This window comes from Bartonella sp. AP88HLJMH, from assembly GCF_042195605.1.
GTDB lineage: Bacteria > Pseudomonadota > Alphaproteobacteria > Rhizobiales > Rhizobiaceae > Bartonella.
In genome coordinates, this window is sequence record NZ_JBHIOR010000002.1 from 115,343 (window position 1) to 173,013 (window position 57,671).

Below are 57,671 nucleotides of genomic sequence, written 5' to 3' on the forward strand. Positions count from 1 at the left end.
AAATTATCTGTTCTTGTGGAACCTGTTGATATACAATTTGATGCTGTGGTGCGGTTTGATAAACAACTTGTGGCTGTTCTGATTTTTTAAAAATTTTGCCGAGAAGTGCACCTGCTGCAAGAGCAAGAATGCCCATTGCTAAAGCTTCTCCTGAGTTATTTATATTAATACTACTGTGTTTTGTCTTTTTGCGCTCGACATAATGATATGTCTTATGTTCAACATGATGGTGTTGTTGTGCTCCCCATTTATGGCTAACATAATGACGCGTGTGGGGGTTATCAAAAGAGTGATGTTCACTATGAGAAAAATGGGAGCTAAAATTGTGAGACGGTAAACCAGCCTCCCTTCTCATGTCATAGTTATGATACCATGCCATATCCGCAAGCGTTGGATCTAATGGCATCAAAACGGTTACAGTAGACATTGCTGATAATACCGCTAATCTGATCACTTTTTTCATAATGATGCTCCTTGTGTAAATTCGTATTTTTCACATCCTACACGTGTCAAACTGAATAGAGCCTGAACAATTTTGGATTTTATTGTGACAAAAAAATAAAAATTCATTTAGTTAAAACTATTATCAATACAGTAAAATAAAATCATGACAGAATTTTGATTTCAATTAATGTACTCTTCTTAAGGTTAATTAAGCAGCTTGTATTTAGAGCACCAGATTTTTTACTATTGGTTATAAATTATTCATTGATGAGTACTTTTTTATTGCTTGATACAATATGAATTGAACAATAGGTGTATGAACAAAAGTTATCGTTTTTTATTATAGGCTTATGGTGCTAAGATAGAACCTTATTTGTGTGATTGAATACAGTCCTGTTTGACTACTCTCTTGTGAGGCTAAATATTGAGTTCGATATCATATTATAACTGTATAAATATAATATATTGCGGGAACTTTTTTTGATATATGGGAAACATTCTTGTTGGGATATGGCTGTTAGTTTGACAGTATTGGCATGACAAAATGCATTTGACACAAGATTGCTGATGAGACGCGTGAAGGCACGTGGGCGTGCTTGTATTGGTGTAGGGCTTTCAATGGTGTAGGAAAATTGACGTTTGTGAAGATGCGCATCGGTAGAGAATTTTTGCATAAGAGCATTTAAATCAAAAGTTTTAACACACTCACTTTCTTCACTACGGGCAAAAGCAAGGTAATCTTCTAACATATTTTGCGTGTCGCTCACATCTTGTTCAAGCGGCTTGATATCAAAGTCAGTATTTGCTAACGCTTGCTGAAGTTTAAAACGGGTGAGAATGATTCTTAAATCATGGCTTACACCCGAAAGCATCGTGGTGCGTTGTTCGATATAGTTAGAAGATGGTGAGTGTGTGTATTTTGCTGGACATGAGTTTAGGGTTTTACATACACTGGGGCATTCCCCTGGTCATGTTATTTATTTCAATGAAAAAGAGCGCTTAGCCCTCTTGGGTGATGTTCTCTTTCGTGGTTCTATTGGACGTACGGACTTCCCCTTCTGTTCTTATGAAAAATTGATGCAATCCCTTCGAGAAAAAGTTTTACCCTTAGGCGATGATGTTTGTTTTATCTGTGGGCATGGTCCCAAAAGTAGCATAGGCTATGAGCGCCAAAATAATCCTTTTCTTCAAGATTTTAATATATGAGCAAATAAAAAACGCTTTGAAGCGTTTTTTTTTTGCCATTTAAGACTTTTTAGTAGGACGGAACAGAAGTTAATTTATTGGGGCATAACAAATGTGTTCCAAACCATTACGGTCTCGAAAGGTCCCTGTTTTAGGGTTAAAGGAACGGTATTTTTTCTTGCAATAGTTAAGCCAATCAGATTCTAATGATTGCTGGAGTGGCTCATATGCCACCGTTTGCTGCACTTGATAAACTCTTTGATTTTGCGGAACTTTTTGATAAATTACCTGATTTTGTGGTACTATTTGATAAACCACTTGTGGCTGTTCTGGTTTTTTTAAAATTGTACCAAGAATCGTACCTGTTGCAAGACCAAGAATACCCACCGCTAAAGCATCTCCTGAGTTATCTATATGAATATTACTGTGTTTTGTCTTTTTGCGCTCGACGTAATGATATGTTTTGTTTTCAACATGATGATAATGGTGGTGGTGGTGATGATGGTGTTGTTGTTGTTCCGTCTTACTATGTTTGGCTACAGACCTTTCATGTTTGGCTTTAAATCTTCTCTTGTCGTCATCAGAACTCTTGTGGAAATCATCAACAAACTTTTGGAAATCATCAGATAAAAAGCTACGTTTTTTATCAGAACAATGGGAGCGAGAAAAACCGCAAGGCAGAATATCAGCTTTCTTCCTCATTTCCTTTATCGCATCATCTGTTTCTTTACGCATCTTCCTCATCATATCATCTATTTCTCTCGAGATAGAGTCACTACGATTCCATGCCATATCCGCAAGCGTTGCATTTAGCGGCATCAAAACGGTCACAGTTGACATTGCTGATAATACCGCTAACCTGATCACTTTTTTCATAATGATGCTCCTTGTGTAAATTCGTATTTTTCACATCCTACACGTTTCAAACTGAATAGAGCCTGAACAATTTTGGACTTTATTGTGACAAAAAAATAAAAATTTATTTAGTTAAATCTATCGCGGAGACAGTAAAATGAAATCATAACAGAATTTTGATTTCAATTAATGTACTCTGCTTGAGGTTAATTAATAAGTTTGTATTGAGAGTCCACGATTTTTTACTATGGAATATAAACTCTTTATTTAGGGATAATTTTTTATTGTTTGGTACAATATGAATTGAACAATAGGGATATGAATAAAAGTTATCATTTTTTATCATAGGCTTATGGTGCTATGATAAAGTCTTATTTTACTTTATTTGTGTTATAGGACAGTGTCCTATTTGAATATTTTCTTGTAAGGATAAATAATATTGAGTTAGATATCAGAGTATAACTGTATAAAGATAATATATTTTAGAAATTTTTTATAAAATGTTCTCTCTCATGTTGTTTTAGACAAATTGAAGCACCGTTGATGTTGGAGGTTGTCTATTTTTCGGATAACGCTGTTTGCTTTTGAGCTTTCGTCTTTTTTAGAAGAGCTGAAGATTATTTTATGCGGTTTGAAATTTTTTGCTCCTTCATTGATTGCGTTTTTTTCGTTTTATTGTTGCTTGATTAGGGGTGTTTTTACGAGATTTTCCTTTTTGATTTTCCAAAATACCAGTGTCCATGGTTGGTCCCATGTGTGCAAGGTCTGGTTTGGAGAAAAGACTTGGTTGTAATACGCGCTCATGGGTGGATTGTTCGCTATGATGTGTTAAGGGATTTTCCGCGAGTTCTAGTTCTATCTTTTGTAATTGTTTGATTTCATCGCGAAGGCGTGCTGCTTCTTCAAAATTAAGATCAGCAGCTGCTTCATGCATTAATTTTTCGAGGTGTTTAATATGAGATGCTAAATTGTTGCCAACCATATTTTTTTTCTCGATGACATCAGGGATATTTGTATGAATATGGTTGGTTTCATAGCCTGAATTAAGAATATCTCCGATATTTTTTTTGATACTTTTCGGTGTGATATGGTGTTCTTCATTATAGGCTATTTGTTTTTGTCGACGTCTTTGTGTCTCCTGTAAGGCTCGTTCTATGGAACCAGTGATCGTATCTGCATAGAGGACAACACGGCCATCTACGTTACGTGCAGCACGTCCGATTGTTTGTATGAGGGAAGTTTCAGAGCGCAAAAAGCCCTCTTTATCGGCATCTAGAATGGCAACAAAACCACATTCTGGAATATCTAAGCCTTCTCGGAGCAAGTTAATACCGATGAGGACATCAAAGGTGCCAAGCCGAAGATCGCGTAGAATTTCAATGCGCTCTAATGTATCAATGTCAGAATGCATATAGCGTACACGAATGTCTTGTTCGTGGAGATATTCAGTTAAGTCTTCGGCCATACGCTTTGTGAGAACTGTCACCAATGTACGGTAGCCTTTTTGAATTGTTTTACGAATTTCATTCACAACATCATCGACTTGATTTTTGGCTGGACGAACCTCTGTTGGTGGGTCAACAAGCCCTGTGGGGCGAATAACTTGTTCTGCAAAAGTGCCGTGAGATTGTTCTATTTCCCACCGTCCAGGTGTTGCGGAGACAGCAATCGTTTGTGGGCGCATAGCATCCCATTCTTCAAAGCGCAAAGGACGGTTATCCATACAAGAAGGGAGGCGAAAACCATATTCTGCTAAGGTTGCTTTTCTACGAAAGTCACCTCGGTACATGCCACCAATTTGGGGAATGGTTACGTGGCTTTCATCGATAAAAACAAGAGCATTATTTGGAATGTATTCGAACAAGGTTGGTGGTGGTTCTCCGGGTTTTCGTCCCGTTAAATAGCGTGAATAATTTTCAATTCCCGGACATGAACCGGTGGTTTCCAACATTTCCAAATCAAAAACTGTACGTTGTTCTAAACGTTGTGCTTCTAAAAGACGTCCAGCTTCGTTCAACTCATCGAGGCGTTGAACGAGTTCCATTTTGATAGATTTCATCGCTTGGTTAAGTGTTGGGCGTGGTATTACGTAGTGTGAGTTGGCATAAATTTTAATTGATTGAAGATCGCCTGTTTTTTGTCCGGTGAGAGGATCAAATTCCGTAATTGTTTCCACTTCATCGCCAAAGAGCGAAATACGCCAAGCACGATCTTCGAGGTGGGCAGGGAAAATTTCGATTGTATCCCCTCGAACACGAAAGGAACCACGAATGAAATTGATATCTTGTCGATAATACTGTTGAGAGACTAAATCAGCCAAGAGTTTTCGTTGATTGAGTTTGTCCCCTTTTGCTATTTGGAAGGTCATAGCAGTATAAGTTTCTACTGAACCAATTCCGTAGATACAGGATACAGATGCGACAATAATGACGTCATCACGCTCTAAGACAGCACGTGTTGCAGCATGGCGCATACGGTCGATTTGTTCATTAATTGAGGATTCCTTTTCAATATAAGTGTCTGAGCGTGCAACATAGGCTTCTGGTTGATAATAGTCATAATAGGAAACAAAATATTCGACGGCATTATGGGGAAAAAAACTTTTAAATTCCCCATAAAGCTGCGCTGCTAGAGTTTTATTGGGAGCTAATATTAAAGCTGGACGCTGTGTTTTTTCAATGATATTGGCCATTGTATAGGTTTTCCCTGAGCCGGTAACACCCAAAAGCACTTGTGTACGTTCATTTTTTTGAATTCCCTCGACCAGAGTTTTAATGGCTTGAGGTTGATCTCCCGCTGGTTTAAAAGATGTTTCGAGTTGAAATGGAATACCACCTTCAGATTTTTCAGGACGAATGGGGCGGTGAGGTGTCCATAATGCACCATTCTTAAAAAGAGGATTACCTGAAGCAATAAGAGCAGAAAGAGCTTCTACTGTTGCAGTAACACCATTTTTCATTGTTGTATCCTTTGATAGAAAAGTGCTGGTGATTTTAAAGAAAATACTAATTTTTACAAATTTATTACGACAACAGCAAAACGTTATTGAACAGATTTATTTTGGTTTATTAGAGCTTTCATTAGGATATTGATCAAGTTTTTATGAGATAAATTCTTCGAAGTATTTCTTTGGAAGGAGCATATTTGTGGTTGTTCGTGAACACTATTGCATTTTTGCCATGATGATATTCAAGAGGGCATAAGTTATTATGGCTGTTATGGAGAATAATCGGTACGTTTGGGCATTAAAGACATTGTATATGTGTGATAAAGATCGTTTCCATCTTTAAATGAAAGATAACGAGATGACACCCAACCTATTTGAGTGTTATATCGGATATGGCACCAATTTCCTTCACAGTTTTTAACAAAAACTAATTCTCCAGCAGAGATTAAGCCGCAAAGTGCATATTGAGTGCTGGGACCTGTTCTAAAATTAAGATTTCTCGTAACAAAAGCATCTGCTGCCTCTGATATTGTTGTGGCTAAAAAGAAAGAGCCAAACATAAAAAAAATGACGATTTTTTTCATTTTTCTGTAAAGAATTTCTTTAGAGATTTTCTATCCTTCTCTCTTCATATTCTATATAATTTCTTTTACTAGATTATGATAAAACAGAAAAAAATACAATTCTTTCTTCTTTAGGACACTTTAAAGAGAAGAGTGAAGTTTAACGTTTTAAACACCAAAATGAGATGTTTTAATCACTATTTGTGCATGTTTTGTTTCCTTTATTTATTTTTATATGGAAAACAGCGATACTGTACTATATAATAAAAAAGATCGTAGTTTTCGGATTCCAAAAGTAATTTTGGAAGCCGTTTTTTGTATTTTTATTAAACCTTCCGTGTAATAGAAAGGGACGGATTATGGAAAAAGTTCCGATGACTACAGCTGGTTTTGAGAGTCTTAAAGAAGAGTTGCGTTGGCGTCAACAACAGGAGCGTCCGCGAATTATTGAAGCAATTTCTGAGGCGCGTGCGCATGGTGATTTATCTGAAAATGCTGAGTATCATGCAGCTAAAGAAGCGCAAAGTCATAATGAGGGGCGTATAAATGAGCTTGAAGATTATATCGCACGAGCAGAAGTTATAGATGTCTCGCGTCTTTCAGGTGACAAAATAAAATTTGGCGCAACCATTAAACTCTTGGATGAGGACACTGAAGAAAAAAAAGTGTATCAGATCGTAGGAGATCAAGAAGCTGATGTAAAGGTTGGTAAAATCTCTATTTCTTCGCCTATCGCACGTGCACTTATTGGCAAGCAAGAAGGTGATGTGATTGAGGTGAATGCACCAGGTGGTGCGCATAATTACGAGATCATTAAGGTTCAGTACATCTAAATAACATATGGATTATTATGCGTGTATCTTTGGACGAAACTGAAATTATTGCGCCTCACTTTAAAAGGCGTTTGTCGGGAGTAACATCTACGATTATTCAGCTTATTCCACTGCAACGCGAACAGGGTGTGCGTATATCCACTTTGGGGTTTGGTTTACCACGAACTTTACCGACACTTGCCTTTAAGGACCTTTTCGGACTTTGGAAAAGTCCGAAAGGGAAGCCATTTCGTATTTGGCATGCACGACGCAATATTGAGATGCTTTGCGGGGTGTTTTTACGCGATGTTTTGCGAATGAAGCTTAAACTCATCTTTACTTCGGCATCTCGACGCGAACACAAGCCTTTTACCAAATGGTTGCTTCGTCGTATGGATAAAGTTATCGCTACTAGTGTATGTACGGGAACCTATCTAGAAGTGCCTCATAAGGTTATTATGCATGGAGTGGATATTAGGCGTTTTTCACCCCCCAAAATTCCTGATGATTACTTTCCAGCAACTGGGGTGCCAGGAAAATATGCGGTAGGATGTTTTGGGCGCGTGCGCTATTTAAAGGGTACTGATTTGTTTGTGGACGCGATGATAGCATTATTGCCTGACTATCCCGAATGGACAGCACTTATCGCTGGTCGGACTACAGAACAGCATTATGGTTTTGAAAAGAAATTACGACAGAAGATTGCTGAAGCTGGTTTAAACGACCGCATTATTTTTCTTGGTGAAAGGCTTGATATACCTGTGTGGTATCGCCGTTTATCACTTTATGTAACTCCGTCTCGTTTGGAAGGTTTTGGTCTGACACCATTGGAGGCAATGGCATCACAGACGGCTGTAGTGGCGAGTGATGTAGGAATTTTTAAAGAATTGGTGGTCGAGGGAACAGGAACGGTTGTTCAAGCAGGAGATGGAGCGGCTTTAACAGCAGCAATTGAACCTTATTTTGCTGATGTAGAAAAAACATTGGCAGCCGGAAAGAAAGCTTTAACCCATGTTCGTACTCACTTTCCTTTGGAAAAAGAGGCAAGCAAGATTGGAAGTGTTTACAAAGAACTGTTTGCAGAAAAAACACTTTGATTATTATATCAAAAATCTTTTTGAGGAATGATAAAAAGTATTTTTCTTAAAGGTTTTTCATAGTCATTAAGAAAACAGCTCAATGATATAAATGTTATTTTACAAAATTTATATTGTCTTTAGTAGCACGCTATAAAAAGTTCTCAAAATTTTGGATAAAATATTAAAAATGTATACGCTTGAGAGCGATATGTAGTTTATGATAAAGCATACTAGGAGAGAAGAAAGCTACTTTTATTCATTGATATTTTAGAATAAGAAAATAATGCTTTAACTCAAGTCTGGGGATTTATGCACTATCTTATACGGGGTCGTGCTGATATTGTTCGTTTTGTAAGACTTAAATAGATAGCAAAAAAAACGTTTTCTTGTCTTAAAAAGATAATGATGGTATCTCCATGGATAAAATAGTCGTACATATTTTCAATAAATTCATAATAAGATGGATTTAAGATCAATATATATATATATATATGATTTTTATAGATAATTTACCTTTTCAATTTGAATAAGAGCTTTGAGTACCGTAAGATTTTCTCATGTAAAATCTGTTGATATTAACAATGAGAGCTATCTTCTTGTACATCACAATTGGAAGAAGGCATGTGGTGGATAAAAACTATTGAAGACAGGGTGTAAAGAGATTTCTTATAAATTGTCTGAAATGTAGGCTGTTACGACATTAATAGAAAGAAAATAATATGGTGGTACTAATTTATATCTTATTTTTTGGTACCGACTTGCACCTTATTGTTATTTAAGTAAAAATGATGGTGCCCATTTTATATCTTTCATGAGGGCTGTCGTGAAATGGGGGTGATGAGTACTGTGAGATGTTTTTTTATAAGCTTGTGAGTTCGTAATATAATAGCATTTTTTTCTATAAGGAGGTAACTCTATTAAAGAGAAAAAACACTTTTATCAGCAAATATTCATATTTTTTGCATGAGAGATTATTCGTAAAAAAGAATGTTCTATGCGTCCACTTTATTTGATAAAGAAGATCAATAAAGTGAAGTTTTATATGTTATGGCTTTGAAAATATTGGTATTTGATTGTTTTTTTTGAATTATTTTTATATCATTGATATGATGATTTGTATGAAATTTTAGGAAATCTTCAGTAGATTGGGTGAGGAGTGAATATTATGACGCATACTGTTCTCGCCTTTTTATCTTGTAAATTTTTTATCATGGTAGCATAAAATATCTCTGCATTAGAATTGTTCACGCCAGAAAGCGGGAATAAAAAGGACGAATATTGTTATGATTTCAAGGCGTCCAGCTAACATTAGAAAACTTAAAATCCATAAAGCATGGTCGTTGATTGTAGAGAAATTACCAGTGGGGCCAATAATATCTCCAAAGCCTGGACCAACATTTGAAAGTGCGGTTAAGACCCCCGTAAAGGCAGAGGTAAAGTCAAGACCGGTTGTAAGCAAAAGTGCAGTGCCGATAACAAGGCAAAACATATAAAGACAGACAAAAAACAAAACGGCTTGAGCAACATCATTTGATATATTTGAGTGATCGTAGCGCGCTTTTACAACGACATTAGGAGAAAGAAGTTTTTCTATATTTGTTTGTGTAATACGCCAAAGAATAATGAGGCGATTGATTTTCATGCCACCAGAAGTAGAACCAGCACATCCGCCTGTAAAAGAAACAATGAAGAAAATTCCAAGCGCAAACGGTCCCCAAAGTTGATAATCTTCAGCGCTATAACCTGTGGTGCTAATAATGGATGAAAGGTGAAAAATGACATCAAGAAAAATTAAGTGGAACGCGCGATGATCATAAAACCGTAGCCATGCCGCTAAAGCAAAGCTGAAAAGGAGAACGATATGGAGAAAAACAATCACTTGTGGGTCAAGGAAGCGTTTGGAGTGTCCAGGAAGGACTAATTTAACATAAAGTACGAAAGGTAAAGCAGAAAGCAACATGAAGATTGTTGAAATAATTAAGATGGCTGGTGTATCAGAAAAATAGCCAAAAGAAGCATCATGCGTTGAAAAACCAGCTGTTGCTACTGTACTCATTGCATGGTTAATGGCATCAAATAAATTCATGCCTGCAGCAAAATAAGAAAGCATACAAGCCAATGTTAACCCAACATAAGCGATGATAATTCCGTTAGCAATTTGGTTGATGCGAGGCAATATTTTTTCAGATTTATCAGATGATTCCATATGAAAAAGTCGCACGCCACCCACACGCAGTGAAGGCAAAATTAAGAGGGCTAAACCGATAAAACCAATGCCCCCAATCCAGCATATAAGAGAACGCCATAATAAAATACTTCGCGATAAATTATCAAGATCAGAAAGGACTGTGGAGCCTGTTGTTGTAATTCCAGAAACAGATTCAAAAATGGCTCCTGCTAGAGAAATGGGAAGAGGAGAAAGATAAAGAGGTAAGGCACCTACGATGCTTCCTGTAAGCCAAAGACAAACAGTGAGCATAAAGCCAAGCCGTGCTGAAAAGCGACAAGTAGCTCCCTTAGTTGCTAAAAGAATCAGCGTTGCTAACATGGTGGTTATGGCACAAGAATAGAGAAAGCTTATCCAATTACGATTGTTGTCGTGCAAATCCACAAAAATTGGCAAAAGCATTGCTCCTCCCATGATTAAGGCAAAACGTGCACAGACATTGATAATAAATTGAAAAATGATCGTTCCCTATCTTTGTATCTCTTTTTATTATGGTTTTGTGCTCATAAGAAGTTACATTTTTCTCTTTATAGGATAAGGATTAATTCTTAACATTAGCGTGCCTTGATGAATTAGTAATCAGACCTTTTCATAAAACTTGAAAAGAAGTATACATAACATAATTAGGGCTCTTGAAAAATATTTTTTTAAAAGGCTGCATTCCGTTATCATTTATAGAATAATTAATTTATAATAAAGTGAAGGGGATTTAATGGTACAATCGCATATTCGTCTGCTAATTATTGGCTCAGGTCCGGCTGGTTATACAGCGGCGGTCTATGCAGCAAGAGCAATGCTTAAGCCGGTTTTGGTGACGGGCTTGCAGCAGGGTGGACAATTAACAATTACAACTGATGTTGAGAATTATCCAGGTTTTGCAGATCCCATTCAAGGACCATGGTTGATGGAACAAATGGCAAAACAAGCTGAGAATATGGGGACAAAAATTGTCTATGATACAATTATAAAGGCTGATTTGTTGAAGTATCCTTTTGTCTTATATGGGGATTCAGGAACACAATATTCTTGTGATGCACTGATTATTGCAACAGGAGCTCAAGCGCGCTGGCTTGGTTTAGAAAGTGAACAGACCTTTATGGGCGGAGGTGTTTCCGCTTGTGCTACATGTGATGGCTTTTTTTATCGTGATAAGGACGTTATTGTCGTGGGAGGAGGAAATACGGCTGTTGAAGAAGCACTTTATTTATCGCATTTGGCTAAAAGTGTAAGCGTGGTTCACAGGCGGGGGCAGTTTCGGGCAGAAAAAATTTTACAAGATAGGTTGCTGGCTTGTAATAATGTGCGTGTTCTTTGGGATCATGTGGTTGAAGAAATTGTGGGGCTGCCAGCTCAAGATTCAAAGGGCGCTGTTGTAACAGGGGCACGTCTGAAAAATGTTAAGACAGGTCACGAGATGAAAGTGAATGCAGAGGGCATATTTATTGCCATTGGGCATGATCCTGCTGTTTCTCTGTTTGAAGGACAGCTGAAACAAAAACGAGGCGGCTATTTATGGACAGCACCCGACTCAACAGCAACAAGCATTGCTGGTGTTTTTGCTGCTGGGGATGTGACAGATGAAACATTCCGCCAAGCTGTAACAGCTGCGGGAAGAGGATGTATGGCAGCGTTGGAAGCAGAACGGTTTTTGGATATACCCAGGCGTTAGTCACTCATTGAGAACATAGAGAATATAGAGGTAGAATTAATTGTGGCGCCACCGTTGGATTGGGATAAGTTAAGGGTTTTTCACGCTGCAGCAGAAGCGGGATCTTTTACGCATGCTGCTCAAAAACTTCATTTATCTCAATCAGCCGTTTCACGACAGGTTTCGGCTTTAGAACAAGAGGTTGGGGTATCCTTATTTCAACGTCATGCGCGTGGTTTGATTCTTACAGAACAGGGAGAAACTCTTTATCGTACAGCTCATGATGTTTTGATGAAGCTTGAAAGTGTGCGTTTGCAATTAAGTGAAAGCTATGCAAAACCAACGGGGCACTTGCGTGTGACCTCGACCTTTGGAATGGGGGCAGGGTGGATTGCAGAGCGTATGCCAGAATTTCTTAGTCTTTATCCTGATATGCAGGTTCAGCTTTTGCTTTCCGATGAAGAGCTTGATTTGACAATGTGTCATGCGGATTGTGCTGTTCGCTTACATCAACCCAAACAACCTGATCTTATACAAAGAAAACTCTTTACAATTCATATGCATGTCTATGCTTCGGAAAAGTATATTGCAAATTATGGAAAGCCGGAAAAATTGTCTGATCTCGATGAGCATCGTATTATTTCGTTCGGTGAACCTGTTCCACCTTATTTGTCTGGTTTAAATTGGTTGGAAAAGGCTGGTAGAAGTGATGGATCATTGCGCGTTTCAGTTTTACAAATCAACAATATCATCTCAATAAAGAATGCGCTTATGCGTGATCTTGGGATTGCTGTGCTTCCTGATTATATCGTCAATAATGATGAGCATTTAGTGCGTCTTTTTCCTGATATGGTTGATATTCCTTCTTTTGATACTTTTTTTTGTTATCCTTATAATTTAAAGAATTTGGCAAGGTTAAATGCTTTTCGAGATTATATTTTTTTAAAAGCTCGCCAGTGGTCTTTTTAATATTAATATCTTAATTTATAAGGAATAATTAGCTGTTTTGCAACTTGAGACTCCCGTAATATTCTTTCGTTTCAAATTTGCCTATATTGAATCAATTAAAATTATTTGTTGCACATTAAAAGTGGAGGGAGTTCGTACGGGTAAATATTTTTGAAAAGAGGGATAAATGTTTTTTATGAATGCTAGCAACCGTGAGGGTTATTATATATTGAAAAATGGACAATCGTGTGATGGTGTAGTTAACATTTTTACTATTTAATTAAAGAGAGTGGTACATGATGGAGACAAATTTAAAGCTATGTGTTTATTGCATAGCAGATACGCTTAAGTCTTTGTTGTGCTTTTCCTTATAAAATGACATAGAATACTATCTCTTGATTATGTTGCCTCCCAGTTTCGTTTTCTTGAGTGTTCCCTTACGAAGATCTATCAGATTGATTTTATCTCTGAGGATTTTCCAAATTTGCCGGACATATGTCCGGCTTTTTTTTTAATTTTTGAAAGAGTCCCTAGAAATTGCAATATATGGGAAGATGATAAAGAAAAAATTTCGAAACTGGTGGATATCCAACAATTTTTTTAAGAATACTAAAATTCAATGAGGAGTTTGAGAGGGGATATTCTATTGTACTGTAAAAGTCTGTCTTTTAGGGGTGTGATATAAAATATTTAAAACCTTATACATGAAGTGCTTTTTATTAGAATGTGAGGTGAATATTTAAGGCAGGTCTTGTTCATAAAGCCTATGAAGTAAATCAAGTAGTTATTAAATAGAACTTAAAGGAAACTGGATTGCTTACACAACGATGGGAGGTGGCTTCTTCTTCGTTTTAGGACGAAGAAGAAGCTGAGAAATAGAAGAGATTTTATTGTAAGGGCCTTTGATTATAAGGGCAATTGTGTTTAAAAGTGCTCGGTCTTTTTTAGAGTTATAAATTGAATGGAGAAAGTAGAATAGGCTTGTCATCTCTTATGATAATAGACCGATTCATTTATTTGATAGCTAAATTTTTTTGATCTTTATCTACAGCATCTATTTTTGTGTTTATTCATAGATATTTTTGCTGAATCGATAGATTTAGACCATGACACAGTTTCAGATATTTTCTCGGATATACTAACATTCGGCAAAAAACAATCACAAGAGATGATATTAAAAATTTTAAATTAAACTGTTGCAAAAACGCTGTATACGTATACAAGCTTTTTCAAGTAATTCTTCTGATGTTGCATAAGAAATACGAAAAGTTGATCCAAGTCCAAAAGCAGATCCTTGGACGACAGCAACAGCTTCTGTTTCTAGAAGCGCTATGGCAAAGTCTTCATCATTCGTAATACGTTGACCATTGGGTGTTTTCTTTCCAATAAGTCCGGTGCAAGAAGGATAAACATAAAAAGCACCCTCAGGCGTTGGACAGTGAATGCCAGGAGCTTGATTTAGCATGGAGACAACGAGATCACGGCGTGCTTGAAAAATACTTTTATTTTTAGCAATAAAGTCTTGTGGCCCGTTGAGTGCTTCAACCGCAGCCCATTGTGAAATGACACTTGTTCCAGATGTTTGCTGTCCTTGAATGGTATCCATGGCTTTAATTAATTCTTGTGGTCCGCCTGCATAACCGATTCTCCATCCCGTCATCGCATAGGCTTTAGAAACACCATTCATTGTGAGTGTACGCTCATAAAGCGCTGGTTCTACTTGAGCTGGAGTCACAAAGGTAAAACCCTCATACGTGAGATGTTCATATATATCATCGGAAAGGATATAAACATGAGGATATTTTACTAAAACATCTGTAAGTTTTTTCAATTCATTATGTGTATAAGCGGCACCTGATGGATTTGAAGGAGAGTTAAAGATGAACCATTTGGTTTTGGGGGTAATGGCAGCTTCTAGCTCTTGTGGTTGGAGTTTATAAGAAAATTCGGCTTTTGTTTCTAAAAAGACAGGCGTACCATCGTTGAGTGCGACCATTTCTGGATAACTAACCCAATAAGGGGATGGAATGATGACCTCATCTCCTTTATTCAAAGTTGCCATGAACGCATTAAAGAGAATTTGTTTTCCACCGGTACCAACAATAATTTGTTCTGGTTGGTAAAGAAGGTTATTTTCTCTTTTAAACTTTGCAGAAATTGCTTGGCGCAATTCTGGAATTCCTGATATGGGAGGGTATTTTGTTTCTCCCCTTCGAATAGCTTCAATAGCCGCGTTTTTGATGTTGTCTGGGGTATCAAAGTCTGGCTCTCCAGCACTTAAAGCAATAACATTGCGCCCTAATGCTTTTAAATGGCGGGCCTTTTGAGAAGCAGCAATTGTTGCAGAAGGTTTGATACGAGACAGTTTGTCGGCAATAAAAGCCATAATTTTAAATCCTTATATTATATCAACAAATGGTTATTGCTTTAAGGATATTCTATAAGAGATTATATTGTATGCAATAAAAAACTTCCAAAATACTCTTACACGGGCTCTATATTCTTCTTTTTTGAGATATTTTACAAGATAATCTCTTCGTAGATTTTATGAAAGTTTTTGAGGAAGTATAAGAGAGGTTTGATAAATTGTGCAAAGGAGATAAGCAGTCTTTTATTTTAACAAGGTAAAATAATGCTTTATACAAAATAAAAAAATCTTCGTCTTTACAGACGAAGATTTCTAAATAAAATATTGCAGAATTTAAACTTTAAAGTGCTGCAAGGTTACCAGCGGCAAATTTTCCTGAACGACGATCTTGAAGAACATCATAAGAGATTTTTTGCCCTTCATTAAGACTGTTTAGACCTGAACGCTCGACGGCAGAAATGTGTACAAATACATCTGCACTACCATCGCTAGGCTGAATGAATCCGAAACCTTTTGTTGTATTAAACCACTTAACTGTTCCTGTAGACATAGGAAACTCCTTAGAATATATAATTATATTGAGCATTGAAGCTTTCATTTCTTCAATACGGTTGTAGATCGAAATTAGGTGGGAGAAGTTTCGTCGAAAGTGCAGATTGCACAGGAAAGAAAGTCACGTAACCGAAAATTCGATGAAACCTCTATAAAAGTTTTTAGAACAAAAAGCAAGTCTTAATCAATTTTTATATAAAGAAAAAATAAGAAAACAGTGTATATTTTGCTAAGTAGAAAAAAATTCAACTAAAATAACTTTGTAGTGAACGTACCTCAAGGTGCCTTTTTTTGAGTGCTTTGATCGCTTCTACGACGGCTTCGGCTCCAGCTATTGTTGTATAATAGGGAACATTTTGCATGAGTGCTGCATAACGTAATGATTTTGAGTCTGAGATGGCACTGGCAGTGCTAGTTGTATTAAAAATCAATTGAATTTGGCGATTACGAATAGCGTCTTCAATATGGGGGTGTCCCTCTAGAACTTTGTTAATTTTTTTTGCTTCAACGTGGTGTTCGGTGAGAAATTTTTGTGTTCCACTTGTGGCGACAACAGAAAAGCCAAGCTCAGTTAAACGTTTTACAGGATTTAAGATGCGTTTTTTATCTTCATCCCTTACAGAAACGAACAAAGTTCCCTCTTTAGGGAGTTTTACACCAGCTCCAAGTTGGGCTTTAGCAAAAGCAAGCGAAAATTCATAGTCAAGTCCCATAACTTCACCGGTTGAGCGCATTTCTGGACCAAGAAGTGTATCAACACCTGAAAAACGAGCAAAAGGAAATACTGCTTCCTTGACGGCAATATGTTGTTTTTTTTGCAAAGAAGGTAATCCACCATAAGCTTGAAGAGCATCATGAAGCGTTTCTCCTGCCATAATACGTGCAGCCATTTTAGCAATAGGGCGACCAATCGTTTTTGCAACAAATGGGACAGTACGTGAAGCACGGGGATTGACTTCTAAGACATAAATGGTGTCATCTTTTATAGCATATTGTACATTCATTAAACCGCGAACATGAAGTGCTTGTGCTAATGCTTTGGTTTGGCGCTCTAATTCAGTAACTATTTTATTTGAGAGCGTATGGACTGGTAGAGAACATGCTGAATCACCAGAGTGGATACCAGCTTCTTCAATATGTTCCATAATACCAACGATTAGTGTTTCTTTGCCATCACATAGACAATCAACATCTACTTCAATTGCTTCTGTTAAATAGGTATCAAAGAGAAGCGGATTTTTACCAAGCAATATATTGATTTGTCCTGTTGTGTCGTTAGGATAACGGACTTTGATATCTTCTGAAATTAATTCAGGGACACTCTCAAGTAAATAATTTTGTAAGCTACGTTCATCACGGATAATTTGCATAGCACGTCCTCCTAAAACATAAGAGGGACGTACAACCAAGGGGAAGCCTAGTTCGTGGGCAATGAGGCGTGCTTGTTCAATGGAGTGGGCAATACCATTTTGAGGTTGTGTTAAATTAAGTTTAAATAACAGTTTTTGAAAGCGATCTCTATCTTCTGCTAAGTCGATAGCGTCAGGTGAAGTACCTAGAATGGGGATGTTGTGTTTTTCTAGAGCGCTTGCCAATTTCAAGGGTGTTTGTCCGCCAAATTGGACGATGACTCCAACCAAATCTCCTTTTTCCTGTTCTGCTTCTAAAATAGCGATAACGTCTTCTGTTGTTAAAGATTCAAAGTAAAGGCGATCAGAGGTATCATAGTCGGTTGAAACTGTTTCAGGATTACAGTTAATCATAATCGCTTCAAATCCTGCATCACGCAGTGCAAAAGCAGCGTGGCAGCAACAGTAATCAAATTCAATACCTTGCCCAATGCGGTTTGGTCCACCGCCTAAAATAGCAATTTTTTTGCGTTCAGAAACGTGTGCTTCCGAGTGCTCTACACCTGCAAAAGGAACTTCATATGTTGAATACATATAGGCTGTAGGAGAAGAAAATTCAGCGGCACAAGTATCAATCCGTTTGAAGACGTGTTTAACATTCAGTGATTTGCGTAAAGCTGCGATATAATCGGGTTCTTTCCCTGTAAGGGAGGCTAATCGCGCATCTGAAAAGCCCATAGCTTTTAACATACGTAAGTTATCTGCGTCTTGGGGTAATCCATGAATGCGGATACGCTGCTCCATTTCAATGATGGAGGCTATTTGTTTTAAAAACCACGGATCAATTTTGCTAATTTGGTGAATCTCATTTAAGGGTAAGCCTGTGCGCATGGCTTGAGCAATATAGCGTAGACGATCAGGGCTTGGTATGGCAATGGCGGAGCGTATAGAACTTTTTTCATCACCTTCAGCATGCTCTGGAATCACAATTTCATCAAGACCCGTAAGCCCTGTTTCAAGTCCACGGAGTGCTTTTTGTAACGATTCTTGAAAAGTGCGTCCAATTGCCATGACTTCTCCTACAGATTTCATCGCAGTTGTTAGGACAGGTGATGAACCGGGAAATTTTTCAAACGCAAAACGAGGAATTTTTGTCACAATATAGTCAATAGAAGGCTCAAATGATGCTGGTGTTGCACCACCCGTGATATCATTTTTTAATTCATCAAGTGTATAACCAACAGCCAGTTTAGCCGCTACTTTGGCAATGGGAAACCCCGTTGCTTTTGAGGCAAGCGCTGAAGAGCGAGAAACACGCGGATTCATTTCAATAACAATGAGGCGCCCATTTTCAGGATTGACAGCAAACTGTACATTGGATCCCCCCGTTTCAACACCAATTTCACGCAAAACAGCAATCGAAGCATTACGCATACATTGATATTCTTTATCGGTTAAGGTGAGAGCAGGTGCTACAGTGATCGAATCACCGGTATGAATCCCCATCGGATCAATGTTTTCAATAGAACAAACGATGATACAATTGTCGTTCTTATCACGAACAACTTCCATCTCATATTCTTTCCACCCTAAAACACTTTCTTCAATTAATACTTCTGTTGTTGGTGAAGCTTCAAGCCCACGTTCAATAATTTCATAGAATTCAGAGCGGTTATAAGCAATTCCACCACCAGTTCCACCAAGGGTGAATGAAGGACGAATAATAGCTGGAAGCCCAACAACATCAAGAGCTTGAACTGCTTTTGCTGTTGCATGAGCGATATAATGTTGTTTGCGATCAGCTTCGGTATGTCGCCAGTTGCGCTCAAGTTCTTCGAGTGCTTTGTCAAGCGCAGCACCAGAAAGCTTTGCTTTAAGTTCAGCACACGTTTTTGCGTGTTGTTGGCGATTTTCTTCTTTCAGTTCTGTTGCATTGGCTAACATAGAGCGTGGCGTTTCCAAACCGATTTTTGCCATCGCTTGGCGGAATAAAGCACGATCTTCAGCTTTATCAATAGCATCAGCATTGGCTCCTATCATTTCAACATGATAGCGGTCTAAAATACCCATACGCTTTAATGATAAAGCAGTATTGAGGGCTGTTTGTCCTCCCATAGTGGGTAAAAGGGCATCGGGACGCTCGTGGGCAATAATTTTGGCAACTATTTCAGGAGTAATGGGCTCTATATAAGTTGCATCAGCTAGATCTGGATCTGTCATAATCGTGGCAGGATTAGAATTTACCAAAATAATTCGGTAACCTTCTTCTTTTAATGCTTTACAGGCTTGAGTGCCTGAATAATCAAATTCACATGCCTGACCAATGATAATAGGTCCTGCTCCGATGATAAGAATAGATTTTATATCTGTGCGTTTGGGCATGACTTTTTCCTATGACAAATATCTATGTGCGATTGTTGCGGGCAAAATATTTCAGTTCTGAGGCTACAATCATTTTATAAGTTAAGTGACAAAGAAAGTAAGCATTAAAATACCTTTTCCATGCTTTTTTTCATAAAATTGAAGATAAATTTCTTTTTTGAGTTGAGTCATCTCGTCAGTCTATCAAAAGTATGACCTTTGATAAAAAAATAATAACAGTGCTCTAACAAATTAGAATATTCAAGCATATGTGGAGCATAAAAAGCCGGAACATCTTTCCAATCCATTGCCGGTATATTTTGTGTTTTATGACATTTTTTGCCTAAGAGAGCACGCGCTTTTTCTATTGCTTGTAAAACATAAGACATTATTTATGGTTCAATGGGATTTCGTAAAATGAAGTGGGAAGCTTATCGTGTTGTTCCGTAAAATACTGCCGTTTAGAGCTGTGATATAAGGTATGAAAATTGACCACATTAAGGTATTTTTTGTTAGTATATGATAAAATTCAGGACAAGATTTGTCTGTAGAGAGCTTATGAAATAAACTATATCAAATGGTTTCAGTTGGAATCTGTTAGATAAATAGCAAGATTGTTGATAAATCAGCTCTGGTCGAAGTTTCTGTTTTAGGGTAGGGAACGTCAATCTATAGATGTGTCCGTTTCATAAAAGGATGAGAGTGTATTTTAATACAATGGCTAAGGAGATCATTTCAGAATGATTTTATTTGTTTTTTAAAGAGAGTGAATACTCTCCTTTTACTTTATTGATGATGTTCAAGACTTATTTAAAATATAAAGAAGGTTAAAATGCTGAACATTTCCCAAACGAGATTCTGTCTGAAAGATGTATCAATAGGAAAGCTTTTGGTGGCTAGGTCTCAAAGAGGGATTTGTCATATAGCGTTAGGAGACACTATAGAGCAATTATTACAGGAGTTTACGATACGCTTTGGTGATGCACAACAAGTTGTAGGTGACAATACATTTAAGAGAGAAGTTGCCCATATTATAGCCATGATAGAAACACCTAAGCTGGTAAAAAAATATAATTTTCCCTTAGATATAAATGGTACAGTTTTTCAACGACAAGTATGGGCAGTATTATGTGATATACCATGTGGTGAAACAATTTCCTATGAGATCTTAGCGTGCCGTATTGGTATGCCGAAAGCTTTTCGTGCCGTTGCTAATGCCTGTGCACGTAACGAATTGGCTGTTATCATTCCTTGTCATCGTGTTGTGCGTAAAAATGGTTTTATTTCAGGGTATCGTTGGGGGGACAAACGGAAACAGATTTTACTACAACGAGAACAAAATGGAGAATTTTAACTTTGTGTGATGGGCATTATAATCGTTACAGTTGTTCCTTTCATTTCTTTTGAAGTAATTTCAAGTTTTCCTTTGTGGAGTTCTAGCAAGGAGCGTGAAATGGCTAATCCAAGACCTGAGCCTGTATGAGACTTAGTAAGCTGATTTTCAACTTGTTCAAAAGGTTGCCCAAGTTTTTTAATTGCTGATTGGGGAATACCAACACCTGTATCTGTAATTTTAAAAATAAGGTTATTTTTTTTCTTGAAAGCGCAGACATCAATATTTCCGCCAGAAGGCGTAAATTTAACGGCATTAGAGATGAGATTAAGGAAAATCTGTTTCATTGCACGACCATCAACTTCAGCATGAAGTTCTGGGGTAATGTTTGTTGTAACAACAATATTTTTTTCTTGAGCTTGGGGCGTTAGTGTTCGTACTGCTTCACTAATGATGGGCTCAAGATCGGTATTTTTACAATCAAGCGTAAATCTTCCTGCTTCGATTTTTGACATATCAAGAATGTCATTGATAAGGGTTAGAAGATGGGTTCCTGAATTGTAAATATCATGCATATATTCCTTATAGCGTTGTGAGCCAAGAGGGCCAAAAGTTGATTGCAACATGATGTCTGAAAAACCAAGAATAGCATTCAGAGGCGTGCGCAATTCATGAGACATATTGGCTAAAAATTCTGATTTAGCCTTATTAGCACTTTCGGCGCGTTCTTTTTCTGCTTTCAAACTTTTATTAAGTTTTTCAACTTCTGTTGCGCGTTGTTGAGCACTCCCTCGCGCGCGCTTGAGTTCTTGAATGAAAGAAAAAAGACGCCTTTCACTGTCTTCAAATTTTTCCTGTTGTTGTTTAAGCTCAGAAATGTCAGTACCAATACAAACCAATCCTCCATCTTGGGTTCGTCGTTCGTTAATTTTGAGCCAACAACCATCTGCCGTTTGGCGAATACTGGTTAAGTTACCAGTACCATCATCTTTAAGGGGATATTCACTGAGTGCAGGGCGTGCCATGGCTTCGACGGTTGCACGTTGGATACCTGATTGGAGAATTTGTTTAGGAATAGCGGCATATTCGCAAAATTTGCTGTTGGACATGACTAAACGTCCTTCAGCATCCCACAAGACGAAAGATTCTGAAATGTTTTCAATCGCATCACGGATACGAAGGTCGGCTTGCGCTGTTTGTTCAGCCAATTGTTGCTGTTCACTAATATCGAAGGAAATACCAACCAAATGGGGTTCTTCTTCTTCAGTCACTTCGGCACGAATGCGCATCCATACATAATGACCATCAGCATGACGCATAGGAACGTTAATATCGATATGCTTTTTTTTACCGCTCATTAATTCCTGAGCAAGATCAAAAAAATTCGCATCATTTGGATTGATAATGGCGCTAATTTGGGAAATTGAGAGCAATGCATCTTGAGGGACATAGCCGAGCATTTCGTACATTGCTCGTGACCAGTAGACGCGTCCACTTGCCATATTCCAATCCCATAGTCCACAGCGTCCACGCATCATTGCCATATCAATACGGTTTTGAATTTTTTCTGAAACAAGATCTGTTTTGCGTGCTCGTACAATTTGGTTATAATAAGCATAAAGAAGAGCGAGGATAACGCCACTAGTTCCAATGAATATGGTTATATTTAACGAGAGAGCTTTCCGCCATTCCATGTAAATATGTTGCATTTTTTCACTGATGAATACCCCATATTGTCCATTTTCTGTTTGCTGAAAGGAAGCAAGAGCAGGAATATCTTTTCCTATTGTAATTTTCATGATTCCAGCATGTTTTCCTAGAGCTTGTAAAGTAATGCTTTCAGAGGTAAAATCCTGTAAGGGTTTTCCTAAGACAATCTCGGAACTTGATGAAGCTAGGACATTGCCTTTTTGATCGACAATAGCAATAACAGCGCTGGTTTTTATAAAACCTTTGTTACGAAAATTGGTTAGGATATTTTGTAAATGATTATGAGAAAGAGCAGCAGCTTTTCCTTGTCGAGTGGCGGCAAGTAAGTCACGGTCAATCGTATTGGTAATATGAGAAGCTAAGAGAGTGATGGTAGAATGCGTGTTTTTATCAATTGTGTTGCGCCAATCATAGATTGATAGGAAACGGATCGCTGCTAGCGTAACAAGAAATGCAAGAATTACAAATGGGAGTGAACGTCGCAGCCAAGGTTCAATAAAAAGAAGTTTTTGATAGGCAGGACCAGAAAACAGATTGGTACGCTCTGTCCGCTCCTTGCGACTTTGAGCGCTTGATTTTGAATCAGCATACACCTCCCTTGGCGCATTATATGCGTCCAATTTAGCCATCTCGCGTTCCTTTAATTCTGGAATAATGTGATTTAAAAACTGCTTCGATATTCATAGTAACCCCATCGAGTGCAATGAATCAAAACAGGAGTCTTCTGTCCAGTCTTTTTTTTAAAAAAATAATTTTACTTTTATAATTTTGGAATATGAAAAGAAAAAAGTACTTTAAACGTGATCTATAAACAGGCTTAGATTGCCTGTTTATAGATTTAATGATGATCGAATAGTTTATAGAATTTATTTAAAAAAATATTATAGCATATTGATTTAAAATAATTTTTTGTTTCAAGTAAGCAGACGGTTGATGATATCAGCAACATCGCTTGATAATTTTGGCGCAGCAGCAATCATTTTTAATTCAGTTTCAAGTTTTTGTTGTCGAATAGGTTCTAATTGTCGCCAAGAGCGCATCATTGTTAATAATCGTGAAGCAAGCTGTGGATTTTTTTTGTCAATTTCCAAAATGACTTGGCAAAGAAAATGATAAGACGCTCCATCCATCCTATTAAAGCCCGTGAGATTGTTAGAGGCAAAAACACCGATTAGGGAACGTACACGATTAGGATTATCTTGTGAAAAAAGCGGATGTTGCATGAGCTTTTGAACATTCTCGAGTGTTGATGTGCCAGCAACCATTGCTTGAATAGAAAACCATTTATCCATGACCAAAGGGTCATGCCGATAGCGGTTTTCAAAATCATTTAAGGCATTTTGTGCCTGCTCACTTTCATTAAAACGCTTCACGAGAACAGCGATACTCGCCATACGGTCAGTCATATTATCAGCTGTTGCATACTGTATAGCAGCTCGATTTGGATTGGCTTCAGCAATGGAAAGGTAATCCAGTATGATATTCTTTAATGCTCGCTTTCCAGCTTGTGCAGTGTTTGGTGAATAGGGCTCTTGGGTTTGCATTTGTCCATAGAATTTTGTTAAGAGCTCTTGATGAGTTTGTGCAAGTGAAACTAAAAACTGATTGCGGATATAATGAATACGATCTGGGTCAATATTTTTACCGATTGTATGAGCAAGCTCAACTTCACTAGGTAAATTTAAACAGAAGGCACGAAATTCAGGCTCTAAGGTTTCATCTGTTATGATCGTTTCAATCAGCTTTAGCAAAGCAGAAGAGAGTGTTGCTTTTTCTTGTGTTTTATCTTGAATGCTTTGAATCAAAGCTTGCGTCATTAAATGATTAAGAGATTGCCAGCGATTGATGTGATTGTCATCATGTTGTGCAAGAAAAATAAGTTCTCTTTCATTGAATGGAGTGTGTAGAATGATTGGTGCTGAAAAGTCTCGCAGCAGTGATAAAACGGGTTTTTCACGCAGTTCCTTTAATGTAAAGGTTTGGCTTTCCTTGGATAAAAGCATAACATCTGATTGAATATTTGTATCTGCTTCATAGGTGAGGTTTTCTCCATTAGGTCCTAGGAGTCCAAAAGCGATAGGGATAAGCATAGGCTTTTTTGTATTTTGTTGTGGGGTTGCGGGAATATGTTGCTTTGCATGAATTGTTAAAACACCATCGCTATAATGACTATCGATTTCTACATTGGGTGTTCCTGCCTGTTCATACCATAGCATGAATTGGGAGAAGTCTTGACCAGACACTTCAGCAAAACAGGTAATAAAATCTTCAATTGTACAAGCTTGTCCATCATAACGTTGAAAATAAAGATCAGTGCCTTTACGAAAAAGAGTAGGACCTAAAATAGTCCGTATCATGCGAACAACTTCAGCACCTTTTTCATAAACAGTTGTTGTGTAAAAATTATTAATTTGGCTATATTGACGAGGACGCACAGGATGCGCAAGAGGTCCTGCATCTTCTGCAAATTGCGTCGCTTTTAATGCTTTTACATTTTCAATTCGCTGTAGGCTGCGTACATTTTGATCTGATGAAAATTCCTGATCACGATAAACAGTGAATCCTTCTTTTAAACAGAGTTGAAACCAATCGCGACAGGTAATACGATTACCGCTCCAATTATGGAAATATTCATGTGCAATGACACGTTCAACATTTCTATAATCCTGATCGGTTGCTGTTTCAGGATCGACAAGAACATATTTATCATTAAAAACGTTAAGGCCTTTGTTTTCCATTGCTCCCATATTAAAGTCGGAAACAGCAACAATATTGAAAACATCAAGATCATATTCGCGCCCAAAACATTGTTCATCCCAACGCATGGAACGTTTAAGAGCATCCATTGCATAGGTTGCGCGTTCGGTTTTTCCTTTTTCTACATAGATACCAAGCTCGATACGTCGTCCAGATACAGTTGTAAAATGGTCTTCTAACTTATCAAGATCTCCACCTACTAAAGCAAAGAGATAAGATGGTTTGGGATAAGGATCTTCCCAAATGGCAAAATGGCGATTATTTTCTAAAGTTCCTGTTTCCACCAGATTACCATTTGAAAGCAAGATTGGGATTGTTTGGGTATCTGCTTCAATTTTCACTCTATAGGTAGAAAGAACATCTGGGCGGTCGTAAAAATAAGTAATACGACGAAAACCTTCCGATTCGCATTGTGAGCAATAAACACCATTTGAAAGATAAAGCCCCATAAGTTGGCGGTTGCTTTCAGGATTCAGTTCCGTAACCAATTTCAATGTAAAAGGAACCGTTGGTGGCGTTGTAATTTCTAAACGTGAAGGCGTCACTTTATAAGTGTTTGGGGCTAATATCTCATCATTAATAGAAACGGAAATTAAAGTAAGATCATCACCAGAAAGAACAAGAGGTGTTAATTCTTTTGTATCGTGACGGGATTCAATAGACAATATGGCTGTAACATAGGTTTTTGTCGGTGCTAATTGGAAAGAAAGTTGTGTTTTAGGGATAACGTAAGGGGTTGGTTGGTAGTCTTCCAAACGATAAATAGATGTTATTGGCTGTTTCATAGTTTTTTCCCATTTGTATTTTAAGAGTTAAAGAAGGGTGTGTTAATTTTAGAAGCAAGATAGGATTAAAGAATTACAAAAGGTTGTCGAGGCGATTTTTTACTTCTAAGAAGTCTATCCATGTAAGCTTCTTTTGACTAGGGGTTCTAAGAAGGTAAGCAGGGTGGAAAGTTGGCATAACAGGTATTTTTATATTATCCTCGCTTTCATAGATATGCCATTTCCCTCTTGTTCGGATAATCCCATTTTGAGATCCAGTAAGAAACTGTGCAGCAACACCTCCCAGTGCTATAAGAACACGAGGACGCGCTAAATAAATGTGCCGTTCAATAAAAGGGCGGCACAAGGCAACTTCTCTTGGTGTTGGTGTACGATTTCCTGGTGGACGCCAAGGAATAGTGTTGGCAATGTAAACATTATTTCTTGTTAAGCCAATTGATGCGAGGATTTTATTAAGCAACATCCCGGCTTTTCCCACAAAAGGAATTCCTTGTATATCCTCGTCTCGTCCTGGTGCTTCGCCTATAAGCATCAGGGGGCTTCCTGCTGTTCCATCTGAAAAACAGGTATTTTTTGCTGTCAATTTTAATGAACAGCCATTAAATGCAAGGAGAGCAGATTTTAATTCATCAAGTGTCTTGGCACTTTTTGCACTCTCTATAGCTGTGGATTCATTTTGTATAGTCCTAGAGTTATGCAGCTGATGATGATCTAATTTTACGGTTGGAGATGTTTTGGGAGATGCTTGTTGATTATGAGAAATGTTCACGACAGATATTAATTTTCTCTCTGAACAAGCAGACTGCTTAAAACGATCAATAGGGAAATCCGTCAGAACGGCATCCGCACCACTTTCTTTATAAAAGTTTAAGAGTTCTTCATAGGAAATTGAGCACGGCGTTTGATTTAACATTTTACTTTTTCTAATGATCTAGCGATTATAGATCAAACAAAATTATCCTTCAAGTTTTATTAAATGTATTCGCTAGCCATTAATGTATAAGAACGCTGATAGGATTCTCTCTTTTCACAAAAAAGGCAAATCGTAAAATGCGAGTGTTCGCGATTATATGCATCTTTAAATGTATAATTTGTTTAAATTGCGTTATTTCAACTTTTTAAACAGACTAAACTCACTCGTAATAAAAGAATTTTTTACTGAATGCAAGTGGTGTGATAATATTTTTTATCATTATATTCTATATTTAATACTTAATGAAAGTGAATTTTGTAGTATTTTATTTATAAAATTAAGTATATATTTCAAATTAATATATTTAATATTTTTTTAATAAAAGTTATTAAAAAAATATAATAATATGAAATATATAAATATTACTTTTATATGAGAAAATACTAAGACGTTATAAACTATTTTTACAATGGGTTAAAAGCAATGTGTGGATATATTCTTTTGCTTTTTTTACCGCTGAAATGAGAGGTTCATTTAATGCTAAATGCGCTGCAATAGCGCTTGAGAGAATGCAACCTGTTCCTCGCATTGTTCCTTTTAAACGTGGAGTAGAGATATTTATGACTTCAGTTTTGTCAATGAAGCTATCAATTGCAAGAGGCCCCTCTGCATGTCCCCCTTTTACTAAAATAGAGCGAGCTCCCAATGACAAAAGTTTTTTTGCTTGTTGTATTGCTTGCTTATCATGAGATGCCAATGGACTGTGGCTAAGAAGAGCGAGTTCTTCTCTATTCGGTGTTAAAAGATCAACATGAGGAAGCAGTTTATCGATCATCGTGTCGATGATTGTTTCCGTTATTAGTTTTCCTCCTGATGAAGCGACAAGTACAGGGTCCAAAATAACTGGAACATGGGGATAGTCTTTGAGTACGTTACAGATTGCTGCTATAATTGCTTTTGTCCCCGTCATACCGATTTTTATTGCGCTTATTGGATTTGCTTCTAGGGCAGCACGCATTTGCGCAGCGACGAGGTCTCCACGCATTGGAATGATTTCGACAACGCGATTATCATCTTGTACGTTAACACAAGTAATTGCTAAATTTGCTTTTATTTGAAAATGTGCAGAGGTTTCTATATCACGAACAATACCAGCACCTCCTGTTGGATCAGTGCCCGCAACAATAAGAATAGAAGGTATCAACGCCATGTTTGTGTCACTTTTATCCACTGCTGTACACGCTCTTCTGGTTTTTTATGGAGGATAATATCAGTCACAACAGCAGCACTATTTGCTCCTGCTTTTAAAACACCAACTGCGCGTTCTGGTGTTAAACCACCAATACCCACCAAAGGTAAAGCACCAATCCGCTTTCTCCATTGTTTGATTTTTTCTAGTCCTTGCGGCATCCATTTCATTTTTTTTAAGATTGTCGGATAAATAGGACCAAGTGCAATATACTCAGGATTAGCAGAGAGTGCGGTATCCAATTCATGTTCATCATGTGTACTAAGACCAACTTTTATACCACTTTTACGAATTGCGTGAAGATCAGCATTGCTTAGGTCTTCTTGTCCCAGATGAATAAAATTACACTTTTCATCAATTGCTATTTCCCAATGATCATTAATAATTAATTGTGCTCCCAATTTATTGCATATGTTTTTTGCACGCTTAATATGTTGACGGATTATTTGTTGATTTTCATGTTTCATACGCAATTGTACGAGCTTGATGCCAAGAGGAAGCAAACGTTCAACCCAATCAGCGTTATCAACGATGAGGTAAAAAGGATCCAGTTTCATGAAAATACTGCTTTTCCAATGATTGGTGTTGAAGGGACTGCTACATTGCGTGCTTCGATCATGCCAGCTTTATATCCTATACGTCCTGCTTGAACAGCTTTAGAAAATGCTTCAGCCATCAAAACAGGATCAGCTGCTTTAGCAACTGCGGTATTAAGAAGGACCGCATCATAACCCAGTTCCATAGCAACAGCGGCATGTGATGGGCGCCCAATGCCGGCATCAATAACAAGAGTAGCATCAGGAAGGTAAGCACGGATAGAACGCAATCCATCAGTATTATGAGGTCCTTTGGCAGAACCAATAGGAGCACACCAAGGCATAATAACACGGCAACCAATGTCGAAAAGTTTTTCAGCAACAATGAGATCATCCGTTGTATAGGCAAAAATTTTGAAACCTTCATTGTTTAAAATTTGAGCAGCTTCGATTAAGGAAAAAATATTTGGCTGTAAGGTATCTGAATTACCGATAATTTCGAGTTTAATCCAAGCCGTTTTAAAAAGATCTCTTGCTAATTGGGCTGTGGTTACGGCCTCTTTAACAGTATAACAACCAGCAGTATTAGGAAGCACTGTTACCCCAAGTTCTTGAAGAAATTTCCAAAATTGTCCACCTTGTTTTCCACCTGCAGTTTCACGGCGCAAGGAAACAGTTACAATTTCCGTATTCGATTTATGAATAGCATCACGAAGGATTGCTGGTGAAGGATATTGCGCTGTACCTAATAGAAGACGGGAAGAGAATTGTCGTCCATAAAGATTCAGCATAATTTTAGCCTCCTTGCATTGGGCTTAAAATTTCAATTTTATCTCCTTCATGCAAGACAAATTGGCTTCGTGCATCTATGGGAACAACTTCAGCGTTAACAGCAGTTGCAAGCCAATTTCCTTCATACCCCAATTCTTCAAGCAAGAGACCGAGAGTCATAACTTCTGTTTGGACTGTTTCACCATTAACAAATATTTGCATGTTTTATTCCAATGCCAATTCCATTGCTCGTTTTGCCATTTCTGGAGACAACAGAAAACCATGTCTATAAAATCCATTAATAGAAATAAAGTTACCATCTTTATGCACAGAAGGGAAGTTATTAGGATAACATGGACGAACACCAACGCCAGATTCAATAATTTCTGCTTCAGCAAAAGCAGGATGTAAAGTATAAGCCGCGTTGAGCAGTTCCATCATTGATCTTACAGAGATTGCACCATCAAAGTCACTTTCAATCATCGTTGCACCAATCATAAAAATATTATCTTGTCGAGGTACAATGTAGAGAGGAAACCGTGGGTGAAGAAGACGAATTGGACGCGAAATTTTAATATCGGTGCAGCGCACGAGAAGCATTTCGCCGCGTACGCCCCGTATATTTTTATCTTTTCCTAAACGTGCTATTCCTGTCGCATCAATAACAATATCAAAATTTTTTTCAGCTATTTCTACATCAACAAAACAGGCTCCATTGTTGAGAAGCTTTTCTTTTAAAGCCATAAGTGCTTTGCGAGGATCAATATGGGCTTCATTTTCATAAAAGAGTGCACAGTTAAAACGTTCCGCAAGATCTGGTTCAAGATGAGCTATTTCTGTATTATCTACGGTTTTGTGATTATGCGTACGGACAGAAAATCGTTCAAGCTCTCCTCTATCTCGTGTAGGTGCAACCACTAAAGTGCCTTTTTGTATGACAAGGTTTGGGAGCGTTTTACGCCACCATTGTATAGCTTGTACACCAAGATCTTCAACAATTTGTTCTGCACTTTCCCTTTCACAGTAAGGTGCAAGCATTCCTCCTGCATACCAACTAGCACTTCCTATAGGTGAATGAGGGGGGGCCGATACAGTAACAGAAGCACCTTTTTGCTGTAACATAAAGGCAACTGTTAAGCCGCCTACACCTGCACCTTTGATAAGAATGTTCTTCAACTATTTACTTTCTTTTTTTGAGGAGGAACAATTTCCATATAAAGGTCACCATTTTTCTGATATTTTTCGGCCATGGCGATCATACCTTCCCCTTTTGTTTTTCTTATTGCAGCTGCCTCACGAATATCATGGGAAATACGCATAGAACAGAATTTTGGTCCACACATGGAACAAAAATGCACTAATTTATGGGCTTCTTTAGGCATTGTCTCATCGTGAAAGGCACAGGCTGTTTCTGGATCAAGAGAAAGGTTAAATTGATCATGCCATCTAAAATCAAATCGTGCACGCGAAAGAGCATTATCGCGCAATTGTGCTCTAGGTAAACCTTTAGCAAGGTCAGCGGCATGAGCAGCAATTTTATAAGTGATCACACCAGTTTTTACGTCATTCCTATCGGGGAGTCCTAGGTGTTCTTTAGGTGTTACATAACACAACATAGCAGTTCCAAACCATCCAATCATAGCGGCACCAATTGCTGATGTAATATGGTCATAACCAGGAGCAATGTCCGTTGTAAGAGGTCCCAAAGTATAAAAAGGCGCCTCATGACAAAGATCTAATTGTTGCTCCATATTTTCTTTAATTTTGTGCATTGGGACATGCCCAGGACCTTCAATCATAACCTGTACATCCTTTTTCCAAGCAATTTTTGTCAATTCTCCCAAGGTTTTAAGCTCTGCAAATTGGGCCTCATCATTGGCATCGGCAATAGAGCCAGGGCGTAACCCATCTCCTAATGAAAGAGAGATATCATATGTTTTTGCAATATCACAAATTTCATCAAAATGTTCATAGAGAAAGCTTTCTTTGTGATGATGGAGACACCATTTTGCCATAATAGAACCGCCTCGTGAAACAATACCTGTTACACGATCAATGGTCATAGGAATAAATGGTAATCTTAATCCTGCGTGAATGGTAAAATAATCAACCCCTTGCTCTGCTTGCTCAATAAGGGTATCACGGAAAATATCCCATGTTAAGTTTTCGGCAATACCCTGTACTTTTTCGAGTGCTTGATAAAGAGGAACTGTTCCGATGGGCACAGGAGAATTTCGGATAATCCATTCACGAATATTATGAATATTTCGACCTGTTGAGAGATCCATAACTGTATCTGCTCCCCAGCGAATGGCCCAAACCATTTTATCAACTTCTTCTTCCATAGATGACGTTACTGCTGAATTGCCAATATTGGCATTAATTTTAACACGGAAATTACGCCCAATAATCATGGGTTCGCACTCTGGATGATTAATGTTTTGTGGAATAATGGCGCGTCCACAAGCAATTTCATTGCGAACAAATTCGGCAGTATAAATTTCTGGTATTGATCCAGAAAATGTTTCATTTGATGGTACATTCTGCCGTTCTTTTACTGCTAATCCTTCATTTTCTCGTATAGCCACATATTCCATTTCTTCGGTAATAATGCCTGCGCGCGCATAAGCCATTTGTGTAATTGCTTTGCCATTTTTTGCTCGTAAAATAGGACGTTTTTGTTTAAAGGCTGGTGTAAGGTTTTTATCAGAAGTCAATCCATTATCTTCAGGTTTAACTAATCGTGCAGGATAAGTTTCAGTATCATCCCGCTTAGAGAGCCAAGGCAAGCTAATTGCCGGCAAACCTTTTGTAATATCAATGATCATATCTTTATCTGTGTAGGGGCCAGAAGTATCGTAGACGTTTAAAGGTTTTTCACCACTGCCATCAGTCAGTGAAATTTCACGCAATGGTACGCGCACATCAGAAAAGAGAAGGCTCTGTTGATAAATTTTGCGTGAAGCGGGAAAGGGGCTACAACTGATTGATGGAGTATTTTTCTGCACAAACTTTTTCCTTATAGACACGGAGTTCAAAAATAGGTTGCGATGTTAATGGAGTTACGATGTTAATGGAGATGTATTCAAATTATCAATCACGAGCATTCAGATGAATAGGGATAGTATTGCTTTGTAGCAAAGAAAACCCAATACAGCTCAAGAAAAGTTATTTTGAAAAAATAATACAATATCTATTCTAATATTTTTATACCTCCTCCCACTTGAAGTATTTTTGTTAATACGAATATGGTTGGCTTAAATATCTATATTGTCAATCATAAAAATATATTTTAAACGATTTTGGTGTGTTTTTAAGAGTGTAAATAGATATTATGAAGTGATAAACTATGATATTGAAGCTTTTATAAACCAGAATAAAGTTAAAAACGGATTATCAGGGAAAAATTAGATAGTTTATGGCTCTGATTGATATTTTTTTCATATTAAAATAATAACTCAGAATACCATAAGATTCTCTCATCATATATCTTTTCATATAAAATCACTTCCTTGCACGTCATAAGTGGGGGCGTATGGGGCAAAACACTTGAAGAAAGGAAGCCAAATGTCATTTAATGAACATTCTAAGAGTGAGGCTGTCAAAACGTGGGGGCCAACAAAATGTATGATGGGTTCCACTTGTATCTTCAAAAGCTTAAAGCTGATGATCTATAATGGCTTACTATTTTATTATTGACGTGCGCTGTCGTAAAATAAAAGGAGTATATTTTGAGCAATATTTCTTAAAAAGTGCGTAATATGCAATATCATTATATTTTGTTTGGGGTACTTTATTCTTGATGAGGGGGATGTTCCCATTAAGAATGCGATAAACAAAAGCGTGAAACAATACCTAATCTTTATTATAAAAATAATATTGCCTTGAATCTTTTGAAAATTGTGAAGATGAATAAAAAAATAACGATAAAAATGGACGTTGGCTTTTCATATGAAGATTTCATCAACACTTTTAAATAGTTGGAAGAGAAAGGAAAGCAAAAGGATGTATCTTAGCACAAAAGTATACGTAAATTCATTTAAGAGCCATATGATATCGTGCAACAATATTTACAGATAAAAAATAACTAATTATGTGTTATATGCAAGAAAAACTTACTACTTATAATGTAATTATCTTATTATTATTATAAAACAAGATAAAAATTGAATAAATTTGCGGAAAAACAATTTTTGAATAAGTAGGGAATTATGAGGAAGAGTAACCAAATTCCCACTAATATTACTGTTATTAACAGTGTTATAAATGGTAGCCATATAAAAGCTGCAGCTATACAGCCAGTGATGATTGGTACACTCCATAGATAGGCAAATGCGCCAATAAGGTCTTCATCGATAAATGCATCAGAGAATTCTTTATTTGGAGTACCATAGCATTTTATAATCGCTTTGCATTGTCCCACTCACATCATAAAACTCGTTATGCACATTATGAAGGATATAAAAACAGCTTGTTTTTTAGGTCTTGTTCAAAAAAACATATTTAAGTAGTGCGACTGCGCTAAATAACGAAGAAAATGCTGGAAGGAATAGAAAAGAACACCTAAAATATTCTTTTTTCCATTCTACTGTAACGATTTTAAGCATCCCGCCCCAATGAAAAGATTGTAAACAAAAATCCTAATATACTACATACGATAAGATCTCCAAAACTCATATTTCCATCTTTCTTTTTGTGTGTTTATTTTGTGGATTCATCAATATATTCATATCAATACGTATTATATCTTTTGTAAAGTAGATCACATTTCATTCATGTATGGTAAGATTATGTATAGCGTTATACATCTATAACGTCTGAAATTACTGGTTTTTTTATTACCTAAAGAAAATATTTCTTACATTAGAAAATATAGCAATAGCTTCAAAAACAGTAAAGAATAATCCCATCTAGAGCTGGTAAAGGCGTGTAAAGGGTGTAGCTAATAAATGATGTGTATTTTAAAGGGAAGATAGAAGTTAAAGGTGCAGAGAACACTGAAAATAAAGTCGGTAATGAGTGGAGGGGATATTCTATTTGGAAAAAACAAGCCATGGATAGTCCAATTGTCTGGCTACTTATGCAAGATTTTGTAAGGTGTTTTCTTTGATAGTTAAGGGTATAGCAAGTGTAAAATTGATGGAGCGTATTTTTTGTTTGGATTGATGAAGCAGATGAGTTAGCAAAACAGTTTAGAGAATGCTTTTTAATATTGCCTTGAATTAAGAAGAACACCAATAATTGCAAGATGTTGTTTAGAATGATTTATTGTTCTTGCAAAAAAAATATACATATAATAATATATAGAGGGGGATGTGCTAAGTGTGGGAGGGGAAAAGTTGGTTATGGGGCGTTTAATAAACAAGGATATTGTTCATAAAAATTGGGGGAGGGGCTGGGTTATGCTTTTTAATTTTTTCCGGATCGGATACAACCTTCAAATTTTGTGAAGGTGTGTGATATTTAATATTTCAAAGTATTTTATTTCCAGTTTAATGAAAGTGTGGAGCAAATGTCCATATTGAATATATTCTCTGTGATACATTTAGATTGAACAAAAGCTTATTCAAAAAAACATTGGTGCTAATCTTGTGACACAATTTCAGAAATCAATTGAATAAAATAGAACAAAGTATCTGCATGTGAATAAAAACATAATGAAGCATGCAAAAAATTTGAAGCTAATTTTTAAAGTTTTAATACAAATGATAGCCAAAAGATAGAATTTCTTTGTTTAAAATATATGGTATAAAATATCGACGAGATAGATTTAAACTATTGAAAAAAATAAAAAAAGATAATGTTTAAGTCAGAAACTTTCTATGTGGATGATAAGTTATTACATTCAGTAATGGTTATATGAAATCCATAATAAGAAAAATTTTGGAAGTATTTATAAATTTTGCAACAAGATGCAAGATTGAAAAAATAATTATATAACAACAGCAAAGCAACAAAACAAGATATTAAGTAACATCAGATGAGGTGGTTACATTATACATTAGAAGAGAAAGCATTAATACTAATGTTATGAAAAGCGTCTGGTGAATTTAGGTTATAAAATTGGAAGGAGTGAAGAGAGATAAAATGCGTAAATAAGGATGGTGCAGTGGTTATGATGTACCAATAAACAGCGGCAGCACATTTTAGTGCACAGAACGAGAAGTTGTTAGAAAAACTATGAAAATAATGGGGGATTTAAAATGTCTAATATCTATGATTGGTCTCTAAAGGCTGATGAAAATGCTTATTCAGATAGTATCATTAATTGGGCAGAAGGACAGCCGCCTAGTTCTGTTAATGATAGTGCAAGGGCGATGATGCAGCGCGTGCGCGAATATCTTGCAGATAATGGTGGATCTATTAATTCAAGCTTTATAGTAAATTTGGAAGATAAAACAACATTAATTACCTTAAAGACAGTTTCGCCTATAAAGAAATACAACAATGATATCGTCATACGTTTTAAAGCTTGTGGTGTAAATATTGGCGTGACAACAATAACTGTTAATAATATAGGAGAAAAGCTTATCTATAAAGCCACTGATGCGGGGATTATACCATTAGAAGGTGGAGAATTTCAAACAGATGGCATTTATGAAATGGTATACAATAATGGTGTTTTAATAAAAGAGCATGAGGGTTGGTATTTATTAAACCCTACACCACCAAAGATAGAAAGTTTCCCCTCTGGATTCATTGCAACATTTGCTATGCAAAATGTGCCAAATGGTTGGCTTTTATGTGATGGTAAGGCCTATAAGCGTGAAGATTATCCGCAGTTATTCGAGGCAATAGGTGATAAATGGGGAAAAGACAGCAATAAAACTTTTAAAGTTCCTGATTTTAGAGGCATGTTTTTACGCGGCTTTGATAGTGGTCGGGGTTTAGATGGTGGTAGAAAGTTTGCAGATGAACAACAAGATAGCATAAAATCACATACGCATATTGGGAGTATTGAAAACGCAGGCGAGCATGCGCATAATTTTGAGTATCAAGGGGTAGGATGGCCCGTTGGTGATATTGGGAGACTCCCGAATCATTATACTTATAATACGACCCTGAAAGGGAGAACAGCTTCTGCTGGTGCACATACACACAAGGTAACTCTTTCCCATACGGGTGAGGCAGAAACGCGCCCTGTTAATACAACCGTTGTCTATGCTATAAAATCATGAGTATGTTTAAGTAATAATAATCTATACACCTTGATAATTTTGTTAACGCGGAGCAATTCCGCGTTATTTTCTATGCATATGAAAAGGAAATCTATATTGTTAATAGAATACTTGAGAGCGTCAAAAAACAATTTTAAAATGATTGAAAGAAAGAGTTAAGGATATAATTTATTTTATAATTATATGATAACATAGGGAAAATGTGTAAAAATCATTTAAACTGTGCCGTGAAGAGATCTGGAGATATATTTTTTCATAAGGTGTTTTGATAGGGGAAGGTAATAAAATTATTCAACCTGAGGCATAAAAAAGTACAATATTTTTAGCGTTTTTTGTGCAAAAATAGCATACCCCTGTATGAGTTAATTCATCTTATAAAGATATTTCTCACCTTGTTGTCGATTTCATTTCTTTGCATTGCCATGGTAGGAGGCTTTATCTGTAAATGATAGTTCCCCTTTGAGTGGAATCATCATTATGCTTATGAAGCAGAAGACAAACGCTATTTCTATACTCTCTCCTCATCCCTATATTCCGCATTGTTTTTGCATTAGGGGGCTTACAAAAAGCGTTATTGAGTTTATTTTAAAGTTTTTATTCAATAGGTTAATTCTTTGTGATATGCCAATAAACAATTTTTTAATAGAGAGAGAAAAGTAAAAATATCATTGTAAATCAATATTTATTTATACAAATAAGCTAAAGTATATGTATTATAAAGAAAACATTACCATTAAAGCTACAAATAAATCTTTTATGCAGGGGAGAAAGGTACTTGATTTCTATATGGTCCTTAGAAGATATAATAATACACCCGTTATTATAACAAAGGCATTTATATGTATTTCTTGAATCATTTTTATAAAGATAAAAGTGATAGAAAGAGTGGGAAAACGCATGTTTATGTTGTATAAATTTGTATGATATAACAGTTTGATAACAAAACAAAACTTCACATGTTTTTAGTTACGTAAAATCTTAAAAGATTTTAAACTGGTATTTTTTTCCAAAAATATCTTTAGGGTAATTGGTCTTCTTTTTTTATGACAGATGACAAAAAGGAGTTCATATGAAAATAAAAAAGATTCTTGAATATTTGCGTGTTTTATTTTGCTATGGACTTTAGTTTTTAGATTGAAGCCGATAGCCTAGAGATCTAATTTCATAGGAGGATGTCGTTTGAGGGAGTATAAAAGGGATATCTTCTTTAGGTAATTCAGAAACGTTTAAAGAACAATGATAAACATCGCGGAGATTTTGTGTTGTCAACACATTAGTTGCATTTCCTTCGCAATAAATCTCACCTTCCTTGAGCAAGATCATGTTATCTGCATAATGTGCCGCGAGATTGAGGTCATGAAGAACAGCAAGAACGCCGCCACCAGAATGAGCAAATTGTTTAGCAATATCCATAACGATGATTTGATGTTGAATATCGAGGCTAGCAATAGGTTCATCTAATATCATCCAGCGAGGAATCCCATTATGAACAGGTTTCCAGACTTGGCAAAGTACACGGGCAAGTTGTACTCTAGCTTGTTCTCCACCTGATAATTGGTGATAATACAGGTTGCCATAATCAGAAAGGTCAACGCACTCTAAAGCTTTCTGGATAAGATTTTGCAATTCGGCTTTGGCAATGCTAAATTGGTTTACAGAAAGGCCAAGCCCTACAACTTCATGGACTAAGAATGGAAATACGAGCGTTGTTGATTGTGGTAGTACAGCGCGCATTTTTGCCATTACATGAGTTTTTGTTTGGCATACATTATAACCATTTAAGGTTATTTTTCCACTGTAAGGAATTTCACCACTCAGAGCTTTGATAAAAGTACTTTTTCCTGATCCATTAGGACCAATAATAATGGTAAAAGCACCACTTTTAGCTTGAAGATTAATGTGTTTAAGAATCTGCTTCTTTCCGCGCTGAACACAAATATTTGTCGCTTCAATCATGAAAAGTCTGTTCCTCGTTTGCATATAAGGATCCATAGAAAGAAAGGTGCACCAAAAAGTGCTGTTACAATCCCAATCGGCAATTCTGCGGGGGCAACAATTAAGCGTGCAAACATATCAGCAAAAATAAGTAATGCTGCTCCCAAGAGAGCAGAGCAAGGAATGAGATAGCGATGATCAGGACCTATGAGCTGACGTAAAATATGAGGAACAATAATACCAATAAAACCAATACCACCACTGACAGCAACAGCACTACCGCACATAAGAGCAACAAGGGGAATAGCAATATTTTTGACGCGTTGAATATGGAAACCAATATGGCCAGCAACAGCTTCTCCAAGAGCAAGGGCATTAAGTGCTCGTGATAAAAAGGGAGAGAAAAGAAGACCAATAACGATAAAAGGGAGAACAAGCCATACTTTCAACCATGTAGCGCCCGCAAGAGAGCCCAGACTCCAAAAAGTGATATCACGCAGTTGTTGGTCATTTGCGACAAAAATCAATGTTCCGACAACAGCACTGCTTAATGCACCAAGAGCAATACCTGCAAGCAGCATGGTTGCAATAGAGGTAAAGCTGTTATGCGTTGCTATTATGTAGAGAATAATCGTTGATAAAAGTCCACCAAAAAAAGCACCTATGATAACTTTATAAGGCTCTAGAAAAGGTGCAAAAGAAACAGGAAAAGCAATGCCGACAACAATTGCTAAGACTGCTCCAAGTCCAGCACCTGCTGATACACCTACAATTCCGGGATCTGCAAGAGGATTACGAAAAAGCCCTTGCATAAGAACACCGGAGACAGCTAAAGCTGCTCCAATCAATAATCCCAAGATAACACGGGGAAGCCTTATGTCGATGAGCACGAGGTAATCACGCGTTTTACTACTTACCGAAAAATCTTGTGTAAGCATCACATGGAGGAGATCAACGAAAGAAACCTTTGCTGCACCATTCAAGAGCCCACCAAAAATACTGAAAATAAGGAATATTATTAAGCTTAATAATAAAATCTTCCCCTGTTTTGAACGGTTTATTTTTTTACCTTCTTTTTCTTTAGGTAAATGCATCCTGGATGTACCGTCTGCCATTTTTATCAGCTCTTACCGTTTTGATGTGCACCATAAAGTATCTCAATAAGCTCTCTTGATGCGTCTGCAGTACGTGGACCAAATCCCAAAAAATACATAGCATCCATCTGTTTTATGGCATGATTTTTCGCTGCAGTTGTTGCTTGAACTGCCGGTATGGCTAAAATCTTATCAATGCTGGTTGATCTTGCACCATGTTTTACAAGCAAAATAACATCAGGATCTGATTTCAATAATGCTTCGCCGTTGAGAAGTTTATATCCTTTATAATCGGTGATAGCATTGATAGCGCCTGAAAGTTTGATCATACTATCAGCTGCAGTACCTGTTCCAGATGCCATGACGCGTCCATTTTGCACAGAGAAAACAAAAAGAACACGCTTTGGTGTTGTTACTTTCGCCAAACGCGCATCGTTGTCTAAAAAATTACGCTTCAATTTCTCAATTAACGCCGCGGCTTGCACTTCCCGATGAATGGCTTGACCAACGAGGCGAATCTTTTCTATCACATTTTCACGGGAGTAGTCTTCTGGTATGATCACCAGAGGTATTGATGTTTTTTTGAGAATATCAATTGTTGAAGCGGGACCACTTCCTTCAACAAGCAATATACCCTCTGGAGCAAGTGATAAAACCCCCTCAGGTGAAAGAGCACGCATATATCCAAGCACAGGAAGCTTGAGCGCTTCTTGTGGGTAGACGCTTGTACTATCACGGGCGACAAGTTGATCTTGGGCTCCCAATGCATAGACAATTTCTGTAAGTGCTCCGCCGATAGAAACAATTCGAGCATTTTCAGGAAAACGCGTTGCAGGTTCAGCAATTACTTGTTTAGAAAAACAAGTAAGAGAGAGCAGTAAACACGTAAGAAAAAGGTTTGATAACCTATGTAAAAGAGATATGAACATGTCTAACCTTATCTTATCTTATCTTAGTTACTGCTGTTTTCTTGGCATGATGGCAAACTATTCAATAAAGAACGCCAATCTTCACGTTCTTTTTGACCCTCCTTGCGTACGCCAAAAAATTGAATAACCATCTCATCATCTTTATCGAAAACTTCAAGTGAACTGACATAACCATCACGGGTAGGTTTGCGAACATGCCATACTCTAGCAATCCCAGACGTGAGTAAATGAAGGTCAAATCTTGGATCAAGAACATTAAGCCAAGGTCCCATTTGCTTAATATTTTTTACAGTCCCACTAAAAATTTGAATACACCCTTTATTCCCAACAAAACACATGATTGGCAGTTCTTGTTGTGCGACTTGGTTAAGCATTATTTCAACAGCATTTACCTGTAATTCATCGGCAAATTCATTACCAACATATTTTACAGCATGATGTCGATTAATTTTAAATTCGGAAATAATTTTGTGAAGTTGGTGTACATCTGTCATTTTCCGCCAACGATCCCGAAAACTCTCAATATCCAATTCTGTTATGTCACATTGGGCTGGGAGAGAAACGGGAAGAATGTTAAGAACAGGAGACTGATCTTCAAGAAGGAGCTTTTCAACAAGTTTATTCCACTCGTCCATATTTGTCATATCTTTAGAATAGACCTTTAAAATAGCAACGCCATGTTGATCAAAGAATTGCAGACTTTTTGTAGGTTTTCCAAGAATAACGACATCATATTCAAAACCGAACTTCCATTGTTTTGTAAAAATACGCAAATCAATTTCACCAAGTGTGATAGGAATATGTTCGTTTTGAACAATTTTTTCAAAGCGTCCCGTTATTTCGTGAACAGCATATTCATTGCGAGTTAAGACCATGACGGTTCCAAGTCGAGGTGCATTTTCCAAGAGAGTAGCAACATCAGTTTGTAGCCTTTTTGCTTTTCCAATGGTACAATAAGCCGCAATAAGCTCCGCTTCAGATATACCAATCGAAACCGCAAAATCGCGGTTTCGCATTTCTTTTTTTTCTTCACGCAAACGAAGAATCATTTCAGCTGTATGTGCCATGAATTTACCTTATGTTACTTAACTCAAAAACTAACTTTCAAATTTTACAATTCCAAGGCAATAAATTAAATTCTTTTAAGAGTTCAATCTATCACAAAATAACACTCTATCGCCAACAGCTGAGCAATCAAAAAACGATAAAACAGAAAGAATTAAAACTTTTCTACCAAATCTTTGTAATTTTAAAGACGTTGAAAATAGAAACACAATAATTAATCCTTTTATCAATACGATTTTATTGACCGAATAATTAACAGAAGTGACTAAAACTTTTGTACAAACGACACCTTAAAGTTACGACCAGGCTGGCTATAATAATCTTTTGGTGTTGAACTTTTACCTGAAGGAAGTTCAGATACATTCCAATATTTTGTATTGAAAAGATTATAAACACCGGCTCTTAGAATAGGTCCCGTTTCACCGAATGGTTTCCACCACCCTGTCATATCAACGACATGATATCCTGGAATTTTTTGGTAATCAGATTCTCCGGCTACTTTGTCACGTTTAGCTGCCAAAGTAAGGATAATATCGCTTCCCCAAACCTCTTTTGCATATCCTAATCCGATAACTGCTTTCAAAGGAGGAATTGAGTTAAGATACTCCTTTTTATCAAGATCTTTTCCTTGTGAATAAGCAAGAGCAACATTGGTATGAAAACCATTTTTAAGAACTAAATGAGCTTTTGTCTCAACACCAAAAATTTGCACGTGAAAACGATTCATGTAATGCCGACGCGCAAATCTAAATTCCTCTGATGGCCCTCTATCCTCAGTATCTATGAAATTCTTATATTGATTGAAAAAGGCATTGAAGGAACCACCGAAATTTACATTTCCATACCGTAGACCAACATCATACCCATTGCTTGTTTCTGGTTGAAGATCAGGATTCCCTTTCACGTAATAAGCAGAAGGTTTGATATAAGAGACGTAAAGTTCTGAAATACGTGGTGCACGAAAAGCCTGTGCCCACTGAGCATAGAGCGTTACTTGATTACGAACATCCCACTCCACGCGTAATTTAGGAGAAAAGCGTGAACCACTTCTTTCTGGAGGGAATTTATCAGAAATCAGTGCTTTCTCATAAGAAGGTGTTTTCTGAGGAACATATTTGTACCAATCATACCGGATTCCCGGTGTTACACGAAAACGATCATCAGCCAACCCAATTTCATCTTCAAAAACAAAACCTAAATTGTAACCATTTGTGTCTGGTGAATCTGATCGATTAGCAGGAACAAAAAGACATCCCCGAGCGTATTCTTTTATATGACAATTGTCTTTACCTAACAAATAGTGATGAAATTTAGATGACGAAACATTCATTACAAACTTTAACGTATGGTTTATAGTGCCAAAATCCACTTTTTTAAGGGCATCAGCATTGAAACCATAATTGATATTACGCAAGAAATTATCTCTCAAATAATCCCCTTTGGGAGCCGAAACACGAACACCTGTCATAACGTAACGACTTGATTGCCTTTGCCAATAAAGCTGCCCATTAAACGCATCAAGAACTGCATCACCATTACCATTATAATTATAAGAAAGAGAAAAGCGCTCACGAAGTTTATTATCCTGCTCATAAACGGAACCTGGAGCGTATCTTTTAGACGAATTTAATTCATGTGTGTTACTATTATGACCAAAACGCTCTGCGGTAAAACCAAGGCGGTGATTATCACTCAAATATTGATGAATTTTAAAAAGCAAGTTATTTTTATCAAAGTGAGAAGGGTTTTTGCGCGTGCGTTCCTCATACCCTTCTACTGTTCCCATATTTTTGCGCTCATGACCTTCTACATAAGATCCTTGAAAAAGTAAAAATGTCCGGTAATTACGCACAGCAAAAGCTTGATCGATGCGCCAGCTGTTATCAACAGAATTATAACCACCTTTTATAAGGCTTCCCCAATTCTTTTCTTCCACGATCAGGTCTTCAGGATCAAGGGTACGCAACGCAATGATTCCCCCTAAGGCACCAGAACCATAAAGACTAGAATCTGATCCCTGAATAGTATCAAACGTAGAAAGAGCATTGAAATCAAAAGTTGTGTTTCCACCTCCACCACGGAATATATCATTAAACCATGGAAGAGAAATACCATCCATTGTCGTAAGAACACGGTTTGCATCTAAACCCCGAATAACGAAACTGTTATTTTCTGAGTTATAGGATACGGAAGGATTAAGACGACTCACATCATAAACATCAGTTATTTGTCTTTCATCAATATTCTTGTTGGTCTTACGATCAGTCAGAATGGTTATTGAATTTGAAGCATCTTCTATTTTTTTTCCTTTAATAAGGATTGGTTTGAGTTCAGTGACAGCACTTCCATCTTTATTTTGTGCAAAAACAAATGAAGGTATACAGACCGATAATGCACTTAAAATTACACAGCTTTTATAGATATTTTTTCGTCTTATTTGCATAACACATCATAACCCTTTTAAACATCCCCTCTCTGTTTTGAAATTTTTTAATACAAAAAGGCTGGACTCACTGATTAAAACTTGCCAGCCAAGTAGGAATGATTTTGACAACGGCACAAAATCATTAGAAGACCATATTAAACATGACAAAATCAGTCAAGAAAAAAGTTGCAATTTCAAAATAGCCTGTTTTAATGAGATTGAACACCAATATTAAGCTTAAAATAGTGGCAGAAGAAACGATGAATTTTGCAAATACGAAACAATTATTAACTCTTTGGATTGGTGCATTTATTGGGGCTTTCTTTTTGCATGTATTATTGGCAGCACAGTTTTATTTTCAAAGTACTGGTATAAGTAATGGTTTGCTCTCGTCGGAGATTATGCTGACTTTTATGCAAGAAACTGTATATCCGGATGTTGATACAGACTTGCCAGATATTCATAGAGAGTCGGATATTAATACAGAGCAAGAAGTATTACAGTCTGATCTCCTAGAGCAGGAGTCAGAAGGATTGGAATCCGTGGATGAAATTCAATCGGAAGAACCTCAGCATATAGTAGAACAAGATGACTTAAAGCCTTTGGAAGAACCCCTACCTCAAAAAGTGGAGCATAAAGCGTTTATCAAAAAAACAATACCGATGCCAAAGGCTGTAGTAAAGCGCTCCAATGCAAAGGCGGTACGTTCTTCTTCCATCAACAAGGGCGGCGGGACAGCAGGGCTTGAAGATATGTTGTTAATGGAGTGGTTAGCAAAGGTACAGTCACAATTAGAAAGGCAAAAAAATTATATTGTGGGACAGCGCACCAATCGTACAAAAGGAACGGTGAAGTTAGAATTTATGGTGCATGAGCAGGGGAGTATTTTTTCTAGTCGTGTAGCAGTCTCTGCTGGTGACCCGGAACTTGATCGATTAGCGATGGCAGCCCTTCGACGCGTTGGTTCTTTTCCACCACCACCACCATCAAAAGTGAATAAAACAATTAGAGTATCCCTAATATTTAGCTGATTTTTTATGCGGGGCGCTTTTCTTATAATATATTGATTTATAATTTTAATGAAAGTTCAAATATAATTTATTCGAATTTTTTTGATGTTGAATCAATCAAAACCATCCGCTTACTTATGATACAAGTTGAGGAGGAGCATGGATAAAAAACTTCTAAAAAGCAGTGAATATACTTCTTATGAGTGCTCTAAATGAAAGGGCTTTTGCAACATTGGGAGTTAAGGGATGATAGAGCTATAGCTTTTATTAATTAAAGGTCTAATCGATTTTTATACCATTCATGAGAGGATTTTCGTAAGTACTTTTCAGATACACCGTTGTGAAATGGACTTAGAAACATTAAAATAAAACAATAATATAAATAAGAAAAACATACTATTTTGGGATGCTCTGTTTTGTGTGAAGGATGTGAGCTTATATGTAAAAATAAGAAAAAAAAGCAAAGCTTCATCTTCATCATTAAAAGATATTGACATATTTAAAAGTCGTAGAACCGAATGAAAAGGGAAGGGGCAGAAGAGAATTGTTTGTCTTTAAGGCTTTCTAACTCAATGAGTCTGTCTTTCTGTTATCAGAGATAATCCAAACGATATATATAATAACGTGCTCTTATTTGGTATAGAAATGTTATAAGCAGGAAAAATAGTCTTAAAAGATGCTGTTTCACAAGATTTGAATATTGACTAATAAGCAACAGTAAAAGGATGAGCTATTTGTTTCACTCTTCTCTTATATTTGTAATCTCTATGATATTGTCGTCTATGTTGAGAAGAAAGGAATTATTTGTACTACCTGTTGATTTATAATGATAATTCATCATTTCGAATTTATTAATACTGAATCAATTAAAATTACTTTCTTATACGTCCTAAGAAAGTGGGTATGGTACTATTTAAAAAGGAATAAAAACACTTCTTATCAACGCTTTCAAATGCTATTTGGGAAGTTAAGGCATATTATTTCCGTCGACCAGAAAGCAAGTCGGTTTTTATATCTATTTTCCCAGTGAGTCTTGCTTTGTAGACACCATAATTTTCCATGACACGCATCACGTAATTACGTGTTTCTGTATAAGGAATACGTTCAATCCAATCAATGACGTTATCGAGAGATTGACCTCGAGGATCGCCATAACGTTTTATCCATTCATTGACTCGACGGGGACCCGCATTATAGCCAATAAGAGTTAGTATATAGGATCCATTAAAACGTTCTAATTGTTCATTGAGAAAATGAGCACCTAATGTTGCATTATAATGAGCATCACTGCTAAATTTTTTAGGAGACCATGCGATTGAGTATTTTTTTGCCAGTGCTTTTGCTGTTGTAGGAAGCAATTGGAGTATACCTTGTGCACCTGCTTTTGATATGGCTGTTGGATTAAATTCGCTTTCTTGGCGTGCAATGGCATAGATAAGCGATTTTTCTTCTACAGAAATATGAGCAGAAGCTGGTATAGCTCCCAGAGGATGAGAGAGTGCACCGACATTTTTCCCCTGAAAAACAGCCATTTTTCCAATTTTGAGGCTGGTATAATAGTCTCCATTTTTTTCTGCCATAACAGCCAGAAGAGCTAATTCACCGGGGCTTTCTATTTTTTTTCCGAGCTCTCTATAAAAAATTTTAGCAAAATCAGCATAGCCGGCTGCTTCAAGACGTTGAATTGCTTTGATCGCTTTTCGTGCACTAAAATGTTGTCGCTCAGCGGTTGTTGGTTTGGGAAAGAAAACTTTAAGCTTTTTTTGGTTGAGTCGTGCAGCGGCTAATTGACCATAGTAAGTTGCACCAAAATGAGCTGCGCGATGAAAGTATTGCTGGGCATTTTGATGTTCTTCTAGCGTTTCTGCTGTTCGTCCCATCCAGTAATATCCACGTGATGCATAAAAAGGTAAAGAAGAGAGTTGAGGAATACGTGAAAAATGCTGCATTGCCAATTTAGGGTTATGAAGAAACCGTAGTGCATACCACCCTGCATGAAACTCAGCATCGACGGCTAATGCAGATGTTATACCAGTGTGCATTGCAACAAGTTGATAAGCAATTTTTGGTTTGTTTAAATCGAGCATTTCACGAGAAAGGGCGCGTTGTTCTTTCCACAATGAATGAGGGTTCATAAGGCGGAATGCATCTTTTGATGTTTTCATCATGAGTGCTGCTGCTGCATCATATTGCTCTGTTCGTCGAAGATGGCGTATTCGAGCAAACTGAAAAAGAGGATCTTTTTGCCATGATCTCTCTACAGCTTTTAATTTTTGTGTAGCTCTAGGATCATTTTTTTCAACGGCCACAAAAGCATTAAAAAGAGATTGAGCATGGGCTAATTTTGCAACGCGTGCTGCTGAATCAAAACGATGTGCATAGAGCATAAACTGCATGCGTCTCAAATGATCAATAGGTTTTAATGCAGCGTTTGCATTTTTAAGAACAAATACTTCTTCTTTTGCATTAAGCTGTGTTTTATGCCACCATGGCGCAATAACGTGTTGAGCACGAGTGGTTTGTCCCGTTGCGATAAGTGCTTTAGCGAAGAGAGCCATCCCTTGTGCTGTTTGGGGCGGGTGATGAGAAAATTTTTGGATGATTGCGCGTGTGACGTTGGTTTCGTTAAGAAAAGCACGTTCAGCATTGCGTTGCATCGTTTCTATACCGGGCCATCCTTTTAGCATGTTGATTGCATTAAATATTTCAGAACTGGGTATATTAGCTTGGTTTGACACCCCCAGCGCCCATGTCAAAATATGACGATCAAGGCTATGTTTTTCCATTGAATTACGAAGATTTATTGTTTTTGCAATATTGTTGTTTGCTAGTGCATCTAGCCCAGTTTTCAGTTGCTGAAGTGTAGCAGTATTGTGTGATGTAGTGTGTATCTGTTGAAGAGATTCTTGAGCTTCTTTTGCGGTAAAGGGAGTAGGGCGAACCAAAGGGATTGGTACTTTCCCTTGCAAAAGGGGTGTTTGCGCGTATGCACTTGAAAATAAAATTCTTATTGCCAGTATAAGTGTAGTAAAGGTTGATACGAAAAGAGAGGTGGAAAATACACGCATAGAGAAAAGACCTTGAGACCTTGCTTTTTGTAAAAACTTAAGGATTTATAGAACACAAGCATGAAAAACGCGTTAATATAGACGGCTTATTTTAAAGAAATGTTCAACATTTAAGGAGGGACATTTTCATCTTATGGGGGCTTTTTTTGAAATTCATCTTGCTTCAATGATAGAGCAAGATTATGCTCTATTTAAAATTTATAAAAGGCGATTATAAAAAAATAAAAGCAAACATTATAGGGAGTTTATCATGCTCAAGGGAGCTATAACTGCGCTTATCACACCGTTTGATAACAAGGGCGCGATTGATGAGAAGGCGTTTTGTGATTTTGTTGAATGGCAGATCACACAAGGGATTAACGGTGTAAGCCCTGTTGGGACAACAGGTGAATCAGCAACGTTAAGTCATGAAGAACATAAGCGGATTATAGAATTGTGTGTTGAGCAGGTTGCAAAGCGTGTTCCTGTTGTTGCTGGAGCGGGATCAAATAGCACAAGCGAGGCTGTAGAGCTTGCACAATACGCGCAAAAAGCTGGTGCAGATGCAGTTTTGGTTGTCACTCCCTATTATAATAGACCAAATCAATCTGGTTTATACAAGCATTTTTCTTCCATTGCCAAAGCTGTTTCTATTCCGATTATAATTTATAATATTCCTGGTCGTTCTATTATCGATATGGCTGTAGAAACGATGAAAGACCTTTATCAAGATTTTAACAATATCATTGGTGTTAAGGATGCAACGAGCAGAATTGAGCGCGTTAGTGAACAAGGTGAAAAGTGTGGAAAAGATTTTGTGCAGCTTTCCGGTGATGATTGTACGGCGTTAGGTTTTAATGCACATGGAGGTATGGGGTGTATTTCAGTTTCCTCTAATGTTGCTCCAAAGCTTTGTGCAGAGCTTCAAGCCGCTTGTTTTCGTGGTGATTATAAAACAGCACGAGAATTAAATGATCGCTTGATGCCTCTTAATCGTGCTCTGTTTATTGAACCTAGTCCAGCAGGTATTAAATATGCTGCTGCAAAATTAGGATTTTGTGGTGATACTGTGCGTTCTCCTATTGTTCCATTAACAGAAAGAACAAAGAAGATTATTGATGCAGCCCTCAGTCATGCTGGTCTTTTAAAAGCATAAAATGATATTGACAAAGCCATGAATAAAAAAAAGAACGCGCCCGTACGGAAAATAATTGCTGACAATCGTAAAGCACGTTTTAATTTTGAAATCCTTAATAATCTCGAGGCTGGTCTTGTCCTTCAGGGAGCGGAAGTGAAGTCCTTACGTTCTAATCATGCCAATATTGCTGAAAGCTATGCGAGTTTTGAGAATGGGGAATTATGGTTAGTAAACAGCTATATTCCTGAATATACGCAGGCTAATCGTTTTAATCATGAACCACGACGTTTGCGCAAATTATTACTTTCAAAACGTGAGATGGCACGTTTTTTTAATGCAACGTCTCGTGAAGGAATGACACTTGTTCCTCTCAAACTTTATTTTAATGAACGAGGGCGCGTTAAGTTGGAGATCGCTCTAGCGCGGGGGAAAAAGCTTCATGATAAGCGCGAAACGGAAAAAAAACGTGATTGGGGACGTGAGAAAGCAAGACTTTTAAAAAGGTATGGCTAATGGATGCGATCTAGATATTCTTTATTCATAGCGCTGTTTAAAACAGTTTTAGCATTGATCTAAGTATGTTTTTGCTGCTTGAAAGATTTGATGAAACATGGCGTCTGTCAAACGTCCAGTATTTGTATTATAACGAGAACAGTGATAGCTCGAAAAGATGCGTAATCTGCCGATGTTATTGATTTCGCCGTGTCCAAAAGGGTGAGCTAAAACTTTTGCATTAAGGGCACGTATCGTTGAATGGTGCGCAATGGTGCCTAAGGTAATAACGGCTTTAAGTTTGGGAAGATTTGTTAAAAGAGGTGAGAAGAAATAGCGGCACGTGTTAATTTCTGCACCGGTGGGTTTATTTTCTGGTGGAACACAACGAACAGAGTTAACAATTGCTGCATCAATAAGTTCAAGAGTATCGTCTGCTCTTTCTTCAAAGGTTCCTTGGGCAAAACCAAACTTTTTTAAAGTTGAATAAAGTAAGTGCCCAGCATAATCACCAGTAAATGGACGTCCAGTTCGATTTGCTCCGCGTAATCCAGGAGCAAGCCCAACAATAAGAAGGCGTGTTGTATCTGGCCCTTTATAAGGAAAGAATGGGCGCACCGGTGCGTTATACCAACTTGGTTCTTTTACACGCCAGCCAGCGATAAATTGATGAAGCCTAGGACATAAATTGCAATTTTTGGGTGGTTCTGGGCAAAGTGATGTTAATTGGCTATTCATGGTGTTAGGCATCAATCGTTTTTCTATTTTTTTGAGTCTTTATATAGCGTATATGACGGGTTATGTTTTGATAAACAATCTATAATGAGTATAAATAAACTTTTTTAGAAGAAAGTTTAATATAAACTTATTGCTCATTATTGTGTAAAGAGAGGTCATCTTTCAGTAATTTATTCGATGAATAAGAGTGCAATACACATGATGTTCAAAGAAAAAAAGTTGTCTCTTTAGATAAAGATATTATCATAAAAAGTATGTATAAGGCTGCTGTTATTGCAAAGGGTTTAAACAGCAGGTATTCCTTTTAAAAGGATAAGGACTCCAGACAAGTATTTTGTCAAGAAAGACCTCCCTTCGTTTGAAGTCAATCTATTGGAATGCTTTTAAAAGAAATTTTGATAACGAGCATGAATAGGTTATACATTTTTATAAATTTTCCAAGAATTTTTTTAAATAAGTTCTTTAATCAAAAAATATAAAAGTTTGTGTTGTTTTTCTTGTGTTTTATTTTGATTATTGTATATACTCCTTTATCCGCTATTAAATTTTTTTATTTGAGAAAGAGGCATAAATGGCCCGCGTAACGGTAGAAGATTGTATTGATAAAGTTGACAACCGCTTTGAATTGGTACTTTTAGCAGGTCATCGGGCGCGTCAGATTTCACAAGGAGCGCAGATTACGGTTGATCGTGATAATGATAAAAATCCAGTTGTTGCTTTGCGTGAAATAGCAGAAGAAACATTGTCGCCTGCTGATTTAAAGGAAGACCTTATTCATTCGTTGCAAAAGCATGTGGAAGTAGATGAGCCAGAAATAGCAAGTGAATTTATTACCCATTCAGGTGAAGCTGAAAGTGTTTTTAATACGTCGTCGCAAGAAGAAGGTACTTCATTTGATCATATGTCAGAAGAAGAGCTTTTAGCGGGTATTGAAGGTTTGGTTGTTCCAGAAAAAAGTGACGATTATTAATTGCAGCAATTTATGTTACAGGAGTAAAGATACCTTGTCATGTAAGGAGCAATTATTTTTCTTGTCTTTTATTGATAGGACATGTTCAATAAAGATTAGAGGTGTGAAAAGATAAAGGATATGCTCGTATGATGCGTCAGTGTGAGCTTGTTGGACGTGTTCAACGTTACAAGTCTGACGTAGATGAGGCTCTTTTAAACAGGGCCTATGATTATGCAATGAAAAAGCATGCACATCAAAAGCGTGCATCAGGTGATCTTTATTTTTCTCATCCTTTAGAAGTTGCTGCTATTTTGACAGATATGCGGTTGGACGAGGCAACGATTGCTGTTGCTCTTTTGCATGATACAATTGAAGATACAAGCGCTACACGAGCAGAAATTGATCAGCTTTTTGGTTCTGAAATTGGGAAGTTGGTTGAAGGGCTTACAAAGCTTAATAAGCTTGATCTTGTATCAAAGAAAGCCGTACAAGCAGAAAATCTTCGTAAACTTCTTATTGCTATTTCTGATGATGTTCGTGTTCTTTTAGTCAAACTTGCTGATCGTCTTCATAATATGCGTACCCTTGGTGTTATGCGTGATGATAAACGTCGGCGAATTGCTGAGGAGACGATGGATATCTATGCGCCACTTGCAGGTCGTATGGGTATGCAGGATATGCGTGAGGAATTAGAGGATCTCTCTTTCTTTTATTTAAATCCAGAAGGTTATCGTACGATTACCAATCGACTTTCTGAATTATTGAAACACAACCGTGATTTGCTTTCCACAATTGAAAATGAATTGACAAAACTTTTTTTCGAGCATGGCATTAAAGCAGATGTTAAAAGCCGTCAGAAAAAATCTTATTCAGTCTTTCGCAAAATGGAAAGTAAAGCATTATCTTTTGAACAATTATCGGATATTTTTGGATTTCGTGTGATTGTTGAGTCCGTGAATGATTGTTATCGTGCTCTTGGTGTCATTCATACGACATGGCCAATGGTTCCTGGTCGTTTCAAAGATTATATCTCTATACCAAAGCAAAATGATTATCGTTCTATTCATACAACAATTGTTGGCCCTTCAAGACAACGTGTTGAGTTGCAAATTAGAACGGCTGCTATGGATGAAGTTGCTGAATATGGGGTTGCTGCTCATTCCATCTATAAAGAGCATGGTTCCAATTATTCGACTGTGAAGTTATCAAGTGAAACGAATGCCTATGCATGGTTGCGTCAAACGATACAATCTTTGTCTGATGGAGATAATCCAGAAGAGTTTTTAGAACATACAAAACTTGAGCTTTTTCAAGACCAAGTTTTTTGTTTTACGCCGAAAGGTCGATTAATTGCTTTTCCTAAAGGAGCTACGCCTATTGATTTTGCTTATGCCGTCCATACAGACATCGGTGATTCTTGTGTGGGTGTAAAAATCAATGGTCGTATTATGCCTTTAATGACCAAATTAAAAAATGGTGATGAGGTTGATATTATTCGCTCACACGCTCAAATTCCGCCAGCAGCATGGGAATTTCTTGTTGTCACGGGTAAAGCACGTTCAGCTATTCGACGAGCAAGTCGTGCAGCGGTACGTAAACAATATTCGGGTTTAGGATATCGTATTCTCGAGCGTTCATTTGAATATATGGGAAAGCAATTTTCAAAAGATCTTTTGAAGAAAGTTTTGCCACGTTTAGCACGTAAAGATGTAGAGGATGTATTGGCTGCTGTTGGGCGTGGAGAGCTGTTTTCCGCTGATGTGATTAAAGCGGTTTATCCTGATTATCAAGATCACCGTGTGGTACAAAAGTCATCTTTTAAGCCTGGGGAAGAAGGTTGGTTTAATATTGAAAATGCTCAAGGTATGATTTTTAAAGTTCCAGAAAATGAAAAGAATGCAAAGGTCGAGAATCATCAATCTAAAGCATTGCCTATTAGAGGAACCCGTGGAGATATACCCGTACGTTTTTCACCGGAAGGAGCAGTACCTGGAGATCGGATTGTTGGTATTATGCAGCCAGGAGCTGGGATCGTTATTTATCCAATACAGTCTTCAGCTTTGATGGCGTATGATGATCAGCCAGAACGATGGATTGATGTTCGCTGGGATATTGATGCCCAAATGAATGAACGTTTTCCTGCACGGATGAATATTTTGGTTGTAAATAGTCCTGGTTCTTTGGCTGAAATTACACAAATAATTTCTGCTAACGATGCCAATATCCAAAATTTATCTTTTATCCGTACAGCACCAGATTTTACAGAAATTATGATTGATTTGGAAGTGTGGGATTTAAAACATTTGAATCGTATTTTTTCTCAGTTAAAAAAGGCAGGTTCAGTAAGTACAGTACGGCGGGTTCATGGATAAAAAGAAAGATTGTGCAATGAATACACAAGATGTCATTGATATTTTTAGACAAGCAGATGCTATTCTAGAAGGGCATTTTATTTTAACATCGGGGCGCCATAGTGCGACTTATATGCAAAAAGCGAAAGTATTCATGCATGCTAACTTGACGGAAAAGTTATGTCGTGGATTGGCTAAAAAAATCAAAAAATCTATCGAGGGAAAAATTGACTATGTTGTTGGTCCCGCAATTGGTGGTCTTATTCCTTCCTATGAAACTTCACGTCACCTTGGTGTTCCTTCTCTTTGGGTAGAGCGTGTAAATGGCATCTTTGAATTGCGTCGTTTTGAAATCAAGAAGGGTGCACGGGTTGTTATTGTTGAAGATATTGTAACAACGGGTCTTTCCATTCGTGAGACTGTTGAAGCGCTTGTTGCAGCAGGAGCAGAGGTATTGGCCAGTGCATGTATCCTTGATCGTTCTGGTGGTAAGGTCAATGTTGGAGTTCCATTGATTGCGCTTGCTGAATACGAGATAACCTCTTATGCTAGTGATGCACTTCCTGCAGAGCTTTCTGTTCTTCCCGCGATTAAACCAGGCAGTCGAAATATTTAATTGTCGTTCTATTTTTTTTGTGCAAAAGCTTAAAAAGATTAATTTGGATGATATAGATTATTTCATCATCAAAAGATGTATATTGAGAGTCATATGCTTTTTCGTCGTCGAGAACCAATAGATTTTGTAACGCGTATTCGACTTTGGTTATGGCCACGTCGTTCATTTTCTCGCTCATTTTGCTACATACATAAACGTATTTTGCGTATATCAGCAACACCGCATGAAGTAGCATTAGGGGTTGCTGTTGGCGTTTTTTTAGCTTGTTCCCCTTTCTTTGGGCTGCATATTATTTTGGCAATATTTTTTTCTTGGCTTTTGCGTGCAAACTTTGCTGCCGCAATCATTGGGACAATTTTTTCTAATCCACTCACATTTTTATTGATTGTCATGGCTGATTATAAAGTAGGGTATTTTTGTTTATCACTTTTTAGCGATGTCAAAGAGATTTCTCTTTCGCAAATTCGTGCTCTATTTAATGGTTTGACATTGTCAAATCTCTCTCTCCTCTTTAAAGGCGCATGGGACACAATTATGAGTCCTATGATTTTAGGGGGAACTCTTTTAGGTATTGTTTTTGGTGGTTTATCTTATATAGCTGTTTACAGAGCAACGGTTCGTTTTAAACAAAAGCGATATCAAAAGATTATAAAAAAAGGCGTTTAAAGAAGCGCTCATCGTAAGAAAGATCGGGTAATATCTTATGATTATTGGTCTTGGAAATGATCTGGTTGATATACGACGTATTGAGAAAATGTTGGTTCGTTATGGTGAGCGTTTTATCGAACGTATTTTTACGGATATTGAAAGAAATAGATCTGAAAATCTCAAAAAAAGCTCCTCTTCCTATGCAAAAAGATTTGCTGCTAAAGAAGCATGTGCTAAAGCCTTAGGAACGGGAATCGCTTGTGGTATCAATTGGAAAGACATGGGGGTAGTTAATTTGCCATCTGGTAAACCAATAATGCAATTAACAAATCGTGCGCAAGTGCAACTTCAAAAGTTATTACCTCCTCATCATGATGCAGTTATTCATCTTAGTATAACAGATGATTTTCCTTGGGCACAGGCATTTATTATTATCGAAGCACTTCCACGTGGATAGATGGCATGAGAGATTGTGCTTTTGTTATTTGAATATTATGATGAAAAAAATTATATCTGTGATGAGAAGGCAGTTGGTGATGATCCAAAAAGATAAAGTGCATAAAAAAGAAAAAAAAGGTGGGCTTCGTGAATTTATTTCTGTTTTAATACAGGCTTTGCTTTTAGCAGCGTTTATTCGGACACTTTTTTTCCAGCCGTTTAGTATTCCTTCCGGTTCAATGCGTCCTACTTTGTTGGTGGGAGATTATCTGTTTGTTTCTAAGTATGCATATGGGTATTCTCGTTTTTCCATCCCCTTTTCTCCTCCTCTTTTTTCTGGACGGATTTGGGCATCTCAACCTCAACGTGGAGATGTGGTCGTTTTTCGCTTACCAAGTAATCCGAAGATTGATTATATAAAACGCGTTGTTGGGCTACCAGGTGATCGTATACAAGTCCGTCAAAGTGTCCTTTATATTAATGATGAGGCTGTTTCACGTCACTTTATGGGGGAGATTGATAATTCTGATATAACAGAGGTTAACTATCCTGTTGAGGTTTATCGCGAGACAATGCCTAACGGTGTCAGTTATGATACACTTGATTTAGCTTTCATCCCGAAAGTTGATGATACAGAAGTCTTTGAAGTTCCTCAAGGACATTACTTTATGATGGGAGATAACCGCGACAATTCAGATGATAGTCGTTTAGATGTAGGCTATGTTCCAGAAGAAAATCTTATTGGTCGCGCGAGCGTGATTTTCTTTTCTATCAGTAATGGTTCAAGTGCTTGGCAGATTTGGCGCTGGCCATTTGATGTGCGTTGGAAACGTTTGTTTTCTTTCATAAATACGGTTCATGATTTGCCGCTTATCAAGCAAGGAAACAACGATGAAACGTCTCATGATTGATCAGCTTTTCAAGCTGACGGGGCATCGTTTTAAAGATGAAGAGAGGTTAAAGAAGGCATTAACACACTCGAGTGTACAAGATTCGGAACAGGGGAATTATGAACGACTAGAGTTTCTAGGGGATCGGATTTTAGGGCTTTTGATTGCAGAGATGCTGTATCAACTTTTTCCTCAGGCAAGTGAAGGTGAATTATCAGTCCGTTTAAATCATCTGGTCAATGCACAGACATGTGCTGATATTGCGCGTGAAATGAGACTTCCTGATATGATCCGTGTTGGTTTTGAGATGAAAAATTTTGAGGGGCGTCGACTTATCAACATGCATGCAGATGTCGTGGAAGCTTTGATTGCCGTAATATATCTCGATGGAGGATTGGAAAGCGTTCGCCCTTTTATTCAAAAATATTGGCAAAGTCGGGCAAAGAAAATGGATGCTGGTCGACGTGATGCCAAGACAGAATTACAGGAATGGGCGCATATCCAAGGCAATGCACAACCACATTATCAGGTTATAAAACGTTCAGGTCCAGATCACGATCCTGTTTTTATTGTAGAGGTCAGTATTTCTGGGTTTGCTTCAGAGATTGGGCAGGGAAGCTCCAAAAGATATGCTGAAAGAATGGCAGCTGAAAAAATTTTGCGACGAGAGGGTGTATGGAAAACAGTGGGAAAAAATGATCATGAGTGACGTTATGAAAACGCGTTCTGGGTTTGTTGTGCTTATTGGGATGCCTAATGCCGGTAAATCGACACTGGTTAATCAATTGGTTGGAACAAAGGTTTCAATTGTAACACATAAGGTACAAACAACACGAACTTTAATCCGCGGTATTGTCATTCATGATGATGTGCAAATTGTGTTGGTCGATACACCGGGTGTTTTTCGTCCCCATAAGCGCTTAGAACGAGCCATGGTCTCTGCTGCTTGGGGAGGGGCTAAGAGCGCTGATGTTCTACTCGTTTTAATTGACGCTCAAAGTGGTCTTTCGGATGAAGTTGATATGATGTTAGATATTGTAAACAATATGAAACAAGAAAAAGTTCTTGTTCTTAATAAGGTTGATACAGTTGTTAAATCATCTCTTCTAGCGTTAACCACTAAAATAAATGAACGTGTAAAGTTTGCGCAAACATTTATGATTTCTGCTCTAAACGGTTCTGGTTGCAAGGATTTACTTCATGCGTTGAGTAACATGATGCAGGAAGGGCCATGGTATTATCCGGAAGATCAAATTTCTGATATGCCTATGCGTCATCTTGCTGCTGAAATTACGCGTGAAAAACTTTTTCTTCGTCTTCATGATGAACTTCC

At 37.3% G+C, this 57,671-nt stretch carries 41 protein-coding genes and 3 pseudogenes (2 of these 44 running past the window's edge); 18 read left to right on the plus strand and 26 right to left on the minus strand.

Going from position 1 to position 57,671, the window contains the following annotated elements:
- Positions 1-463 carry the 5' portion of a BA14K family protein gene (locus ACFIMA_RS01640; protein WP_375620700.1) on the minus strand. Its footprint begins 161 nt before the window's first position, so only the first 463 of its 624 coding nucleotides appear in the window; it begins with the start codon at positions 461-463; its stop codon lies off the left edge, out of view.
- Between the two features lie 472 nt (positions 464-935).
- Positions 936-1,334: pseudogene (locus ACFIMA_RS01645) on the minus strand (sensor histidine kinase); the annotation flags it as partial.
- Positions 1,335-1,338: 4 nt separating this feature from the next.
- Here ACFIMA_RS01645 and ACFIMA_RS01650 point away from each other — a divergent pair.
- Positions 1,339-1,650 (plus strand): annotated as a pseudogene (locus ACFIMA_RS01650) (MBL fold metallo-hydrolase); the annotation flags it as partial.
- A gap of 69 nt (positions 1,651-1,719) precedes the next feature.
- Here ACFIMA_RS01650 and ACFIMA_RS01655 read toward each other — a convergent pair.
- The 3 genes from ACFIMA_RS01655 to ACFIMA_RS01665 form a co-directional block, all read right to left on the minus strand.
- A complete protein-coding gene (locus ACFIMA_RS01655) occupies positions 1,720-2,505 on the minus strand; it encodes a BA14K family protein (protein WP_375631656.1) in 786 nt (261 codons plus the stop codon).
- 628 nt (positions 2,506-3,133) lie between these two features.
- Entirely contained in the window at positions 3,134-5,443 is a 2,310-nt protein-coding gene (gene uvrB / locus ACFIMA_RS01660; RefSeq protein ID WP_375693030.1) for an excinuclease ABC subunit UvrB, read from the minus strand.
- Positions 5,444-5,700: 257 nt separating this feature from the next.
- Positions 5,701-6,015, minus strand: a complete 315-nt coding sequence (locus ACFIMA_RS01665) for an SH3 domain-containing protein (protein WP_375612971.1) — start codon at positions 6,013-6,015, stop codon at positions 5,701-5,703.
- 338 nt (positions 6,016-6,353) lie between these two features.
- Between ACFIMA_RS01665 and greA the strand changes: the two genes are divergently transcribed.
- Positions 6,354-6,827 carry a transcription elongation factor GreA gene (greA, locus tag ACFIMA_RS01670; protein WP_007347010.1) on the plus strand — a complete coding sequence of 158 codons (474 nt, stop codon included), beginning with the start codon at positions 6,354-6,356 and terminating at the stop codon, positions 6,825-6,827.
- Positions 6,828-6,844: 17 nt separating this feature from the next.
- Complete coding sequence (locus tag ACFIMA_RS01675) at positions 6,845-7,903, plus strand: glycosyltransferase family 4 protein (protein WP_375652297.1); 1,059 nt, start codon at positions 6,845-6,847, stop codon at positions 7,901-7,903.
- A 1,216-nt stretch (positions 7,904-9,119) separates the two neighbouring features.
- Here ACFIMA_RS01675 and ACFIMA_RS01680 read toward each other — a convergent pair.
- Positions 9,120-10,514, minus strand: coding sequence for a TrkH family potassium uptake protein (locus tag ACFIMA_RS01680; protein ID WP_375631664.1), 1,395 nt, complete (start codon positions 10,512-10,514; stop codon positions 9,120-9,122).
- A gap of 310 nt (positions 10,515-10,824) precedes the next feature.
- On the opposite strand from ACFIMA_RS01680, the gene trxB reads away from it, so the two are divergent.
- Positions 10,825-11,781: a thioredoxin-disulfide reductase gene (gene trxB, locus ACFIMA_RS01685; protein ID WP_375612968.1), complete on the plus strand. Its 957-nt coding sequence runs from the start codon at positions 10,825-10,827 to the stop codon at positions 11,779-11,781.
- Positions 11,782-11,823: 42 nt separating this feature from the next.
- Positions 11,824-12,729, plus strand: coding sequence for a LysR family transcriptional regulator (locus ACFIMA_RS01690; RefSeq protein WP_273791217.1), 906 nt, complete (start codon positions 11,824-11,826; stop codon positions 12,727-12,729).
- Positions 12,730-13,891: 1,162 nt separating this feature from the next.
- Here ACFIMA_RS01690 and ACFIMA_RS01695 read toward each other — a convergent pair.
- From ACFIMA_RS01695 to ACFIMA_RS01710, 4 genes and pseudogenes are all read right to left on the minus strand, one after another.
- Positions 13,892-15,094, minus strand: a complete 1,203-nt coding sequence (locus ACFIMA_RS01695; protein WP_375612967.1) for a pyridoxal phosphate-dependent aminotransferase — start codon at positions 15,092-15,094, stop codon at positions 13,892-13,894.
- A 322-nt stretch (positions 15,095-15,416) separates the two neighbouring features.
- A complete protein-coding gene (locus ACFIMA_RS01700) occupies positions 15,417-15,626 on the minus strand; it encodes a cold-shock protein (protein ID WP_012754908.1) in 210 nt (69 codons plus the stop codon).
- A 247-nt stretch (positions 15,627-15,873) separates the two neighbouring features.
- Entirely contained in the window at positions 15,874-19,359 is a 3,486-nt protein-coding gene (gene carB / locus ACFIMA_RS01705; protein ID WP_375631668.1) for a carbamoyl-phosphate synthase large subunit, read from the minus strand.
- Positions 19,360-19,616: 257 nt separating this feature from the next.
- Positions 19,617-19,715 (minus strand): annotated as a pseudogene (locus tag ACFIMA_RS01710) (integrase); the annotation flags it as partial.
- A 455-nt stretch (positions 19,716-20,170) separates the two neighbouring features.
- On the opposite strand from ACFIMA_RS01710, the gene ACFIMA_RS01715 reads away from it, so the two are divergent.
- Positions 20,171-20,692, plus strand: coding sequence for a methylated-DNA--[protein]-cysteine S-methyltransferase (locus ACFIMA_RS01715; RefSeq protein WP_375693031.1), 522 nt, complete (start codon positions 20,171-20,173; stop codon positions 20,690-20,692).
- Here ACFIMA_RS01715 and ACFIMA_RS01720 read toward each other — a convergent pair.
- The 9 genes from ACFIMA_RS01720 to thiC form a co-directional block, all read right to left on the minus strand.
- The gene (locus ACFIMA_RS01720; RefSeq protein ID WP_375631672.1) at positions 20,689-23,010 is read right to left on the minus strand and encodes an ATP-binding protein; all 2,322 of its coding nucleotides are present in this window, start codon (positions 23,008-23,010) and stop codon (positions 20,689-20,691) included. The genes ACFIMA_RS01715 and ACFIMA_RS01720 overlap by 4 nt on opposite strands.
- 285 nt (positions 23,011-23,295) lie before the next feature.
- Complete coding sequence (pepN, locus tag ACFIMA_RS01725) at positions 23,296-25,923, minus strand: aminopeptidase N (protein ID WP_375693032.1); 2,628 nt, start codon at positions 25,921-25,923, stop codon at positions 23,296-23,298.
- Between the two features lie 73 nt (positions 25,924-25,996).
- A complete protein-coding gene (locus ACFIMA_RS01730; protein WP_375631677.1) occupies positions 25,997-26,836 on the minus strand; it encodes a uracil-DNA glycosylase family protein in 840 nt (279 codons plus the stop codon).
- A 451-nt stretch (positions 26,837-27,287) separates the two neighbouring features.
- On the minus strand, positions 27,288-28,046 hold the full coding sequence (locus ACFIMA_RS01735; RefSeq protein ID WP_375693033.1) for a hydroxymethylpyrimidine/phosphomethylpyrimidine kinase: 759 nt from the start codon (positions 28,044-28,046) through the stop codon (positions 27,288-27,290).
- The gene (locus ACFIMA_RS01740) at positions 28,037-28,642 is read right to left on the minus strand and encodes a thiamine phosphate synthase (RefSeq protein ID WP_375677795.1); all 606 of its coding nucleotides are present in this window, start codon (positions 28,640-28,642) and stop codon (positions 28,037-28,039) included. The genes ACFIMA_RS01735 and ACFIMA_RS01740 overlap by 10 nt, the downstream gene beginning before the upstream one ends.
- Complete coding sequence (locus tag ACFIMA_RS01745; protein WP_375677794.1) at positions 28,639-29,412, minus strand: thiazole synthase; 774 nt, start codon at positions 29,410-29,412, stop codon at positions 28,639-28,641. Before ACFIMA_RS01745 ends, ACFIMA_RS01740 begins: the two co-directional genes overlap by 4 nt.
- Before the next feature lie 4 nt (positions 29,413-29,416).
- Positions 29,417-29,614, minus strand: coding sequence for a sulfur carrier protein ThiS (gene thiS, locus ACFIMA_RS01750; RefSeq protein WP_273791115.1), 198 nt, complete (start codon positions 29,612-29,614; stop codon positions 29,417-29,419).
- A gap of 3 nt (positions 29,615-29,617) precedes the next feature.
- On the minus strand, positions 29,618-30,568 hold the full coding sequence (gene thiO / locus ACFIMA_RS01755) for a glycine oxidase ThiO (protein WP_375631685.1): 951 nt from the start codon (positions 30,566-30,568) through the stop codon (positions 29,618-29,620).
- Positions 30,565-32,400: a phosphomethylpyrimidine synthase ThiC gene (gene thiC, locus ACFIMA_RS01760; protein WP_375631687.1), complete on the minus strand. Its 1,836-nt coding sequence runs from the start codon at positions 32,398-32,400 to the stop codon at positions 30,565-30,567. Before thiC ends, thiO begins: the two co-directional genes overlap by 4 nt.
- A 3,195-nt stretch (positions 32,401-35,595) precedes the next feature.
- On the opposite strand from thiC, the gene ACFIMA_RS01765 reads away from it, so the two are divergent.
- The gene (locus ACFIMA_RS01765) at positions 35,596-36,570 is read left to right on the plus strand and encodes a tail fiber protein (RefSeq protein ID WP_375693034.1); all 975 of its coding nucleotides are present in this window, start codon (positions 35,596-35,598) and stop codon (positions 36,568-36,570) included.
- Positions 36,571-37,692: 1,122 nt separating this feature from the next.
- Here the strand turns inward: ACFIMA_RS01765 and ACFIMA_RS01770 are convergent.
- The 5 genes from ACFIMA_RS01770 to ACFIMA_RS01790 all read right to left on the minus strand — a co-directional run bounded on the left by ACFIMA_RS01770 (position 37,693) and on the right by ACFIMA_RS01790 (position 44,036).
- Positions 37,693-38,526 (minus strand): heme ABC transporter ATP-binding protein, encoded by an 834-nt coding sequence (locus tag ACFIMA_RS01770; RefSeq protein ID WP_375611204.1) that lies wholly within the window; start codon positions 38,524-38,526, stop codon positions 37,693-37,695.
- Positions 38,523-39,620 carry a FecCD family ABC transporter permease gene (locus ACFIMA_RS01775; RefSeq protein WP_375652290.1) on the minus strand — a complete coding sequence of 366 codons (1,098 nt, stop codon included), beginning with the start codon at positions 39,618-39,620 and terminating at the stop codon, positions 38,523-38,525. Before ACFIMA_RS01775 ends, ACFIMA_RS01770 begins: the two co-directional genes overlap by 4 nt.
- 5 nt (positions 39,621-39,625) lie before the next feature.
- Positions 39,626-40,528, minus strand: a complete 903-nt coding sequence (locus tag ACFIMA_RS01780; RefSeq protein WP_375649502.1) for a hemin ABC transporter substrate-binding protein — start codon at positions 40,526-40,528, stop codon at positions 39,626-39,628.
- Positions 40,529-40,551: 23 nt separating this feature from the next.
- Positions 40,552-41,595 carry a hemin-degrading factor gene (locus ACFIMA_RS01785; RefSeq protein ID WP_375631693.1) on the minus strand — a complete coding sequence of 348 codons (1,044 nt, stop codon included), beginning with the start codon at positions 41,593-41,595 and terminating at the stop codon, positions 40,552-40,554.
- A gap of 263 nt (positions 41,596-41,858) precedes the next feature.
- The gene (locus ACFIMA_RS01790; RefSeq protein WP_375693035.1) at positions 41,859-44,036 is read right to left on the minus strand and encodes a TonB-dependent hemoglobin/transferrin/lactoferrin family receptor; all 2,178 of its coding nucleotides are present in this window, start codon (positions 44,034-44,036) and stop codon (positions 41,859-41,861) included.
- Positions 44,037-44,278: 242 nt separating this feature from the next.
- Here ACFIMA_RS01790 and ACFIMA_RS01795 point away from each other — a divergent pair, with 242 nt between their 5' ends.
- The gene (locus tag ACFIMA_RS01795; RefSeq protein WP_375631808.1) at positions 44,279-45,049 is read left to right on the plus strand and encodes an energy transducer TonB; all 771 of its coding nucleotides are present in this window, start codon (positions 44,279-44,281) and stop codon (positions 45,047-45,049) included.
- 956 nt (positions 45,050-46,005) lie between these two features.
- On the opposite strand, the gene ACFIMA_RS01800 is transcribed toward ACFIMA_RS01795, so the two are convergent.
- Positions 46,006-48,096 (minus strand): lytic transglycosylase domain-containing protein, encoded by a 2,091-nt coding sequence (locus ACFIMA_RS01800; RefSeq protein WP_375652289.1) that lies wholly within the window; start codon positions 48,094-48,096, stop codon positions 46,006-46,008.
- A 250-nt stretch (positions 48,097-48,346) separates the two neighbouring features.
- On the opposite strand from ACFIMA_RS01800, the gene dapA reads away from it, so the two are divergent.
- Positions 48,347-49,231 carry a 4-hydroxy-tetrahydrodipicolinate synthase gene (gene dapA / locus ACFIMA_RS01805; RefSeq protein WP_375611210.1) on the plus strand — a complete coding sequence of 295 codons (885 nt, stop codon included), beginning with the start codon at positions 48,347-48,349 and terminating at the stop codon, positions 49,229-49,231.
- Between the two features lie 18 nt (positions 49,232-49,249).
- A complete protein-coding gene (gene smpB, locus ACFIMA_RS01810; protein WP_012231306.1) occupies positions 49,250-49,726 on the plus strand; it encodes an SsrA-binding protein SmpB in 477 nt (158 codons plus the stop codon).
- Between the two features lie 48 nt (positions 49,727-49,774).
- Here smpB and ACFIMA_RS01815 read toward each other — a convergent pair whose 3' ends face one another.
- Positions 49,775-50,443 (minus strand): uracil-DNA glycosylase, encoded by a 669-nt coding sequence (locus tag ACFIMA_RS01815; protein ID WP_375693046.1) that lies wholly within the window; start codon positions 50,441-50,443, stop codon positions 49,775-49,777.
- Positions 50,444-51,014: 571 nt separating this feature from the next.
- Here ACFIMA_RS01815 and rpoZ point away from each other — a divergent pair.
- The 8 genes from rpoZ to era all read left to right on the plus strand — a co-directional run.
- Positions 51,015-51,413 carry a DNA-directed RNA polymerase subunit omega gene (gene rpoZ, locus ACFIMA_RS01820; RefSeq protein ID WP_375693036.1) on the plus strand — a complete coding sequence of 133 codons (399 nt, stop codon included), beginning with the start codon at positions 51,015-51,017 and terminating at the stop codon, positions 51,411-51,413.
- A 128-nt stretch (positions 51,414-51,541) separates the two neighbouring features.
- The gene (locus ACFIMA_RS01825; protein WP_375693037.1) at positions 51,542-53,767 is read left to right on the plus strand and encodes a RelA/SpoT family protein; all 2,226 of its coding nucleotides are present in this window, start codon (positions 51,542-51,544) and stop codon (positions 53,765-53,767) included.
- Between the two features lie 16 nt (positions 53,768-53,783).
- The gene (pyrE, locus tag ACFIMA_RS01830; RefSeq protein WP_375652362.1) at positions 53,784-54,362 is read left to right on the plus strand and encodes an orotate phosphoribosyltransferase; all 579 of its coding nucleotides are present in this window, start codon (positions 53,784-53,786) and stop codon (positions 54,360-54,362) included.
- A 93-nt stretch (positions 54,363-54,455) separates the two neighbouring features.
- Entirely contained in the window at positions 54,456-55,028 is a 573-nt protein-coding gene (locus tag ACFIMA_RS01835) for a DUF2062 domain-containing protein (protein WP_375693038.1), read from the plus strand.
- 37 nt (positions 55,029-55,065) lie between these two features.
- On the plus strand, positions 55,066-55,467 hold the full coding sequence (gene acpS, locus ACFIMA_RS01840; protein WP_375652288.1) for a holo-ACP synthase: 402 nt from the start codon (positions 55,066-55,068) through the stop codon (positions 55,465-55,467).
- A 79-nt stretch (positions 55,468-55,546) separates the two neighbouring features.
- Entirely contained in the window at positions 55,547-56,359 is an 813-nt protein-coding gene (lepB, locus tag ACFIMA_RS01845; RefSeq protein WP_375611213.1) for a signal peptidase I, read from the plus strand.
- Entirely contained in the window at positions 56,340-57,047 is a 708-nt protein-coding gene (gene rnc, locus ACFIMA_RS01850; protein WP_375693039.1) for a ribonuclease III, read from the plus strand. The genes lepB and rnc overlap by 20 nt, the downstream gene beginning before the upstream one ends.
- Positions 57,040-57,671, plus strand: partial view of a GTPase Era gene (gene era / locus ACFIMA_RS01855; RefSeq protein WP_012754937.1) — the 5' portion only. 274 nt of this gene lie beyond the right edge of the window; the window shows 632 of its 906 coding nt (coding positions 1-632); its start codon is at positions 57,040-57,042; its stop codon lies off the right edge, out of view. Before rnc ends, era begins: the two co-directional genes overlap by 8 nt.

Coding starts and splice junctions, on each gene's coding strand:
- ACFIMA_RS01655 (WP_375631656.1), bottom strand. CDS start 2,505: ATGAAAAAAGTGATCAGGTTAGCGGTATTATCAGCAATGTCAACTGTG.
- uvrB (WP_375693030.1), bottom strand. CDS start 5,443: ATGAAAAATGGTGTTACTGCAACAGTAGAAGCTCTTTCTGCTCTTATT.
- ACFIMA_RS01665 (WP_375612971.1), bottom strand. CDS start 6,015: ATGAAAAAAATCGTCATTTTTTTTATGTTTGGCTCTTTCTTTTTAGCC.
- greA (WP_007347010.1), top strand. CDS start 6,354: ATGGAAAAAGTTCCGATGACTACAGCTGGTTTTGAGAGTCTTAAAGAA.
- ACFIMA_RS01675 (WP_375652297.1), top strand. CDS start 6,845: ATGCGTGTATCTTTGGACGAAACTGAAATTATTGCGCCTCACTTTAAA.
- ACFIMA_RS01680 (WP_375631664.1), bottom strand. CDS start 10,514: ATGCTTTTGCCAATTTTTGTGGATTTGCACGACAACAATCGTAATTGG.
- trxB (WP_375612968.1), top strand. CDS start 10,825: ATGGTACAATCGCATATTCGTCTGCTAATTATTGGCTCAGGTCCGGCT.
- ACFIMA_RS01695 (WP_375612967.1), bottom strand. CDS start 15,094: ATGGCTTTTATTGCCGACAAACTGTCTCGTATCAAACCTTCTGCAACA.
- ACFIMA_RS01700 (WP_012754908.1), bottom strand. CDS start 15,626: ATGTCTACAGGAACAGTTAAGTGGTTTAATACAACAAAAGGTTTCGGA.
- carB (WP_375631668.1), bottom strand. CDS start 19,359: ATGCCCAAACGCACAGATATAAAATCTATTCTTATCATCGGAGCAGGA.
- ACFIMA_RS01715 (WP_375693031.1), top strand. CDS start 20,171: ATGCTGAACATTTCCCAAACGAGATTCTGTCTGAAAGATGTATCAATA.
- ACFIMA_RS01720 (WP_375631672.1), bottom strand. CDS start 23,010: ATGGCTAAATTGGACGCATATAATGCGCCAAGGGAGGTGTATGCTGAT.
- pepN (WP_375693032.1), bottom strand. CDS start 25,923: ATGAAACAGCCAATAACATCTATTTATCGTTTGGAAGACTACCAACCA.
- ACFIMA_RS01730 (WP_375631677.1), bottom strand. CDS start 26,836: ATGTTAAATCAAACGCCGTGCTCAATTTCCTATGAAGAACTCTTAAAC.
- ACFIMA_RS01735 (WP_375693033.1), bottom strand. CDS start 28,046: ATGGCGTTGATACCTTCTATTCTTATTGTTGCGGGCACTGATCCAACA.
- ACFIMA_RS01740 (WP_375677795.1), bottom strand. CDS start 28,642: ATGAAACTGGATCCTTTTTACCTCATCGTTGATAACGCTGATTGGGTT.
- ACFIMA_RS01745 (WP_375677794.1), bottom strand. CDS start 29,412: ATGCTGAATCTTTATGGACGACAATTCTCTTCCCGTCTTCTATTAGGT.
- thiS (WP_273791115.1), bottom strand. CDS start 29,614: ATGCAAATATTTGTTAATGGTGAAACAGTCCAAACAGAAGTTATGACT.
- ACFIMA_RS01765 (WP_375693034.1), top strand. CDS start 35,596: ATGTCTAATATCTATGATTGGTCTCTAAAGGCTGATGAAAATGCTTAT.
- ACFIMA_RS01770 (WP_375611204.1), bottom strand. CDS start 38,526: ATGATTGAAGCGACAAATATTTGTGTTCAGCGCGGAAAGAAGCAGATT.
- ACFIMA_RS01775 (WP_375652290.1), bottom strand. CDS start 39,620: ATGGCAGACGGTACATCCAGGATGCATTTACCTAAAGAAAAAGAAGGT.
- ACFIMA_RS01780 (WP_375649502.1), bottom strand. CDS start 40,528: ATGTTCATATCTCTTTTACATAGGTTATCAAACCTTTTTCTTACGTGT.
- ACFIMA_RS01785 (WP_375631693.1), bottom strand. CDS start 41,595: ATGGCACATACAGCTGAAATGATTCTTCGTTTGCGTGAAGAAAAAAAA.
- ACFIMA_RS01790 (WP_375693035.1), bottom strand. CDS start 44,036: ATGCAAATAAGACGAAAAAATATCTATAAAAGCTGTGTAATTTTAAGT.
- ACFIMA_RS01795 (WP_375631808.1), top strand. CDS start 44,279: ATGAATTTTGCAAATACGAAACAATTATTAACTCTTTGGATTGGTGCA.
- ACFIMA_RS01800 (WP_375652289.1), bottom strand. CDS start 48,096: ATGCGTGTATTTTCCACCTCTCTTTTCGTATCAACCTTTACTACACTT.
- dapA (WP_375611210.1), top strand. CDS start 48,347: ATGCTCAAGGGAGCTATAACTGCGCTTATCACACCGTTTGATAACAAG.
- smpB (WP_012231306.1), top strand. CDS start 49,250: ATGAATAAAAAAAAGAACGCGCCCGTACGGAAAATAATTGCTGACAAT.
- ACFIMA_RS01815 (WP_375693046.1), bottom strand. CDS start 50,443: ATGAATAGCCAATTAACATCACTTTGCCCAGAACCACCCAAAAATTGC.
- rpoZ (WP_375693036.1), top strand. CDS start 51,015: ATGGCCCGCGTAACGGTAGAAGATTGTATTGATAAAGTTGACAACCGC.
- ACFIMA_RS01825 (WP_375693037.1), top strand. CDS start 51,542: ATGATGCGTCAGTGTGAGCTTGTTGGACGTGTTCAACGTTACAAGTCT.
- pyrE (WP_375652362.1), top strand. CDS start 53,784: ATGAATACACAAGATGTCATTGATATTTTTAGACAAGCAGATGCTATT.
- ACFIMA_RS01835 (WP_375693038.1), top strand. CDS start 54,456: ATGCTTTTTCGTCGTCGAGAACCAATAGATTTTGTAACGCGTATTCGA.
- acpS (WP_375652288.1), top strand. CDS start 55,066: ATGATTATTGGTCTTGGAAATGATCTGGTTGATATACGACGTATTGAG.
- lepB (WP_375611213.1), top strand. CDS start 55,547: ATGATCCAAAAAGATAAAGTGCATAAAAAAGAAAAAAAAGGTGGGCTT.
- rnc (WP_375693039.1), top strand. CDS start 56,340: ATGAAACGTCTCATGATTGATCAGCTTTTCAAGCTGACGGGGCATCGT.